The following is a 56,103-nucleotide window of genomic DNA, read 5'->3' as shown; positions in this document are numbered from 1 at the left end:
AACCCCCGGCTTTGGCCGTGGGGAGGAAACGGAACCCCTGCGGAGCAGGTCAGGGATAGCCCATTCGCTGCCAAGGCGGATGGGCGTCTGGTCACACGTTGCGCTGGTTCTCGACATACCTCTTGACCACCTCCGAAGTGGCGCCGCCGGTCGTGGCGACGAAGTACGAGTTGGTCCACAGGGTCGGCATCCGGGACTTGAGGTGCAGGAACTCCTGGCGCAGCAGACGGGAGGATCGACCCTTGATCTGCTTGACCAGGCGGTGGATGCCGTACTGCGGGTCCACGACCACGAGCAGCTGCACGTGGTCGGGCATCGTCTCGATCGCCTCGATCGGTGCGTTCCGCTCGGCGCAAACCTCGCGGATGATCTCTTTGAGCCGCTCGTCCACCGTGCCGTCGATGACCTTGCGCCGGTACTTCGGGCACCAGACGACGTGGTAGTGGCAGCGGTACACGACGTTGTTGTTCGACCTGACCTCGTCCACGCCGAGACTATATAGCTTTGTGGTGTATAGTGTTCGGGGTGGACGAGACAGTGCGTTACACCTGTCGCCTGCGGCCCGGCCGTATCGCGCAGGCCGCACTGCTCGACGAGTGGGGCCGGTGCCGGTGGTTGTGGAACGAAGCTGTGCACCAGCAGAAGACCGGCCGCAAGCCGACGTTCGGGAGGCTGTCGAAACTGCTGGCCGAGGCCCGCAGCCGTCATGCCTGGCTGCGCGAGGGATCGCAGGTCGCACAGCAGCAGACACTGCGCACCTATGGTGCCGCCCTGGCCCACTCGTTCACGGTCAAGGGCCGGGGCCGACCGAAGGTCAAGCGGCTCAAGGACTCGCTGCCGACCCTGGAGTACACCACCCGCGGCTTCCGGATCAAAGACGGCCGGCTGTGCCTGCCGGGCACGGTGACCGTTGCGGTCGTCTGGTCGCGGGAACTGCCGTCCGAGCCGACCAGCGTGCGCGTCTACCAAGACACCCTCGGCCACTGGTACGCCTCGTTCGTGGTCCGCCGTGAGATCACCACCGCACCCGAGTCGGACTCGCCGGGTATCGGCGTCGACTGGGGCGTCAAGACCACCGCCGCCACGACCGACCCGGCGTTCGACCTGCCGCACCTCGGCCATCGCCGCCGGTGCGCCGCCGAGATGGCCAAGGCCCAGCGCACGATGGCCCGCCGCCGTCGTCCCAAGGGACACGCCCCGTCGAAGGGCTACCAGACCGCGAAGCGGCAGGCCGCCCGGGTCGCGACAAAGGCCGCCCGACAGAACACCCACGACGCCCGCGTCTGGGCCAAGAACGTCACTGACCACCACGCGCTGATCGCGGTCGAGGACTTCAAGCCGACATTCCTCGCCCGCACCACGATGGCCCGCAAAGCGGCCGACGCGGCGATCGGCGCATGTAAGAAAGAACTGATCGAGCGTGGTACGCGGGCGGGCCGCAAGGTGGTGCTGGTACCGCCCGCCTACACCACGATGACCTGCTCCGAGTGCGGCGAGAGAGCCAATCTTCGCCTCGGACTGGGTATCCGTACCTTCGAGTGCGCGGCATGCGGCTATACCGCATGCCGCGACCGAAACGCCGCGAGGACGATCCTCGCCACGGCCGAACGCGACCGTGCCAGTGCCGACGACGTAAGACATCTGATCGCCTCCTTCCGGGACGGTGGATCAGGTGCGGTCCGAGCTGGGAATCCAGGGCCTGGCCCCGGAGGAAAATCCCCCGGATTCATTCGTGGGGATCGTTAATCGCTGAGAACCACCACCGACGCGGAGTACTGGGTCGGCACGGAGACGACCGCGGAGTCGATGGTGTCCAGGCCACCTTCGACCCACCGGGTGAGGAACCGCACGAACTCGTCACCGCAGCCCGCCTGCCGGTAGTGCGAGACGACTCTGCCCTGGCCCTGACCGTCGCGTCGCGCGCGGACGAGCCGGTGCATCCGGATGTCGCGGACGAGCCGTTCGTTGAGGTCGACGTTCTTCCCGAGTTGTGAGGTCAGCTCGCGACGCATCGGATGGGCGACCCACTCCAGGAACGGCAGTGACAGCAGGGTCCTGACTTCCAGGTCGTGCGCCACCAGGTCGATGTCCACCAGCCCGACGATCGCCGCGAGGGCGGGGGCGACGATCTGCCCGGGTAGCTTCTCGGCCCACGGGCGGTCGGCCTCCATGAGTACCCGGCCCAGAGCGTGAGCACTCCGTCCCGTCGGGGACGGGTCTCCGGGGTGGATCAAAAGCCCGGTCACCGGAGCCGGGAGCGTGCCGAGCCGGAGCGGCACGACATCCAGAAGCCGAGTCGCTTCGATGACGCCGACTGGAGGTAGTACCGGAGGTGAACGGCGAACGCGATCGTGCTGGAGGGGCGGCTCAGCAGTTCCTTGGCCATGGCCTCGACCACGGCACGGCGGATCATCTCAAGGTTTTCCGGTGCTGCCTCGGACAACAGGATCTTCATGGGGTTGTCGCGCAGCGCGGCCGCCCCCCGAGGCGCAGCAGGACGTCCGCCAGCAGCGTCCGGTCAACGGCCTCGATCCGGGTGAAGTGGCGTAGCCCTTCGATGATCTCGGCGCGGACCGCCGTGACGATCTCCTCGTACTGTCGGTGCCCGCTGCCCCAGCTCAGGCGGCGGTGCAGGGCGTACCCGAAGGTCACGTGGTCGAAATCGGGCGACAGCAGGTAGCGCGAGAGGTCGTCGGCGTCCTTCGGGGTCAGAGTCGACAACACCGTCTTGTCCATCCGCACGCCGGGCAGTTGCCGGGCGCTCTCCCGGACCCTGGCTCCGTCGAGGCGCGTCCTGACCCTCCGGTAGACCTCGCCGGCCAGCGCGGACAACGGGCGGATCCCCCTGTCGAGGCTGTAGAGCACGTGACACCTCCCGTTGACGTGTGGCAGACAGCGCAGCTCGCCGTACCGGAGCACCCGGTCGGACCATGGCCATCCACTGTAGAAGTCGTCACCGGCCGTTCACCAACAGTGGCGAATCGGGCGGAGGGTCGAACCGACCGGAGCGGGCACTCCTGGCGCGGGCCGCGCGTCTTGCCGATGTCTGGCATCCTCGGAGCGGTGACTGGCCAACCGCCCCGACCGCGTAGTCACCATCCCCGCCGGAACCGTGTCGCCCTCGTCGTCCTGGCGCTCGGCGCGGTGGCGGCCCTGGTCGCCGTCGCCGTGGTCGTCGTGCCGCTCGTCCGGCCCCCGGGGCCGCGTCCGCTGTTCCAACTCCCCGTCGCGTGCGGCGAGACCTGGCAACTCGGCACCTACCCCGGACACGACGACTACGACGTCGACCTGTTCCCCGTCGAGGGGGAGGCGTGGGGGAGGCCGGTGCTCGCGTCCTACGGCGGCCGGGTCACCGAGGCGGGCGTCAACGGCTCGGTGGGTGGCCGTACCCCCCAGGACCCGGAGGGGCCGCGTGGGCGGGGCGGCGGCTACTGGGTGAAGATCGACCACGGTGGCCGGTGGGAGACGCAGTACCTCCACCTGCTCGAACCGCCCATGGTCGAGGTCGGTCAGCGGGTCGAGCAGGGCGAGCAGATCGGTAAGGTCGGCAGCACCGGCAACTCCGGCGCCCCGCACCTGCACTACGAGCAGCGGCGGGGGTGGGAGAAGGTGGAAGCCCACTTCGACGGGGTGCCGTCCGGCATCACCCACGACGACACCGAGTACACGGTCCGGCGGACCAGCAACAACTGCGGCGGGTAGCTCCGGCGGCCGGGGGCGGGAGCGCGTAGCCGGTCGTGCCGCGTGGTTCCTAGACCGGAAGTCTCCGCACCGCCAGCAGGGCGATGTCGTCGGACGGGTGTTCGACGTCGAGGGTCGCCATCACGGTCGCACACACGGTTTCGACGGGGGCCAGCGGGATGGCCGCCATCAGCCGGGCGACACCGACGTCGTACACCTCGCCGCGACGCTCGACGAGCCCGTCGGTGTAGGAGACCAGGACCGCGCCGGGCAGGAAGTCGACCCGGGTGGTGTGCCGTTTCGGCAGCAGGCGCCCGATGCCGAGCGGGGGGTCGATGTGCACGTCGAGTACGGTGTTCGGCCGACCCGGTACGGCCAGGACCGGGCGGGGGTGACCGGCCAGGGAGACGTGCATGGCGGAACCGTCTGGGGAGATCATCGCGTAGAGCGCGGTGGTCAGGTTGCCGGCCTCGAAGTGGACCACCTTCCGGTCGAGCAGGGTCAGCGCCTCGGCCGGGTCGTCGCAGACCAGGGCGTACGCCCGCAGGGCGCTGCGAACCCGTCCCATCACCACCGCGGACTGGAGTCCGTGACCCGACACGTCGCCCACGACCATGCCCAGCCAGCCCGAGGGGAGCGTGAAGACGTCGTACCAGTCACCGCCCACGCCCGAGGCATGACCCGGCACGTACCGGGCGGCGAGTTCGAGACCGGGTACGTCGGGCAGTTCGGTGGGGATCAGGCTGCGTTGCAGCGCGAGCGCGGCGTTCTGGTCCAGGCTGTTCTCGCGGGCGGGAAGGGCCAGCCGGACGCGGTCGGCGACCAGTTCGAGGAGGCGGATGTCGTCGGCGGTGAAACGACGTGGCGTGAGGGTGCCGACGTGCAGGACGCCGACGAGGTCGTCGCGTTCGATGATCGGCACGCCGAGCAGGGACTGGACACCGGTGTGCAGCAGGACCGGGTTGACGACCGTGTCGGGGGCGACGTGGTCGACGACCACCGGTCGCCGGGTGAGGGCGATCCGGCCGGCGAACCCCCGGCCGATCGAGACGCGGAAGCCCTGCCGGATCTCCTCCTCCAGCCCTCTGGCCGCGGTGGCCACGAGTTGCCGGGCGCGGGTGTCGAGCAGCAGGATGGCGGCGGTGTCGACTTTGAGCAGTTCGCGGACCCGGTCTAGCAGTTCGTCGAAGAGATCGGCGGCGTCGAGGCGGGACAGGGTAGCATCCGTCACCGCCTCGATGCGGCGCAACCGCTGCTCGTCGCCCATAGCCTTTCCGCGAACCATCCCCGGATCGTAGTTGCACCACGGCAACGTCCGTACGGGCCGTCACGACAAAAGGCGGTGGCAGGGGACCCCTGCCACCGCCCGTCAGGTGTTGACCGGACGGCGGGCGACCAGGAACACGTGGGTGACCGGCCAGTCCATCGACTGGCCGTCAGTGGTGGACAGCGAGGCGACCGGGGCGAGACGGTTGGTGACGATCCAGTTGTTGCGGCTCGGGCTGCTGGCCGGGTCGACCTCGAAGCCGACGTCGGCGAGGAGCGCCTTCCAGTCGGCGTACTCGAGGCCGCAGAACTGCTCCCGGGTCTCCGACAGCCAGTTGTCGGTGTAGTCCTTGCGGGTGAGGAAATCCATCGCGTCGCCGAGCGTCAGCTCGACGACCGCCCCGGCCGGGGCCGTCCCGGGGTCCATCTCCCGCGCGTCCGTCCTGCCGGGGACCGTGCCCGCCGCGTCGGGCACGGGACGGTAGGTGAACGGGAACCGGTAGTCGACGGCGAACTGGTCCAGCCGGGCCCGGGTCGACAGGCCACCGACGTACGCCGCCACCTCCTCCGGTGGCAGGGACGCCAGGTCGGTACGGGGCTGCGCTGGGTTCGTGCCGTCCTCGGTGAACAGGCGTAACCGCACCGTCCGGTCCCGGCCGTCCGGTCCGCACACGTCACTGTTGATCCACACCCCGCCGGGCACCGTGTGGTCGTAGATGGCCTGCACGAACCGGCGCAGCGACGCCATCCGGTCGCCGTACGACCAGATCTCGTGGGTCAGCGCGAAGGTCAGCGTGGTGTCCACCGAGCGCGGCGCGAACACCGCCCCGCCGAGCACGTTGCGGCGGTAGAAGAAGACGTTCGGGTTGGTGAAGAACCCCTGCGCCTTCTTGTGCACGCACTCCTCGAACAGGTGCCGGGCCACCTCGACGCCGATCAGGTCGCTCTCCCGCAGCGCCGGTTCCCGGTCGGCCAGCTCCAGCACGGCTCCCGCGCCGCAGCCGACGTCGACGATCCGTCCCGGCCGTACGTGTTCCCGGACCGCCGACCACTTGCGCTGCGCGGCGTCGGCGAACGCCTCGGCGTACGTCCGGTAGTCCCGGGTGGCGGTCAGCCCGCCCTCGTCGCCGACCACCGGGTCGTTGACCACCGCCCGCACCAGGTCGTCCAGCCGGTAGCGGCGGTACACGTCGATGGTCGCCGGGTGGGCCAGTTCCCGCCACGTCGGATCACCGGCGGCCAGCCGCAGCAGCACGTCCCAGGGCCGGGCGGGGGTCGGCTCGACCTCGGCCTCCACCCCGGCGATGGCGAAGCCGAGCCGCTCGTACATCGCGGCCACCTCCGGCGTGGAACAGGCCACCACCGTGTCGGCCGGGGTCAGCTCCCGCCCGGTCGCCGCCGCCACGTTCTTGAGGGTCACCTCGGCGAACCGGTCGGTCGCGGCGGTGTCGAAGACCGGCACCACCACTGAGCGGAGCCCGGTGAGCACGCTGAACCGCTCGATCGCCGCCTCCCGCCGGTGGTAGGGGACCGGGTTGCGCCGGGTGTTCTCGTGGTTGGCCGAGGTGACCGCCCAGATCACGGTGGCCCCGCCGCCGTCGCCGGTCGCCTGGTCGGCAGCCCCGTCGACGCGGTCGGTCGGAGCGGCGTCACCGTCGGTGGCGAGCCGGCGGAGGTAGTCGGCCTGGAACCGGGTCAGCAGGTGGTGGCGGCCCGGAAAGAGCAGGTAGCGGGGCATGCGACGTTCCTAGCCGACGCTCGGCGGATCGGTCCCGGCGGGGTGCCGGCCGACCCGGCGGGTGGGATCACCAGTCACGCCAGCGGGCGGTCAGCTCGCTGCCGGAGACCTGTGGTGTGATCATCCGCATGAGCCCCTCGCTGCCCCATCTCGGTGACGACTCGGTGCGGATGTGGGTCACCGCCGTGCCCCTCTCCGAGCCGGGCGAGGTGAACGTCGTCCTGGGCGTCGACACCCGGGGGGTGCCGACGAGCAGCTGGCCTGCGGCCTGTTCAACTACGGTCACGAGGGCGAGCAGGGCGTGTTCTACCTGCTCCCCATGGACCTGTGGGCCCGGGTCGAGGTCACCGACGACCGGCTCGTGGTCCGGCTGGTGACCTCTCCCGAGCGCGTCACCGAAGCGGTACGGCACCGCGACGAGGAGTTCCGCCGGACCGTCGCGGGGCTGGGCTTGGAGGAACTCCCGGACGGGCGGGTCGTCGTGCTGCGTCGCGAGATCCGGATCGACCCGGCGGTCCTGGCCGACCAGGCGGGGCTGTTGCCGGGTCCCGGCCACCGGGCCGCGTCGAGCCCGGAGGGCGAGCCCTGCGGTGACGATCTGCGTCCGGTCCTGATCCTCGACCACGAGGGACCGGCGACGCTGGAACAGCTCGTCGCGGCCCTTGACGACGAGGAGGCCAGCGTCCTGGTGGTCGGCGCGGACTGACCGGCCCGGTCCGGCGGTCCGCCGGAGACGCCGTACCGATCCGCGGTGCGCGGGGCACCCGCCCCAGGATGCGCGCCGCGACCTCCCCGAACAGGTGGCCCGTCCGTTGCTCCGAAGGGCGGTCGTCGGACCGGAGCCGGGTGGCAGTGATGTCCGGCCGTGGCCCGGACGATGGCCCCACGGACGCTGTGGAGCTGCCCGCACAGACGGGGCAGCTCGACAGCACCCGCGCGCGATGATCCGCGTGCCGAGCTCCGCGTGCGTCCTCGTTGGTCGTACGGCGGTCGTACCGCGTCCGTACCGTACCCGAACACGCCTCGGCTATCGTCGATCGAATGACTGAGCGGGAAGCGGCGGCGCATCTACTGCGTCGGGCGACGTTCGGGCCGACCGCTGACGAGGTGGACGAGGCGGAGCGGATCGGCGTCGCGGCCACGCTCGACCGACTGCTCAAGCCCGTGGCTGGCCGACCGCCTCTGCCGGCCCTCGGCCCGAACCCGGCCGCGCGGCTCACCCGGGAGTCGAGTCGCGAACAGCGCCAGCAGGCCAACCAGGAACGCCAGGCGCAGGTGCGCCGGCTGACCGAGTGGTGGCTCGACCGGATGGTCACCACCGACGACCAGCTCGGCGAGAAGCTGCTCTTCTTCTGGCACGGCCACTGGGCGACCAGCGTGCAGAAGGTCCGGTCCGCCCCGCTGATGCTCCGCCAGCTGGAGACGCTGCGCCGGCACGGGCGGGGACCGCTGCCGCCACTGGTGGACGCGATGGTCCGGGACCCGGCACTGCTCCTCTGGCTGGACGGACAGCGCAACACCCGGAAGGCCCCCAACGAGAACCTCTCCCGCGAGCTGATGGAGCTGTTCACCCTCGGTCACGGCGGCGGCTACACCGAGGTGGACGTGAAGGAGGGGGCCCGGGCACTGACCGGTTGGGTGGTGGACCGCCGAACCGGAGCGGCCCGGTTCGATGCCCGTCGCCATGATCCCGGCCCGAAGACCATCCTGGGCCAGCGGGCCGCCTTCGACGCCGGCTCGTACGCGAAGCTGCTGGCGGAGCGGCCGGAGACCGCGCGCTTCGTGGGGGGCCGGCTCTGGTTCCGCTTCGCCGGCCCGGACGTGCCCCCGCCGGCCGACCTCGCCGGCCCCGACACGGTCACCACGCTGCGCCGGATCCTCACCGCGCCGGCCTTCGCGCAGACCCGGGGCACCCTGGTCAAGCAGCCGGTCGAGTGGCTGGTCGGCGCGTTGCGCCAGCTCGGTGTCCGGCCGTCCACCCTGCCCGAGGCGGGCCGGCGGCGACTGCTCGCCGGCCTGGCCGCGCTGGACCAGGTGCCGCTGCGGCCACCGAGCGTGGGCGGCTGGCCGGCCGGCACCGCCTGGCTGACCACCTCCGCGCTCCAGGTCCGACTCCGTGTGGCCGACACGGTGGCGGGCATGGCCGCGCCGACGGCGCTGGCCCGGCTGTCGGCCGCGCCGCCTGAGGGGCGGGCCGACGCGCTGGCCCGGCTACTGGTGGTCGACCGGTGGAGCGACCGTACCGGGACCGCGTTGACCCCGTTGGCCGGACAGCCTCGCAAGCTGATCGCGGCCGGCCTGGTCAGCCCCGAGTACGTGGTCTGCTGACGGGCGAGGAGGAGCATCGTGGAGACCGTGACCCGACGGCGGTTCCTGATGGCCAGTGGGGTGGTCGGTGCGACCGCCCTGGCGGCCGGGGCCACCGCGTACCGCCTGGACGACCTGTTCGCCACCTCCGGCGACCGTGACCCGCAGGCCCGCACCCTGGTGCTGGTGACCCTGTACGGCGGCAACGACGGCCTCAACACCGTGGTGCCGTATGCCGACCCGGCCTATCGGGACGCCCGCCCGGAGTTGGCGTACGCGGCGGAGGAGGTCAGGCGGCTGGACGACGAGATGGGGCTCAACCCGGCGCTGACGGGCCTGCACCGTCTGTACGGGGAGGGGCGGCTGGCGGTGGTCCGGGGCGTCGGCTACCCGAAGCAGGACCGGAGCCACTTTCGTTCGATGGACGTCTGGCAGACCGCCGAACCGCAGCGACCTGGCACCACCGGGTGGCTCGGCCGGTGGCTCGACCGGGCCGGAGGTGACCCCCGGCTCGCGGTTTCCTTCGAGCCGGTGCTGCCGCCGCTGCTGGCCGGGGAGCGGAGCGCGGGCGCGGCGGTGCCGGTGACCGAGCGGAAGTCTGGCCGGGGGCTGCCGGAGGCGACGATGGCTGCCTTCGCCGCTGCCGCGCCGGACGACACCCCGGCCCGTGCCCGCGCGGCGGCATGCTTCGCCGACCTGCGCAGCGTCGACCACATGATCCGTGAGGTACGCGACGCAAAAGGTGCCGACGAGCCGGATCAGGAGGGCGAGGCAGCTCCGGCCACCGCGACCGGCGGCGCGCGTACCCCGCTCGACGCGCAGCTCGATCTGGTGGCCCAGTGCGTCGAGGCGGAGGTCGTCACCCGGGTCTTCTCGGTTTCGCTGGGTGGCTTCGACACCCATGCCGACGAGAAGCAGTTGCAGGAGGTTCTGCTCGGGCAGGTGGACCGCGCGGTCAGCGGCTTCGTCGACCGGATGGCGCGGACTGAGGCGGGCCGGAAGGTGGTGGTGGTCGTCTACTCGGAGTTCGGCCGCCGGGTGCGGGCGAACGCCTCGGACGGTACCGACCACGGCACCGCCTCCAACGTGCTGCTGCTCGGGTCCGGCGTGCGTGGCGGACTGCACGGCGAAGCACCGAGCCTCACCGACCTCGACGACGGCGACCTCAAGTTCACCACCGACTTCCGGGACATCTACGCCACCCTGCTGGAGAAGACGCTCGACATCGATTCGGGGGAGGTGCTTCCAGGCTGGCGGGGCCGGCTCGCCGGCGTCCTCTGACCGGCACGACCCACCGGGTGCGGCGGGCGGTGGCGGGCGCAGTGGTAGGCGGACGGGGGAGGACGACCAGCCGTCCTCCCCCGTCGAATCAGCCGAGCGTCTTCGGCTGGGCGTGCAGGACCACCTCGTCCCAACCGGACGCGTTCACCGGGTCGCTCGGGTAACCCACGAGGTCACTGCCGGACCCTGCCGGGCGTGGGGTGGCAGGTGGGAGCGGCTCCCGCCCGACCGGGCAACCCGGGGCGGTTGATGAAGCAGGCGGCGGGCGTCGCACTCGGTGGGGCCGCCTTCCGGTACCGCCGGGACGTCCTCAGTTTCGTCCGGCATCCGGACGAGGGCTACTACGACCCGGACGGAAGGCTCGTGGTGCACGGCGAGATCACCCGTGGTGACCTGCTGTCCCGATGGCACATGCTGGGATGACCGCCGTGACGTGGGTGCCGGTCATCACCGCGAGCGCCACTCTCCTCGCCGCCGTCCTGGCCGGCTCGGTGACCATCTGGAACGAGCGGCGCAAGCGCCTGCTCGACGCGAGGCAGGCAGCCTACGTCCGGGCGACCAGCACGTTGCAGCTCGTCCGCCGGCACATGCTCATCGAGGACATGTTCGCGGCGCAGACCGACGCGTTGCGGGAGCGCCTGCACCGGGGGGCGAACGGGAACGAGTCGCGCGACCTGATCCAGCACACCCTGGAGACGATCGAGCGCCGCCGGGACAGACTGCTCGAACATGTGTTGCGGCCCTTGCTCGACGCTGAGGCTGCGGTCCAGGTCTTCGGGAGTGCCGCCGTGCAGCAGGCGATGCGGGACGCGTCGGGGCTCGTTGCGAAGATGCTCGGTCCGGACCCACGGAGGTTCGACGACGAACGGTTCGAGGCGGCGGTCCGGGCCCTCCGGGAGGCGATCCGGCGGGAGTTGCGGATCCGGTGAGGGTCGACGCCGCCGGCCCTCCCGCCGTCGACGGCGCAACGGCCCGTGAGGCCGAGGGTCACCGGGCCACCGGTTGGGGGTGGTCGGCCTCGAACCGGTCGCGGGTGAGAAAGGCCAACTGGGCGCGCTTCTCGGGCATGTCGATCTGGTCGTCGAAGGTGAAGCCCACCCGCTCCAGCCGGCGCAGCGCCAGTTCGTTGCGTACGTCGGGCTCGACCACGATGCGGCGGTGCGCCGGGTCGCGGAACAGGAACCGGGCGAGCGCCGGCCCGATCGCGGTGGTCAGACCGCGTCCCGTGCCCGGCGGCGGGGCCAGCAGCAGGTGCATGCCGATGTCGCCGGCGTGCACCTCGTAGCGCTCGCCGACCGGGTCGGCCGCCGGCTCGTAGGTCTGGAAGAGGCCCACCGGCACCTCGTCCAGCAGGATCAGGTAGGCGTGGTGGGTGGTAAGGCCGTCGATGAACTCGTAGACCTCACGGACGTCGTCCGGCGTGAAGGAGCCCATACCCCAGTACACTGCCCGGGGCTGGGTGACCCAGCCGTGCAACAGTCCGGCGTGGACCGGGGGGTCCACCGGTGTCAGCGACAGGGTGCCGAAGCCGGGGATCGTCTCCTGGTACATCACGTGCCTCATCTCATGGTCTTGCGGGTCGTCCGGTGCGTGGCACGACGCCTCTCCCCAGAACCGATCGTTTAGGTTAGCCTTGCCTAACCGGGCAGGACTGTACGGGAGGACCGCGTGAAACGGAACTGGGAAGCCCTGGTGCTCAAGGCCATGGGAGGCAGGGACTTCCGGCTGACCGTGCTCGAGTCCGAGTCGGTGAACGCCCACTACCAACGCCTGCTGGTCGACGGTGGCGGGCTGCTGGAAGCGTGCCGCGTGCACCCGACGATGTGGGTCCGCCTGTGGTTCGACGACGACGGCAAGGCGCACCAGCGCGCGTACACCCTGGTCGACCCGGATCCGGCTACCGGGCGGTTCCACCTGGAGTTCGCCCTGCACGACGGCGTGGCCGCCCGCTGGGCGACCAACGTCCGCCCCGGCGACACCATCGACGCCACCGTCCAGGGCACCGGGTTCGCCCTGCCCGACCCCGCCCCGCGCCACCTCTACCTGGTCGGCGACGCCGCCTCCCTGCCGGCGGTCAACAGCCTGCTCGACCACGCCGGGGACGTCCCGGCGACGGTCTGGCTCGAGTACGCCCACACCGACGAACAGGCGTTGACCCCGCGTGCCCGGGGGCACCACAAGGTGATGTGGGTGCTCCGCCAGGACGGCGGTCAGCACCTGGTCGACACGGTGTGCGCGGCGATCCCGCCGGACACGGACGGGGCGTACTACTGGGTCGCCTGCGAGGCGGCGAGCAACCGGACCATCGCCCGGCACCTCCGGCGCGGCCTGGGCGCCGGTAAGCAGCAGGTCTCCGCGCTCGCCTACTGGACCGCCCGGTGAGCCGAGCCGTCCGTTCCGACCCGTCGACGGACGGTCCCGGAGGCGGTGCCCAGTGACCGTGGCACCCGCCACGGCCGGCTCTCCGACCCGCGACGACGCCGTCGCGACCCGGCTGCCGACCCGCTGGCTCATCCTCGGGGTGCTCAGCCTCGCCCAACTCGTCGTGGTGCTCGACAACACCGTGCTCACCGTGGCGGTGCCGGCACTCACCCGGGACCTGGCCGCCAGCACCGCCGACATCCAGTGGGTGATCAACGCGTACGCCCTGGTGCAGTCCGGTCTGCTGCTCACCGCCGGTAGCGTGGTCGACCGGTACGGCCGGCGGCGGATGCTGCTGGCCGGGCTCGTCCTGTTCGGTCTCGCCTCGCTCGCCGCCGCGGCCGCGCAGTCCAGCGGGCAGCTGACCGCCGCGCGGGCGGCCCTCGGCATCGGTGGCGCCCTGCTGGTCACCGGCACCCTGGCGGTCGCCATGCAGGTCTTCGACGCCGACGAGCGGCCCCGGGCCATCGGCATCTGGGCGGCGGTCAGCGCGCTCGGCTTCGCCGCCGGGCCGCCGGTGGGCGGGTTCGTCCTGGCGCACGTCGACTGGCCGGCGATCTTCCTGTTGAACGTGCCGATCGTGCTGCTCTGCGTGGTGGCCGCCGCGCTGCTGGTGCCGGAGTCACGCGGGGCCACCGGGGGGCGCCTCGACCTGGTCGGGGCGGTGCTCTCCACCGCCGGACTGACCGCGCTGGTCTACGCGGTCATCCGGGGGCCCGAGGACGGCTGGGGCTCCGGGCCGGTCCTCGGCGCGGCACTGGCCGGAGCGGCACTGGTCGGTCTCTTCGTCGGCTGGGAACGGCGCATCCCGCACCCCATGCTCGACATGACCCTCTTCCGCGACCGGCGGTTCGTCGGTGCGGTGACCGGCGTCGTCCTGATCACCTTCGGCAGCGCCGGCGCGCTGTTCCTGCTGGCCCAGCAGTTGCAGTTCGTCCGGGGCCACTCGGCCTGGGAGGCGGGCCTGCGCACGGTGCCGTTCGCCCTCACCGTGGTCCTGCTCAATCTGGCCGGTGTCACCGCCCGACTCATCCGGGTGCTCGGCACCCCGGCCGCCATCGCCACCGGCATGACGTCGCTCGCCGTCGGGCTCGTGGTCGCCGCTCACGCCCCGACCGACGGCTACGGCGTGCTGCTGGGCGGTCTGGTGCTGATGGGCTTCGGCTGTGCGGTGGCCAACCCGGCCATCGTGGAGGCGGTGATGAGCGCGATCCCCGCCGACCGGGCCGGTGCGGGGGCCGGGGTGGACGGCACCATGGCGGAGGTCGGCACGAGCCTCGGCGTGGCGGTGCTCGGCGCGGTGATGAACGCGCGGTTCACGGCGGCGCTGCCGGTCGCCCTGGCCGGCGCCGCCTCGTTCCCCGCCGCCATGGCCGCCGCCCGGAGCGAACCGGAACGCCAGTCGGTCGCCGAGGCGTTCTCCTCGGCCGTGGTCGTCGGTCAGACCGTCGGCGCGGGTGCCGTCCTGGTCGGCGGCCTGCTGGCCGCCCTGCTCCTGCACCGCGCGGCCCGCCGGGCCGGCTGAGCCCGGGGCCGGGCCTGGCCGGACGTCGGAGTGTCTCCGCGCCGACCGGGCCCGGCCGGATCAGTGCCGGACCGTGAACCGGACGTCCTGGCCCAGGTAGTCGATCTCGTACAGCACCCGGTACCACGTGCCGTCCGGCACGTCGGTGGCGAGGACCACCGGACGGGAACGCGGGCCGTGGGAGCAGGCCGTGACCGGCTCGGTGGCGATCGGCTCGCTGCCGTCGGTGGGGTAGAAGATGACGAGGAAGTCCTGGCAGCGGTCCGTCGGCACCGCCACGTCCACGACGTGCGAGACGCTGATGGTGGTGCAGGTCGGGTCGTCGGGCACGGCCAGCAGCACGGTGGCCACCCGTCCCCCGGCGTAGAAGTCGGTCTCGGGCCGGATCGGGGTGCAGTCGCGCGCCGCCCGTCCCGGTGCCGAGCCCGGCTGGGCGTGGGCGGCGCCCGGTGCCGCCAGTCCGGGCGCGAGGAGTGCGATCAGACCGGTCACCGCTGCCAGCGGGTGGATCCTGCGATTCATGGCCGTTTCCCTTCGGAGAGAGTGTCTACCCGGACTGTCTCCCCGAACCTCGCGATGGTTCGTGACCGGTGACCACCAGTTGTCGCCCCGGTCAGTTTGGCCTGCCGGCACCGGCCGGGTCCCGGGCCTCGCCGCGGACGATCGCCCGGCACGAGGTGGCCAGCAGCAGCCCCAGCCCGGTGGCCATGACCGGCAGACCGACGCCGAAGGGCAGCTGCGCCACCGGGTTCAGCGCGGTCTGCTCGCCGACGACGGCGAAGCTGGCCGCCACCACCGCGAGACTGGTGACCAGGGTGCCCATGGCGGCGACCACACCGGTCATCGCCGCCGCCGTGCTGCCCCGGGCCAGCAGGGCCGCCCCGCCCGCCACCAGCAGCCACCCGAAGGTGAGCAGGGTCCAGCCGCCCCCGTCGCTGAGTGACGCGTACGCCCAGCCGGAGAAGGACCACGCGTACCCGCTGCCCTTGCGGAACCAGGGCAGCAGATATCCGGCGAGGGTGAGCAGGGTGGCCACGAGCATGCCACCGTCGATGGCGAGCAGGGGCGACCCCGACTTCTGCGTGGGCGTGGACATGACGTCCTCCTGGTCCGTTGCGGTGCGACAGACACGCTGCCACGACGGGTCAAGCGCGGGCCGCTACCGCAGCCCGTCGGGGAGGAGGAACGCCCCGTCGGCGGCCCGGAGCAGCGGGGTCACGGCGGTGACGGCATCGAGGTTGAGCGGCCCGTAGATGTGCGGGAACACCACCCCCGGTGCCACCTCGTCGTCGCGGACCGGTGCGGTGAGCCGGGCCGGGTCGATGTGCAGCAGCAGGAGGGGACCGGCGTCGGCGTAGAAGGCCTCGGCGACACCGAGGACCTGGTCGCACCGTGAGGCGTGGATGAAGCCCTCGTCGGCCAGGGTCCGGCCCCGGGTGGACATCCGGTAGTCCCCGGCCTCGTGGGCCCGCTGCCAGTCGGCCGCCTCGGCGATGTGGAAGAGCACAGCCGGACGGTACCGGAGCCCCCGCCGACCCGCCCGACGCCGGGCGGGCGGCCTCCGGCCGGCGACGGGCCCGGAGTGAGCTACCGGTCGGGCAGGGCGGTCAGAAGGCGTACGGCCCGAAGCGGCCCCAGGCGACGAACACGAGCAGGGCGACCAGCACCACGTTCCGCAGGACCGGGCCGACCTCCCGGCGCAGGGCGTGCGTGACGACCGCGCCGACCATGATGACCAGGAGCCCGACGGCGGCCAGCGGCACGAGCACCGGGGCGATGTCGAGCAGGCCGGGGAGGGTCAGGCCGATCGCGGCGAGCACCTCCGCCGCGCCGATGAACTTGATCAGGCCGGGCGGCAACGGCTCCAGGGCCTCCATGCCGTTGGTGAGGAGCTGGTCCTTGGGACGGGCCAGCTTGATGCCACCGATCACCAGGAAGACGGCGGCGAGCAGACCCGCGGTGACCCACAGGGCGACGTTCATGTCTGGGCCCTTCGAGGAAGCCATTCGAGATCGTAGATCAGCACGGAACCGTAGCAGATCACGCGACGTCCGGCCTTCCGTCCACGCAGGACCGCCCGCTCCCTACCATCACCTGATGGACACGACGTGGGAACCGACCGCCCCCGGGGTGCTGCGCCTGCCGTCGGGCCGGCTGGTCCGCGGACGCGGGCTGCGGGCGGGACCGCCGACCGGCCCCGCCCCGACCTTCGCCGTCTACCTGCTCGGTGCGCCACCGCCGCCGGTGGACTGGGAGAGCCGCTGGCTGCCCTGGCCCGACTTCCGGCTGCCCCGGGATCGGGCCGCCGTCGGGCCGCTGCTGCGCGAGGCGTGGGAACGGGCGGCGAGCGAGCGGGTGGAGGTGGCCTGTGGCGGCGGTCGGGGGCGCACCGGCACCGCCCTGGCCTGCCTCGCGGTCATCGACGGGGTGCCGCCGGCCGAGGCGGTGGCGTTCGTCCGGCGGCACTACCACCGCCGCGCGGTCGAGACGTTCTGGCAGAAGCGCTACGTCGCGACCTTCCGTCCCGCCGGACTGGACGGCTGATCGTCCGCGCGGGGGCCCTCGCCCGGACGGTCAGCCAGCAGCGACTCGCCCGCGACGACCGCCAGCGCGGCGAAGGTGACCAGCGCGCCGATGCCGAACACCCCGCGCGCGCCCAGCGGCGCGAGCACCAGTCCACCGACCGCCGCGCCGACCGCGATGCCCACGTTGAACGCCGCCGAGTTGGCCGCGAAACCGATCTCGGTCCGCCCCGGCGCGACCACCAGGATCCGGGCCTGGGTGGCCATGAAGACCGGTGCCGCCGACGCGCCGAGCAGGGCGAGCATGGCGATCACCGCGACCTTCTCGGTGGCGAACAGCCAGAGGCCGAGCAGGGCGACCGCCTGGAGCCCGATGGTCAGCACCAGCGACCCGCCGGGGAACCGGTCGAGGATCTGGCCGACCCCGCTCACCCCGGCGATGCCGGCGAGTCCGAAGACGAAGAGCAGGACGCTCACCGTCTCATCGGTGAAGCCGGTGACGTCGGTGAGCAGTTGGACGACGTAGGTGAACCCGGCGAACATGCCGGTCACCGAGACGGCGGTGGCCAGCAGCGTGACGACGAACCGGCCGGTGTGCGGGGCGGAGCCGTACGCGCCGTGGCTGTCCTGCGGGCGGCTGGTCGGCAGCAGCGCCGCGATCAGCACCAGCGCGGCGAGGGACAGGGCGGTCAGCACCAGGAACGGCGCCCGCCAGCCACCCTGTTGCCCGAGCCAGGTGCCGGCCGGCACACCGAGCACGGTGGCCAGCGAACCCCCGACCGACATCACGGCGATCACCCGTCCGCGTACCTCGGGGGCGAAGAGCCCCACCGCGACGGGTGCCATCACCGCCCAGAAGAGGGCCTGGGCGACGGCGGTCGCGATCCGGGCGGTCAGCAGCACCCAGTAGCTGGCCGCGACGATCGAGACCAGGGTGGACACCACGAGGACCGCCAGCACGCCGGTGAGCACCCACCGGCGGGGCAGGTCCCGGGTCACCTGGGCGAGCGGCAGCGACACGACGGCCACCGTCAGGCCGTAGCCGGTGACGAGGTAGCCGACCGAGGAGAACGTGACGTCCAGGTCCTCGGAGATCAGCGGGAGCAGGCCGATCGGCAGGTTCTCGGTGGTGTTGAAGGTGAAGGCGGACAGGGCGAGAGCCAGCAGTACGGTCACGCGCCGCCAGGTGGCGGAGGACATGCGTCGGCCGTTCCTTTCCGGGCGTACAGGCGCCCTCGGTCGTCGTACGTGGTGGACAGGCAGCGGCGCAGGGCCCGACCGAGCGCGGCCAGCCCCTCGCCCCGCCAGATCGAGTAGTGGTCGCCGGGGACCACGATCTCCGTCACGTCCGTGGCCAGGTCGTCCCAGCGCATCAGCTCGGCGGGGGAGTCGGCGGCGCGGACCAGGGTCACCGGTCCGTCGTACCCGCCGGTGGGCCGGTACCGGCTCAGCGCCGTGAGGTGGGTGTCGAACAGCGCGTACCGGTGCAGCAGGAAGGAGTGGTCGAGATCGTCGGGGAGGACGCGGGCCCGGGACAGCGCGGTGAACGCCTCCTCCGGGCTACTCCCGGCCGGGAGTCCGGCGAGTACCGCCCGGGCCGGTTCGACCGGCTGGCCCGAGGTGGCCAGCAGGTCCACCACGAACCTCGTCGTCCGGGCCAACCCCTCGGGGTGCCGCGTCAGGGTCGGCACGATGCTGTCGACCAGGACCAGCGCCGGCACGCCGCACCCGGCGGCCCGCAGCCGCTGCGCCAGGTGGTACGCGACCACGCCGCCCATCGACCATCCGAGCAGGGCGTACGCCCGGTCGGGACGGGCCCGGCGCAACGAGTCCAGGTAGCCGGCCGCAAGTTCCGGCAGTGAGCCGGCCGGCGGACGGCCGTCGTCGAATCCGGGTGCCTCCAGGGCGAGGACGGGCTGGTCGGCCTCGACCAGGGCCCGCAGCGGCAGGTAGGGGTACGGGGAACCGGAGATGGCCGGCACGCAGCACAGCGCGGGCCGGTGCCCGGTGGCGCGGATGGTCAGCACCGCATGGTCGGTCACCTGACCGCCTCCCGCGTCGTGCCGTCGACCCGGGCGGCGAGGTCGCGGATCGTGGCGGTGCCGTAGAGCAGGCGCAGGCTCAGCCGCACCCCGAAGGTCCGGTTGATCTGGCCGACCACCCGCATGCCCTGTAACGAGCTGCCGCCCAGCGCGAAGAGGTTGGCGTCCACGCCCACCTCCGGCACACCGAGCACCGCTCCGAAGATCGCCACCAGGGCGGCCTCGGTCGGGGTGGCCGCCGGGGCGGTGCCGCCCGGTGCGGCGACCGGATCCGGGTCCGGCAGCGCGACCCGGTCGATCTTCTGTGAGCTGGTCAGCGGGAACTCGTCGAGCACGCACCACGCGCCCGGCACCAGGTACGCCGGCAGCACCGCGTCGAGGTGGGCGCGGAGTTCCGCCGGGGTGGGCGGCGGCCCCTCCGCGCTGACGTACCCGACCAGGCGGGGTTCCCCGCGCGGGTCGGGGCGGACCACCACCGCTGCCCGACCGACCCGGGGGTGGGTCAGCAGCGCGGACTCGATCTCGCCGGGCTCGATCCGCAACCCGCGCAGCTTGACCTGGTCGTCGAGGCGACCGAGGAACTCGAGTTCGCCGGCGGCGTTCCAGCGCACCAGGTCGCCGGTGCGGTAGACCCGGCCACCGGGGCGGAACGGGTCGGCGACGAACCGCTCCGCGGTCCGTGCCGGCTGGCCGAGGTAGCCCCGGGCCAGCCCGACGCCCCCGACGAGCAGCTCACCGGGGGCACCCCGGGGGGCGAGCCGTCCGTACCGGTCCACCACGTACAGCCAGCGGCCGGGGTGGGGGCGTCCGATCGGCGGTGGGCGGTGCCCCCGGCCGGGGGCGCACTCGTGGTCGGTGCAGGCCACCGAGACCTCGGTCGGACCGTACAGGTTGACCATGCGGCGGCCGGGCAGCCTCCAGGCGTCGACCAGATCCGTCGTCAGCACCTCACCGGCGCTCATCACGACCCGCAGGTCGGGGTGACCGGTCGGGTCGAGGCTGCCGAGCATGGTCGGGGTCAGCCCGAGGTAGGTGACCCGGTGCGCGCGCATCAGCGCCGCCACCTCGTCCGGCGCGGACCCCTCCTCGGGGGAGACGAGCACCAGCGTGGCGCCGACGGTGAGCGCGGTGAGCACCTCGCCGAGGGCCAGGTCGAAGGTGAGCGAGCAGAACTGGAGCATCCGGTCCGCCGGCCCCAGGTCGAGGGCCCGGCGGTAGCGGTCGACGAAGTAGCCCAGGCCGGCGTGGTCGAGCGCCACCGGCTTGGGGCGACCGGTCGACCCGGAGGTGGTCACCACCGCGGCCAGCGTGGCGGCGGTGTGCGCCGGCAGCGGCCCCGGCGCGGGCGGGTCGGCCGCCGGGCCGTCCACCGGCAGCACGTCCCGACCGGGCAGCGGCGGCAGCCGGTCGACCAGGGCGGCCCTGGCCAGCACCACCGGCGCGTCGACCGCGTCGATCAGACGGCCCAGCCGTCGGGGCGGGTGCGTCGGGTCGAGGATGGTCACCGCCGCCCCGGCCCGCAGCACCCCGAGCACGGCGACGAGCAGGTCGAGGTCCCGGTCGGCGACGACGGCGACCACCCGCTCCGGACCCGCCCCGTGCCGGACCAGCCGGTGGGCCAGCGCGTCCGCCCGGTGGAGCAGTTCGCCGTAGGTCAGCTCCCGTCCCCGGCAGACCGCGGCCACCGCCTCGGGACGGGCGGCGGCGACCGCCGCGATCCGGGCGTCCAGCGGGCGTCCGTCCGGCCGGAACGGACCACCGTCGCCGCAGTCGAGCAGCGCCGTCCGCTCCCGCGCGGAGAGCAGCGGGAGACGCGACAGCGGCCGGGCCGGGTCGGCACAGCCGGTCGTCAGCAGGGTGGTGAGGTGGTCGAGCAGCGCGTCGATCCGCCACCGGTCGAACAGGTCGGTCGCGTACGTGAGGTGGACGGCGATGCGCTCGCCGGTGACGGCGAAGTCGACGGAGAGGTCGAACGGGGACCGCTCGGACGGGGGCGGGACCAACTCGACCGTGAGGCCGGGCAGGGACAGCCCGGCCCCCGTGGTGTCCGCGCCGAGCAGCTGCACGCAGACCTGGAACAGCGGGTTGCGCCCCTCGGTGCGGACCGGCCGGACCCGCTCGACCACCTTCGCGAAGGGCACCTCGTCGTGGTCGTAGAGCCCGAGGCTCGCCTCGGCGACCCGGTCCAGCAGGTCGTCGAAGGTGGGATCGCCGGACAGGTCGAGGCGGAGCACCACCATGTTGACGAAGAGCCCGACCACGTCCTCCAGCTCCGCCTCGGCCCGGCCGAGCAGCGGCACGCCGAGAGACAGGTCCTCCTGGCCGGCCTCGGTGGCGAGCACCGCAGCCAGGCCCGCGGTCAACAGCATGAAGGGGGACACCTGGCGGTCGCGGCACAGCGCCGCCACCTGCTGTCCCAGCGCGTCGGGCAGGGACCGGACGACCGTCGCGCCGGGCCGTCCGACGGCAGCCGCCCGGGGCCGGTCGGTGGGCAGCTCCACCGGTGGGACGTCACGCAGCGTCCGCTCCCAGTGCCGTAGCCCGGCTGCCAACGTCTCCGGCGTGAGCCGGGCGCGCTGGGCCAGCACATGCGCGGCGTACGTGCGGCCCGGCGGTGGCAGCTGCGGGGGGTGGCCAGCGACGGCGCTGGCGTACCCGACGGCCAGGTCCCGCCGGAGCACCCCGGTCGACCAGCCGTCGGTGACGATGTGGTGCAGGAGCAGCAGGAGTACGTGGTCGTCGGCGGCGACCCGGAGCAGCAGGAAGCGGTACAGCGGGCCGGCCTGGAGGTCGAACGGGGTGGCGACCTCCGCCCGAAGCGTCCGGTGCAGGGCGGTCTCCCGGTCGTCGGGGGTGTCGCCGGGCACCGCGCGCACCTCCAGCCGGGCCGGGGCCGGCGGGGCGATCTCCTGGTACGGCGTGCCGTCCTCGGTGCCGAACGTGGCCCGCAGCGCGTCGTGCCGGGCCACCAGGGCGGTCAGCGCGGCCCGGAGCGCGGCGACGTCCAGTGTCCCCCGCAACCGGTAGACGAGGGGACTGTTGTACGCGGACTCCCCGGGGCTGAGCTGGTCCACCAACCACAACTGCTCCTGCGCGAAGGAGAGCGGTAGTCGGGCGCTCGTGGCCGGCGCGACGGCCGGCGGGAGCACGCCGCCGACCGTGGGGACAGGGGACGTCATCGTCGGCATCCTTTCACGGGTCGACCGGCCATGGGGGGACGCCGAAGGGGCCACCGGTGCTTTTCCGGTTCTCCCGCCGTCCTCGTGGGACAGTTGTCCGCCGGGACGTCGCGCGTGCCCACCCAACCGGTGTACGTATTGACAAACCTTGCTAGATTTCGTTCGTCGTCCATTCGCGGGGAGGTTGATTTCTGGTGTTCCGGGAGCCGATTGCGGAAATCGCTGAGCTGTTCCACGTCTATCAGTCCGGGCTGGTTTTCCACGCGCTCTGCGCGGTCGCCAGACTGGAGATTCCGGACCGACTCGCGGACGGACCCCGGCCGGTTTCCGACCTGGCGGCCGAGGTGGCCGCCGACCCGGACGCGCTGCGCCGGGTGCTGCGCCTGCTCGACGGCCACGAGATCGTCGTGCACCACCGTGAGACGGACCGGGTGTGGCTCACCGACCGGGGCGAGCTGCTCCGGCGGGACCATCCGATGTCCGTCTGGGCCACCTTCGCCACGCTCGGGATCTCCGACGTGGCGCACCGGCTGGTCGACACCGTCCGCACCGGCCGCCCCGCCGTCCCCGGGGTGCTGGGCACCGGGTTCTGGGAGTACCTGGCGGACCGTCCCGACCAGCAGGCGGTGTTCAGCCAGGCGATGGCGGAGCAGGCCCGACTGCTCTCGCTGCCGTGCGTACCGCTGCTGGACTGGCCCGACGGCGGCACGGTGGTCGACGTCGGCGGCGGCAGCGGAGTGCTGCTGGCCGCGGTGCTCGACGCCGGGCCCGGGCTGAAGGGCATCCTGCTGGACCAGCCGCAGGTGCTGCCCCGGGCGGTGGACCGGTTCCGGGAGCGCGGGCTTGCCGACCGGAGCGAGACCCGGCCGCACGACCTCTTCGCGCCGGTGCCGGCCGGCGACGTGTACCTGCTCTCCCGGGTCCTGCACGACTGGGACGACGACGAGGTGGTCCGGATCCTCGGTGCGGTCGCCGGGGGCGCGTCCCCGGGCGCGCGGCTGCGGATCTTCGAGGACCTGCTCCCCTCCTCGGGGCCGCTGGCGGCGACCCAGGCCTGGTCGGACGTGGTGATGATGGTGCTGTACCCGGGGGCGCGGGAACGGACCCTCGGGCAGTACCGGGCGCTGCTGGAGCGGGCGGGTTGGGTGTTCGGGCGGACCGTGGCCGGTCCACCCGGGATGCACGTCATCGAGGCGTCCCGGAGTGCCGGGGCCCGGTGAGCGGGTCGGCCCCGGCCGCCGTGCCGGCCGGGGTCAGTGCCAGGTCGAGGCGGCGGAGGCCGTTGAGGAAGTTCGACGGCTGGCGGACGACCGCACCGGCGACCTCGAACGCCTCGACCCGCCGGGCCAGGGTCTCCAGCAGGCAGCGCAGCTCCAGCCGGGCGAGGGCCGCCCCGATGCAGTAGTGCGGCCCTCCACCGAACCCGAGGTGAGGGTTGGGCCACCGGTCGAGGAGGAACCGCCCCGGCTCGGCGAAGACGGTGTCGTCGGCGTTGCAGGACGGGAACCACACCACCACCCGGTCGCCGGCCCGGATCGTGGCGTCGCCCAGGGTGGCGTCCACGGTGGCGGTCCGCATCGCGTGCATCGGCGGTGAGGTGTAGCGGAGGATCTCCTCGACCGCCCGGTCGGCCAGCTCCGGGGTGTGGCGCAGCCGCCGCCAGGTGTCCGGGTGCCGGGCGAAGGCGAGCATCGCGCCGGAGGCGGCGTGCGGGGTCGTCTCCAACCCGCCGTTCATCAGGCCGTCGCAGTTGAGGACGATCTCCTCGTCGGTCAGCGGTCGGCCGTCCACCACGGCCTGCGCCAGCGCGCTCACCATGTCGTCGCCCGGCGCGGCGCGCCGCCGGTCGAGCAGCTCACCGAAGTACAGGAAGACCTCGGTGTGCGCCTCGGTCCGGGCCGCCGCCGCCGCCGGGCCGCGCTCGTCGTCGTCGAAGGCCCGCAGGGTCAGCCCGACCAGGTGGTTCCAGTCGGCGGCCGGCACCCCCATCATGCCGAGCAGCGCCCACGCCGGCAGGAGCGCGGTCAGCTCACCCACCACGTCGAACGGGGTGCCCCGGGCGAGCAGTTCCGCCAGGCGCGCGTCGAGCAGGCGGAGCAGGTCGGCGCGGAGCCCGGCCAGTGCCCGGGGTGTGAACCACGCCGAGTGGGCGGTCCGCAGCCGGCGGTGCGCGGTGCCGTCGGCGACCACCAGCATCCGCCCGGCGGCGGCGCGGACGGCCTGCGGACTGCTGCCCAGACGCATGCCGAGGGTCGAGGTGAACTCGGTGGGCCGCCGGAGCAGTTCGCTGCCCGCCCGGTGGCCGGTGACCGACCAGAAGCCGCCGTCGGCCGACTCCTGCCAGGCGACCGGATGCCGGCTGCGGGCCTGCCGCCAGACCTCCAGGTGCCGATCGGTGGTGAAGAGGTGGGGATCGGTCGGGTCGAAGTCCGATCCACCGGCGGTGAACACGGGAGTACGGGTCAGCACGGTCCCTCCGATCGAGACGCGGGAATGGCCGGAACGGTGGCGCCGCAAATGGGCAGCGCCTGCCGCCCGCCGCCGGTTTCCAGCTCATTCCGGAGCGTTTTCCACTACTTATTTACTGGCACTGGACTATGTGGACGGCTGGGTTATGCTCGGTTCATGTGACCACCCGTGAATTGTGCGGACGAGGTCGTACCGGGCTGGTGCGGAAATGCCGCCGCCCGATCCGATGGCAACGCGGGACCGGCCGGATGGTGTGGAACCACGCCGGTCTCTCGACGCGCGTGAGCCGGGCGTGGGGGAGGAATCGACAATGTTCAAGGAAGCGACGTTGTACTCGCCGGTGATCCGGACGGAGAACGGCACGGTCTCCGTGGTGTTCGCCGATGGACACCCGGGCCGGGACGACCCGGCGTACCAACGGCACCGGGCGCGGATCGCGAAGGCCGCCCTGGACCACGTGCCCGGCGGCCCGGTCGCCGACGTGGAGTACACCGAGCAGGAGCACGAGCTGTGGCGGATCGTCGGCCCGGAGCTGCGGGAGCGGCACCAGCGGTACGCCTGCCGGGAGTTCCTCGACGGCGTACGCCGACTCGACCTGCCGACCGACCGGCTGCCCCAGCTCGGGGCGGCCTCGGCGCGCCTGACCGCGCTGACCGGGTTCCGGTTCCGGCCGGCCGCCGGCATCGTCGAGATGCGCGACTTCTACGGTTCGCTCGCCGACGGGCTGTTCCAGGCGACCCAGTACATCCGGCACTGCTCGACGCCCCGGTTCTCCCCGGAGCCGGACATGATCCACGAGGTGGTCGGGCACGGCAGCGCGCTGGCCAGTGACCGGCTCGCGGCGATCTACCGGCGGGTGGGGGTGGCGGCCCGGCGGCTGGAGAGCCACGAGGCGCTGTCCGTGCTCTCCCGGGTCTTCTGGTTCACCCTGGAGTACGGGCTGGTCCGCGAGGACGGAGAGGTGCGCGCCTGCGGGGCGAGCCTGCTCTCCTCGATCGGTGAGCTGGACCAGTTCCGGACGGCGGCGGAGATCCGGCCGCTGGACGCGGCGGCGATGGGCGCCCAGCGGTACCGGGTCGAGGACTACCAGCCCGTGCTGTTCTGCGCGGAGTCCTTCGACCACCTGGAGGAGTTCCTGGACCGGTTCCTCGACGAGATCGTCCGGGGACAGTTCGCCGGGGTGCCCGGGGCCTGACGGCGTCGCGGGCGCACCTGCCGGGCCCGGCCCGGCCGCCACCCGCCGCCGCGGGACGGCCGGGCGGGTCACGGTCCCGCCCCGGCCCGCGCCGGCCGGTCCGCCGGTGCGACCACCCGCAGCAGGTTCCCGCCGAGCAGCAGGTCCCGGTCACCCCGGGACACCCCGGCGAAGACCTCGGACCCGTCGCACACCTCGGCGAGCAGCCGGGGCAGCCCGCCGGTGAGCTGGTTCAGCGGCCAGTCGGTCCCGAAGATGATCTTGTGGTTGACGCCCAGCCGGAACAGCTGGTTCAACCGCTGCGGCCAGCCCGTGCCGGGCGAGCCGGCGAAGCCGCCGGTGTCGAGGTAGACGTTGCGCCGGTGCAGGGCCAGGTACGAGGTGACGTCGACGTGGCTGACCCCGCCGTGGCCGAGCACGAAGACCAGGTCCGGGAAGTCCCGGGCCGCCTGGTCGACCAGGAGCGGGTGGGCGGGGTTGAAGCTCAGGCTCCGCCCGGTCGGTCCGGTGTGCACGAAGACCGGCATCGACCGGGCCCGGCACTCCTCGTAGTACGGGTAGAGCGCCCGGTCCGACGGTGAGTAGCCGCAGGGCGGGTAGAGCTTCATCCCCTCGAAGCCGTACCGGTCCACCAGGTCGGCGAACTCGCGCGCCCCCGTCTCGCCCCGGCGCGGGTCCGCGCCGAGGTAGACCCGGAACCGGCCGGGATGCCGGGTCCGGATCCCGTGGTGTCGCCGGGCCATCTCCGCCAGGGACAGCGGGGTCGACATCACCAGCCCGAAGTCCGGCACGAGAAGCACCGCCGTGGCCACCCCCGCGGCGTCCATCTCGGCCACCAGCCGGTCGGCGTGGTGGTCCTGGTGCTGTGCGACGTACCGCTCGACCAGGGTGGCCAGCGGCGGTGCGGTGGTGACCGCGCTGAGCCCCCGGTGCATGGCCGCCGCGACGTCGGTGAGGAACGCCCGGGGGATGAAGTCGGTGGAGGCGACGTGGCAGTGGCCGTCGTGGATCATCGTCCGAGGCAGTGGTCGAGCAGGGTGCGGATCGACGCGTTCGGTCCCGGCACGAAGCTGGTGAAGTCGAACCGGAGGTCGAACCGCTCCTCCAGGAACGACACGAAGGCGACCATGCCCATCGAGTCGAGCAGGCCCTTGGCCAGCAGGGGGGTGTCGACGTCCAGGTCGACCGGGAGGTCGTCCTCGTTCCATTCCCGGACCCACTCGACGGCTTCCTTCTGCAACGCGGCGACGTCGACGCTCACTGGTGGCCTCCCGGGGTGGTGGCGGCGACCGGGTCGCCGGCCAGGCGAAGGATGGTCTCTCCCATGATCATTCTCTGGTGGGAGGGACGGACGCCGGCGAAGACGCCGTCCGAGGTGAAGGCGGCCAGCACCGCCGGCAGGGTCGTCGACATCCGGTACGACGGCCAGCAGGTGCCGAACACGATCTTGTGGTTGATGCCGCTGCGGAACAGCCGGTTCAGGTGCGCCACCCAGCCGTCGGCGGTCAGCATCGACGGGAACTGGCTGACGTCCAGGTGGACGTTGGGCCGGTGGGCGCACAGGTACGAGGCCTCCTCCACGTGGGTCACCCCACCGTGGCCGAGGATGAAGTTCACCCCCGGGAAATCCCGGGCCGCCTGGTCGACCAGCAGCGGTGGGCCGTAGGTGAAGTCCAGCGGCGCCCAGCCCGGACCGGTGTGGGTCAGCACCGGCAGCCCGCGTGCCGCGCAGATCTCGTAGTACGGGTAGAGCCGCCGGTCGCTGGGGGAGTAGCCGGCCGGCGGGTAGAGCTTCAGCCCGGCGAAGCCGTACCCGGACACCGTCCGCTCGAACTCCTCCGGCCCGGCCGCCCCGGCGCGCGGGTCCACGCCCCAGAACACCCGGAACCGGCCCGGGTGCCGGCGGCAGACCCGGTCGTGCAGGCGGGCCAGCTCGTCCGGGGGCGTGGCCCGGGGTGAGACGTGCGAGAAGTCGGCGGCCACCAGGAACGCCACATCCACCCCCGCGGCGTCCAGCTCGGTGACCAGGCGGTCTGCGTCGTGGTCGGAGTGGATGGCCAGCAGCCGTTCGGTCACCGCCGCGCGGTTCCCGCCCCGCCCGTGCGCGGCCAGTCGGTGGTGGATGTTCGCGGCCTGCTCCTCCAGGTACTCGCGGGGGACGACCCGGTCGCTGGCCAGCACCACGTGCCCGTCGACGATCATGCGGAACCCGCCTGGGCGGGCGCGTCGACCGCGACACGGGCCGAGTCGGCCGGGTCGCCCGCCCCGACGTGGTCGGCGAACCAGTCCGCCGCCGCGGTGCGGCTGAGCTTCAGGTTCGCGGTCAGGAAGCGGGGGTCCCCGCGCAGCGGCGTGGCGCTGAACGCCACGGCGGCGAGGCGTTCGTGGCTCGGCAGGCCGGCGTTGACCCGCTCGACGCCGTCCCGCACGGCGGTCCGCTGCTCGGGGGTGTCGGCCGTCGGGGTGACGATCGCGCCGAGCCGGTGCGACCGGGTCGGCACCACGATCAGGTCGGCCACCCCGGGCACCCCGGTGAAGCGGGCCTCGATCTCGGCCGGGTGCACCTTCCGGCCGTTGCCGAGGGTGATCACGTCCTTCTTCCGCCCGACGAGGGTGAGGAAACCGTCGGAGTCCAGCCGGCCGTAGTCGCCGGTGACGATCGTGCCGTCCGGGCGGAAGGTCTCGCCGGCCACCTCCGCCGGCACGTCGAAGTAGCCGAGGCTCAACGGGGCCGGTCGCCGGATCAGCAGTTCACCGTCGGGCCGGAACTCCACCGCGTCCGGGTCGATGAGGCGGCCGACCGTGCCGACCCGGTGCGCGTCGGCGGTGTTCCAGGCGATCATGCCGCTCTCGGTCATCCCGTACGCCTCCAGCAGGCGGACCCCGCCGGCCCAGAACGCGTCCAGGGTGGCCCGGGAGATCGGGGCCATTCCGGTGATCATGAAGCGCATCCGGCCGCCCAGGAACTCGGGCAGGGGCGTACCGGCCGCACTCCGCGCGTGCAGGTGCCGGGCCGCGTCGTAGAAGACCGGCGGGGCGATGACGAACGTCGGCTGCTCCTGCCGGATCGCCGTGAAGACCCGCTGGTACGGCGCGAGCACCAGATCGGCCCCCACCCACAGGCAGCAGTAGACGGAGAGCCGCTGCTGGTAGTTGGCCAACGGCAGGAAGATCAGGTGGCGGTCGGCCGGGGTGACCGCGAAGGCGTCCACGAACCGGCTGATCACGTACTCGGTGCCGGCCCGGCTGATCCGCAGTCCCTTCAGCGTGCCGGAGGTGCCCGAGGAGTAGACCAGGCTGTGCAGGTCCGGCGGGATCTCGCCGACCGGGTGCGGCCGGCGGCCGGTCTGGTGCACCCGGTCGCCGTCGACCAGCAGGGCCAGCCCGTGCCGGTCGGCGAACCCCGCGTCGATCGTGGTCTCGTCGCCGAACGCCTGGAGCACCGCGCCGCGCGCCAGCACCGCCAGGTCCCACACCACCCAGTCGATGCTGTTGCCGGCCCGGATGCCGACCACGTCACCGGGGCCCACCCCGGCGGTGCGCAGCCGGGCGACCCGCTCGTCGACGGCCTCGGCCAGCTCGGCGTGGGTCACCTCCCGCCGCTGCCCGGCGGCGTCGATCTCCACGATCCGCGCGGTGCGCCGGTGACGGTACCGCCCGGTGAGTTCTGCCAGGTTCATGAGCACGTCCTCGCCATCTCGTCGGCCAGTCGGGCGAGCAGGGCGTCGAGCCGGTCGCTGACGAACGGCCCGAGCTGTCCGGCCAGCAGCGGCTCGTACGGCCCGGAGCCGGTGTCCCAGTCGATGCGCACCTCGACCGCACTGCGCCGGTCGTCACCGTCGACCGGGCGGACCCGGACGGTGCGGTCCAGCCGTCGCCAGATCCAGTCGGGGACGGCCGAGGCGGTCACGCCCTCCGGTGTGCGGGTGACCCGGTCGGCCCAGACCACCCGGTCGTGTCCGAGGGTCCCGGCGAACTCCGGTGTCAGCCCGTCGTCGGTCGGGGCCCACCCGGACGGGTCCAGCGCGAACGGGTCCAGCAGATGGGGCTGCCGGTGCAGCAGGTCGCGCAGTTCGGCGCAGGGCACCGGCACCAGCGCCGTCCGGGTGACGGGCGAGCAGGGCACCGCCGGTCGTCCGGTCGGGTCGTCCTGCCGGGCGTCCACCTCGGCCAGCACCCGTTCCAGCACGTCCAGCCCGTACGCCAGGTCGGCCGGGGAGATGACCATCGGCGGCTGCACCCGCAGCACCCGGTTGTGGTAGAGCGAGTACGTCGAGGTCACGCCGTGCCGCAGCAGCAGTGCGAGCACCATCCCGCCGAGGGTCTCGTCGTGGAACTCCAGGCCGTGCATCATGCCGATGCCCCGGTGCGCGGCGAGCAGCCGGGGGAAGCGGGCCACCAGGGCGGGCAGCCGGGTGCCGAGCGTCTCGGTGTGCGCGGCCACCGTCCGGCCGAACGACTCCTCGGTGGCGATCTCGATGGCGGCCAGCCCCACCCGGCAGCAGAGCGGGTTGCCGCCCAGGCTGGACCCGAAGGCGGACGGCAGCGCCCGCAGGCTGTCCCACACCGCCTCGGTGCCGAGCACCGCCGACAGGGGGACCACACCGCCGCCGAACGCCTTGCCCACGCAGACCAGGTCGGGGGTGACCCCGAACCGGTCGAAGGCGAAGAAGGGCCCGCAGCGACCGAAGGCGGTCTGCATCTCGTCGAGGATCAGCAGGGTTCCCCGCTCGGTGCAGATCCGCCGCACCCCGGCCAGGTAGTCCTCGTCGGGGACGATTACGCCCCCCTCGGCCTGCACCGGCTCCAGCAACACCGCCGCGGTGTCGCCGTCCACCGCCCGGTCCAGCGCGGCCAAGTCGTCGAAGGGCACCTGTCGGAACCGCTCCAGGAACGGGCGGTACAGGGCGGCGTGCTCGGGCCGGTTGGCGGCGCTGAGCGCGGCGAAGGTCTTGCCGTGGAAGCAGTCGAGGGCACTGACGAACGTGGTCCGGCCGGTGGCGGCGCGGGCCAGCTTGAGCGCGTTGTCGATGCTCTCCCCACCCCCGTTGGCCAGGTAGGCGTACGGCAGCCGGCCGCCGGTCAGCTCGGCCAACCGGGCCGTCAGCCGGATCTGCTCCTCCTCGAAGAGGATCTTCGTGCTGTTCAGCCGACCGGACGCCAACTGCTCGGCGACGGCGGCCACGATCCGCTCGTGCGAGTAGCCGAACGACTGGTTGCCGTACTGGTCGAACAGGGCCAGCAGGTCCCGGCCGTCGCCGTCGGTCACGTGCGCGCCGGAGCCGGGACCCTGCACCCCGCAGCCCATGACGAAGGACATCGTCGAGTAGGTCGGATGGTTGTGGGCCGCCTTCGCCTCGGCCAGCTCCTGACGACGTGTTCGCACCCTCGTCTCCTCCCGCCCGGGTCACCGGGCACTGGCGTACGCGTGGTAGTCGGCGAAGAAGAACTGCAACAGGCGGCTGCGCCGCCCTTCCGGCGCGCGGGACCGGGCCACCGCGTCCGGCACGTCCAGGTAGGCCACCAGGCTCAGCGGCCCCCCGGCGAACCGTTCGTCGAGGTACGGCTCGCCGAGCGGCACGAAGCCGATCTCCAGATAGAAGTCCCGGAGCTGGCCGGAGTTCTCGTCGACGAAGAAGTCCCCGATGATGTGGGTGGCGCCGAAGCGCCGGACGCTGTGCACCAGCGCCTCGCGCATCAGCGCCAGCCCGACCGAGCGGCTGCGGATCGCCGGGAGGGTCATCAGGTGCCCGAACTCGACCAGCCGGTTGCCCGGTCGCAGCGCGGTCAGGTCGACCACGTCCTCGCAGGGCAATCCGGCCGCCTGGTCGGGGATGACCTTGACCGTGCCGACCGGCTCGTCGCCGTCGAGCGCGAGGATGTAGTGGGCGTACGGGTCGAAGCGGTCGAAGGTCTGCTCGGTGTCGGCGGCGTCGTGCAGCCGCCCCTGGTCCTGGACGTAGACCGCGTCGCGCAGCCGCAGCACCGCCGCCCGGTCCGCCGCCGACTCGGCCAGCCGGAACACCACCCCGGTGGTGGACGGGGCGCTCACCGGCGCACCAACGTGCGGAAGAAGTCCACGTACCCGGGGTGGAAGTGGTGTAGCTGGTGGCGCACCTGCTGGTGCAGCTCGGGCAGGCGTTCGATCGGCAGGTTCGGCATCAGGTGGTGCTCGACGTGGAAGTTGTTGCCGTTGGTGAACCACGTCATCAGCCGGTTCGACCGGATCGTGCGGGTGTTGGCGAACGGGTCCCGGTCCAGGGTGGCGCACCGGAAGTGCTCCGGCAGCTCGACCAACGCGTGCACCGGCCCGGCGACCAGCAGCAGTGGGGCCAGCCAGCACCACACCACGAGGGCCTCGCCGAGCAGCACCGAACCGAGGGTCGCGGCGGCGAGCACGGCCAGGACGAGCCGGTGTTCCGTCCGGATCCGGCGGGCGACGGTGGGGGTCTCCCCGGGGTGGTCCGCACCGCGCAGCGCCCGTCCGGCGTCGACCAGGAACAGGCCGTAGTGGTGCAGCATCGTGAAGCGGACCGTCCAGTCCCGGGCAATGCGCAGCCGGGACCGGGGCCGGTCGGTGCCGTACTGGTCGCCGTAGTCGAAGAACTCCCGGTTCTCCGGGGTGCCCAGGTCGCGGTGGTGCCGCAGGTGGGTGGCCCGGTACGCGGAGAACGAGATCAGCATCGGCAGTCCCAGCAGGACGCCGACCAGCCGGTTCGCCCGCGCGTGGCGGAATCCCAGCCCGTGCAGCGTCTGGTGCTGCAACTCGGCGGCGTGGGCGAACATGCAGCCCGACACCACCACGCCCAGCACCCGCAGGGTGATCTCCGGGCGGGCCGCCAGCACCCCGCCGGCAATGGTCAGCAGGGCCCAGAGCGTCAGCTTCGACGCGAAGGACCGGTCGTCGACCTCGGTGCGCAGATGCCGGGCGGCGTTGCGGACGTCGGCCCGGGTGGCGCGTGCGGTGGCCTCATCGGTGGGTTTCACGGTTACCCGTCTCCTCCTGCGGTCGCTCGGTGGCCACGGTGTCGGGTGGTGCCGGCTCCCCGGGCGCGGTGCCGTCCGCCGCTGTCGGGCCGGTCGGGTCGTCGCCGACGTCCAGGGCCGCGACGAGCGCGGCGGCGAGGGCGGTCACCGGCCCGGGGGCCAGCGGGTCCCGGCCGTCGACGTCGAGCAGCCGCTCGCGGACCCGGCCCGTCACGTACTTGCCCCAGTCCGGCACGGTCGGCGGCTGCCCCGCCCCGTCCGCGCGGGTGGCGAGGACCAGCGGGTCCCCGACGAACCGGCCGGGCGTGAACTCGTGCGCCAGGTGGCTGAGCCGGGCGAGGGCGTCGGCCTGGTCGCGTACCGCCGTCTCGTCGACCCCGGTCAGCCCGCCGCCCCGGGCATGCAGCAGACCGGCCACGGTGGCGGCGTCCGGCGGGCCCGACGCGGGGCGCGGTACGCCGTACAGGTCGAGGACGCCGAGCAGCGCCTCCCGATCGGTCAGTGGCGGCGACGGATGCGTCTCGTCCGGCGGGAAGCTGTCCAGCAGCGCCAGCAACCCGACCTCCGCGCCGGCCGCCTGCAACGCGACCGCCACCTGGTACGCCAGGTAGCCGCCGGTCCCGCAGCCGAGCAGGTGGTATGGGCCCTCGGGCCGGACCTCGCGGATCCGGGCCACGTACCCGGCGACCAGTTCCTCGAAGCCGGTCGAGCCGGTCACCCCGCCCTGGAGGCCGTACGCGGGAACGTCGGCGGGCAGCTGGGCGACCAGGCGCAGCCAGGGCCAGCTCCGGCCGGCCGGCAGCGGCAGGCAGAACAGCGGCGGCCGGCTGCCGGTGCGCCGCAGCGGCACGGCGGCGACCGGGCCGGTGGCGACCACCGGTGGGGGACCGATGCGGGCGGCGAGCGCCGACACGGTCGGATGGCGGAACAGGTCGCGTACCGACAGACGGACGTCGAGCAGGGCCCGCGCCCGGCCCAGCAGGCGGGTGGCGGAGAGCGAATGTCCACCGAGGTCGAAGAAACTGTCGTCGGCGCCGACGGCCGGCACGCCCAGCAACTCGGCGAAGAGCGCGGCCAGCACCTCCTCCGCGTCGGTCCGGCTCGTCTGGCCGCCGGTCGCGTCCGACGGTCGCGTCGCGGCGTACGGGTCGGGCAGGGCCCCCCGGTCGAGCTTGCCGCTGGCCGTGCGGGGCAGCTCGTCGACCGCCACCACGATCCCGGGGACCAGATGGGCGGGGAGCGCCTCGGCCAGCCCGGCGCGGATCCGGGCCGGGTCGACCGCGCTCTCCGGGGCCGGCACCACGTACCCGACGAGCTGCCGGCCCCCGGCGTCGTCGTCGCGGACCGTGGCCGCGGCCCGGACCACCCCGGGCTGCCGGACCAGCGCGGCCTCGACCTCGCCCAGTTCGATCCGGAAGCCACGGATCTTCACCTGGTCGTCGTCGCGTCCGACGAAGACCAACTCGCCGTCGGCGGTCCACCGGGCCAGGTCGCCGCTGCGGTACATCCGCGCCTCGCCGTCGTCGGTGGCGAACGGGTCGGGCAGGAAGCGTTCCTCGGTGAGCGCCCGGTTGCCCCGGTAACCCAGCGAGACCCCCGCGCCGCCGATGTGCAGTTCACCGACCGCGCCCATGGGCACCAGCTGCCGGTGCGCGTCGAGCAGGTAGACCCGGACGTTGCGCAGCGGGGTCCCGATCGGCGGGGCGGCGGCCCGGTCCCCGGTGAGCTGGCCGCTCATCGCGGTCGAGACCGTCGCCTCGGTCGGCCCGTACCCGTTGATCAGCCGGCAGACCGGCGCGAACCGTTCGACCACCGTCGGCGCGGACAGCTCCCCGACGATCGACACGGTGGTGCCCGGGGGAAGCTCCTGCGGGGACAGCACGTCGAGCACGGACGGGGCGAGGACGAGGTCGTTGACCTGCCGTTCCCGGATGAGCCGGGTCAGCTCGGGGCCGGGCGTCAACCGCTCGGCCGGGGCGAGGACGAGGGTGCCACCGTTCAGCACCGACTGTGTCATCTCGCCGACGAAGGCGTCGAAGCTGGCGGAGGCGAACTGGAGGGTCCGGGTACCCGGACCGGAGCCCAGCCGGTCCACCATGGCCGCGGTCAGGTTGACCACCCCCCGGTGGCGTACCACCACGCCCTTCGGGGTGCCGGTGGATCCGGAGGTGTAGATCAGGTACGCCGGCTGCCAGGGGGAGGTGGGCAGGGTCCGTTCCCGGTCGGACAGCGGACCGGCGTCGAGAGTGGCCAGTCGCGCGGTCAGCTCCGGGTCGTCGAGGAGCAGCCGCCGTACGGGCAGGTGGTCGCCGAGCGCCGTGGTCTCGCCGGAGAGCAGCAGCAGGCTCGGCTCCGCGTCGTCGACCATGAACGACAACCGGGCGAGCGGGTAGGCGGGGTCGAGGGAGAGGAAGGCCGCGCCGGACTTCAGCACCGCCAGCGCGGCGGTGACCAGCGTCGCGGACCGGGGGAGCGCGAACGCCACCACCTGGCCCGGACCGACGCCCCGGTCGACCAGGTGCCGGGCCAGCCGGTTGGCCCGCCGGTCCAGCTCGCGGAAGCTCACCGGGGTGCCGTCGTCGTCGAGGGCGGGGGCGTCCGGGGTCCGTTCCGCCCACTGCTCGACGAGTTGGTGTATGCCGACCGGCGGGATGTCCCGCACCGGCCCCCGGCCCCAGCCGAGAAGGCGTTCCCGTTCCCCGGCGTCGGTCAGGGGCAGTTCGTCGACCGCGGTGCCGGGCTCCGCCGACGTCGCCGCCTCGAGGAAGAAAAGGAACCGGCGCAGGTGCGCGTCGAGTTCCGCGGGCGGGTGGGCGACGGAGTCGGCGTCGAGGAGCAGTTCGGTGTCCCCGTCGGGCAGTTGGAAGAAGACGAGGGAGACGTCGTCGACGTCCGGCAGCGAGAGGGTGCGTACCGTCGCCGGATGTCCGGCGAAGTGCAGTGGGGCGGTCGAGCCCATGACGTTGACCACCGCGCCCCAGAAGGGCCGCCCCTGCCCGGTCCGGCCCAGGTCGCGACCGAGCATGGCGGCGGGGTAGCGGCTGTGCAGCAGGCCGGCCCGCAGCTCCGCGCCCACCCCGGCGAGGAGGGCGGCCAGGCTGGTGCCGGCCGGCATCCGGACCCGCAGCGGCATGGCGTTCGTGGTCATGCCGGGCACGTCGCGTTCCGCGCGGCTCATCCGGCCGGTGACCGGAAGCCCGAGCAGCACGTCGGTCCCGCCGGTCATCCGCCCGACGTAGGCTGCCGCGACCCCGACGGCGAATTCCGACCAGCCGACCCCGAACCGCCCGGCGGCGGCCCGCATCCGCTCGGTCAGGGCGACGCCGAGGTTGGCCCGGCGACGGATCACGGGTCCGCCGCGCCGGCCGTGCCGTCCGGCGAGCCGGGTCGGCTCCGGCCGGTCCGCCAGCCGGTCCAGCCAGTGCCGACGGTCCCGTTCCACCCGGTCGGAGGCGAGGTACGCGGCCTCGCCGTCGCCGAGGATCCGCAGCGGTGGGGGCGGTGGCGGCGGGGCCTGTCCGGTCATCAGGGCGGTGTACGTCGCCGCCGTCCGGCGGTGCAGTTGGGCGATGCTCCAGCCGTCGACCATCAGGTGGTGCACCCTGCGGTAGAGCACGAAGTGTTCCGGAGCCAACCGGATCAGCGCGGTGGTGCAGAGACCCGTGCCGAGCCGGTCGACCGGGGCCGCCATGTCGGCGGTCATCCAGGCGTCCGCCGCCGCTTCCGGGTCGGCCTCCGCGCTGACGTCGACCAGGTGCAGCGGCGATGAGGCGTCCGGGTCGACGTGCTGCACCGGCCCCGTGGCGGTGACCGCGAACCGGAGGCGGAGCGCCTCGCAGTCCCGTTCCACCTGGTGGTGGGCGGCGGTCATGGTGGCGGGGTCGACCGGGCCGTGGATGTCCACCCGGTCGGTGATGCTCCAGGACGCCCCGGTGGAGTCCAGTGACTCGGCGTACCAGATCCCGGACTGGGCACCCAGCAGCGGCCAGTTCGGTCTGTCGTGGTCGAACAACACTGACGCCTCCAACCGGCTCTTGTGTTCCCCCGAGTTCGCGCCGCGCAGATCCAATGAGGTAGCACGAACTTCCCGCGGCCGCCAAATACCTATTTCCTCGCGCCACCACTTGTGGTTCCACATGTTGAACCGATCCCGCCGCAACAGCAGGTGGCGCGATTCGGGTTGCGTGTGGCTTGAGTAGCAGACGCGTTTCGCGAGGAAATAACTACGTGGCAGTTGGCGGCTGCGCCAGGTTGGTTCGGCCCGGCTCGTCTCGGCTCACCGGTCGGTCGGGCTGAGGGGTTACCGGCATCCTTCCTGCGCTGAGAGCTGCGTAGCCGGGGTGGTCGGCGGGGTCGGGCCGGCGTGAGGCACTGCGACCCGTGTCGATGGGTGTCGGCCGCGTCGTGATGTGCGCGGCTGGTGGCGAGAATAGGTGTGAGACTGTGCAGAAATTCACCACAAGCTATCTCGTGTGATGGTTTGAGATGCGTATACTCGTCAAGTCATGGGGACGAACGGGGATGGCGTAAAGGGTTTTGCCGAAGAGTTCCGAATGCTCGAACCGCATCTCGACGAGCGGCAGCGCCGGTTGGTGCTCGCCGCCCGCGCCCGGTCGTTGGGGCGGGGTGGGATCAGCCGGATCGCACTCGCCGCCGGCGTGCATCCGAGCACCGTCTCGAAGGGGATCGAGGAGCTTGAGTCTCCTGGGACGCGGCCGGCACGCGTACGGCGTCCGGGCGGGGGGCGGAAGCGACTCACCGAGACCGATCCCGGCCTGATGACCGACCTGCTCGGGCTGATGGAACCCCGCCACCAACCGAGTCCGGTGCTCCACTGGACCACCCGCTCGACCCGGCGGCTCGCCGAGGAACTGGCCGGGCTGGGGCACCAGGTCTCGGCCTGGTCGGTGAGCCGGCTGCTGCGGGAGGCCGGTTTCCGCCTGTCGACGAGTTCCCGTCCGCTGCTCGCCGGGCAGCAACTCGACCGGGACGCCCAGTTCCACCGGGTCAACGACCACGTGCAACGGTGCGTCCGCGCCGGACAGCCGGTGATCGTGCTCAGCCTGCGCCGTCGGCAACGGTCGGAAGCGGTCGGTGCCGGCGGGCCCGCGGTCGCCGACACCCCGTCGGCCGACCCGGGCGCGGCCGGTCCCGCCGACGAGGGCGACTGGACCGACCAACCCGTCGACCGGGACACCTGGGCGGTGGCGCTGGCCACCGTCAGCGGCTGGTGGGCGGAGTCCAGCCAGCAGGCCCGCCAGCTGCTGATCGTCGCGGACTCCGCCGGTGGGGGCGGGCGGTCCTGGCGGTCCGGGCTGGCCCGCTTCGCGGCGCGGATCGGGGTCACGATCACCGTGTGCCACCTGCCCTCGAACACCATGCGCTGGAACCGGGGGGAGGACCAGGTCCGCTCGAACGTCCTGCTCCGCCTCCCCGGTTCCGTACCGGCGCGGCACGAGGTGGAGATGCGGGTGCTCGCCGAGTCGCGGGACGGGGCCGGCCCCGCGCTGATCCCCCCGCCGCCCGGACCGGCTTCCTGGAACTACCTGGTGACCCCCTGACGCCGACGACCCCGGTCCGCGCCGGGTGTTCCCGCCGACGGCGTGGTCGCCAGCCAGCGGGGTTGGTGGCCGGCGGCTAGGCTTCCGGCCGTGGCGGGACTCTTCAGAAGCATGGCGGCACGGGTCGGTCGGGTCGTCCGGAGCGGTGCCGGCACCCCGGCGCACATCCCCGCCCAGGTCGCCCGAGGGCGCCAGGCGGCAGCCCTGCGTCGCCGGCACCTCGTGTACGCGCCCGAACCGGACGGTCGGGCGGACCCGGGCGAGATCGTCTGGACCTGGGTGGCCTACGAGGACGATCCCCGCCAGGGCAAGGACCGGCCGGTGCTGGTGGTCGGCCGGGAGAGCCGCACCCTCTTCGGGCTCATGCTCTCCAGCCAGAGCGACCGCGACGGCCAGCGCCACTGGTTCCCCCTCGGTCCGGGCGCGTGGGACCGGGACACCCGGCCGAGCTGGGTACGGCTCGACCGGGTGCTCACCATGCGGGAGGACGGCATCCGGCGGGAGGGGGCGGTGCTGGACCGGACCCGGTTCGACCGGGTCGCCGCGGTCCTGCGGGCGGAGTACGGCTGGACCTGAGCCCGCCGTCATCCGCCCCCGCCGACCCGGACCGGCGTGGAGACGGTCAGGACAGGGGGTGGGCGATGCCCCGGGCATGGTCGGTCACCGCCGCGCCGACCACCCGGGCCTCGATCGGCAGCACCTCCAGGCAGCGGCGGACGGCGGCAGCCATCAGCGCGTTGGGCACCCGCATCGAGAGCGTGCAGTGCGGCACCCAACGGTCCGGCTGGTAGTGCTCGGAGAGGCCCACCCCGGCCCGGGTGAGCCGGGCGTGCACCTCGGCGTGGTGGGCGAGCAGTTCCGCCGTCGGCGTCGGGCCGAGCCAGAGCACCCGTCCGACGAACTGCCCGGCGTGCAGGAAGGACATCCGCAGCGGCGCGGCCACCGTCATCCCGGCCAGTGCCCCGACGACCCGTTCCGGGTCCAGGCGGGGCGCCACCGCCAGGGAGACGTGCGGCCGGTGGCGCTGGTCGAGCAGGTACCGGAGGCTCTGCACCCCCTCCGCCTCCAACGCCTCCCACAGCACCCGGATCCGCCGGGCGGCGTCGGTGTCGAGATACAACTCCAGCGCGGCGACCACCGGCCCACCCTAGGGCAGGCGGTCAGGGCACGATCACCGCCCGTCCCGCAGTGGTACGCATGGTCGTCGCCCTTCGTCCCGGGTATCCCCGCTGTCCGGTTCGGAGCCGGTCCGCTGGCGGCACAGCCGGCGAGCAGTCCGACCGCGAGGTTGCTCTGGATGGTGAAGTACGGCAGCAGGCCGGTCACCGTGGCCGGACCGACGGCGGTGAACACGATCCCGGCCAGTACGCAGCCGACGACCAGCAGCCGGAGGACCACCGCCGCCGGCCCACGCCGCAGAGTCATCCGCGCACGTCAACAGTCCTTCCCGGGCCCGTCACCGGCGAGCGGTGTCCCCGTCCGCCCCGGTGGGCTCCGGCAGGGCGTCCACCGGGGTGGGCGGGCCGGTCGTGTGGCCGGGCCGGCCCGGGAGGTCGTCCGTCGGCGGGGTGGACACCGCCGGCAGCGGGGTGGGCACCACCGGTTGCCTGGTCGGCCTCGTCGACCGGACCGCTGGGCGTGTGGTCGGGGCCGCCGGGAGCGAGGGCGACGGGTGGGGCCGACCGGATGCCGGAGCGCCGGGACCGGTGGTCGGCCTGCCGGACGGGGGTCCCGGCGTCCCGCTGCCGCCCAGCACCGTGTCGCACCAGGCGTCGATTCCGTCCCGCCCACCGGCGGCCCGGACCAGCGGGGCGAACGTCGGGTTCCGCAGCGTCCGCTCCGGGTCCGTGGCGCGCGCGTCCCGCCAGGCCCGGCACGACTCGACCAGCTCCGGCGCCGGCGGCTTGCCGGTGGGTGACGTCCGGACGCGGCCCGGGTCGTCGCCGGGGGACGGTCCGTCCGTGGAGGCGGTCGTCGCCGGCGGTGCCGGACGCAGCGGATTGGGCACCACACCCTGTACCGTGGCGAGGGCCATGCCGCCGGTCGCGACCACGGCCAGTGCGGCGATGGTCGTCTTCGCCGCCAGCAGACGGGCCAGGGTGCCCCGGAGGGCGGGATGCGGCGACGGTCGTCGCGCCGGTGCCAGTCGCGTGGTGTGGAACGCCCGCACCGCCAGGTGTTCGCCGCGCAGTTCCTCCGTCAGGGGAGCGGCGCGGACCGCCTCGAGCAGCCGGACGAGGTCGTCGGGCACCCGTCGGCGGTCGACGGCGACACCGTCGAGCAGGCGCTCGACGGTGTCCCGGTCGATCTGGTGCTGGTGGTGTGGGGTCATCTCGTGACGATCAGCGCCGCCGGACCGTCCGGCGTCACACGGGACGTGCCGGTCTGCCGGGTTGACCGACCGGAGGATCAGCCGCCCGGTCGTCGGGACCGGTCCGGGATCATCCCTGGGGTCACCGGCAGAACGGACGGATCGACACCTCAAGGTCCAACCGGGACGGTAGTCGTCGACGGACCGATGGATGAGGCGTCACAGTTTGCGACAGGAGAACATGAAGGCATGAAGGTGCTCTTCCTCGGTGGTCCCTGGCACAACGAACGTCACGAGGTGACGCCTGCCCGGGCATCCGCCGCCCTGCGGTCGCTCCCGGTCAGCTTCACCGTCCCGCTCGCCCCGGAGCGGACAGGTGACGTCGCGGAGGGGTTCCCGCCCTCCCGAGCCGATGGTCACGTGACGTACACCCGTCGCTACGCCCGTGCCGGCGGTGAACGCCTGCCGGTCTACGTCGCACCGAACTACCAGGGCCCACCCCGCGCCTGACCCACCCCCCACCCCCGTACCGACCCCGGGCCGAGGTGCCCGGGGCGTCGGGGCGGGTCAGCCCATGGTCTTCTGCCCGTCGAGCGCCTCCCGGATGATGTCCGCGTGCCCGGCGTGCTGGGCCGTCTCGGCGATGACGTGCAGCACCACCCGCCGTACCGACCAGCGGGCGCCCGGCTCGAACCAGGGCGCCGACGGCAGCGGACGGGAGACGTCGAGGTCGACGGTGGCCAGCAGCTCGTCGGTGCGACGTGCGACCTCGGCGTACCGGTCGAGGAGACCGGCCAGGGTCTCCCCGTCGACCATGCGGAACTGCGTCGCCCAGGCGTCCGGATCGGCGTGCATCGCGGCCGGACCCTCGACCACGAAGCGCAGCCACCGTTCCTCGACCCCGGCGACGTGCTTGACCAGGCCGCCGAGACACAGCTCGCTGACCGTCGTGCGGCGGGCGGCCTGCTCGTCGGTGAGCCCGTCGACCGTGCGCCGGAGGAAGCCACGGTGCAGGGTCAGCGAGTGGAGGAGGTCGGCGCGCTCGCCGGTCGCCGGGATGTCGGAAACGGTCATGGGGGAGTCCTCTCGGGTCGTCCGATGCGGACGTCACGCTACGAGGTGCCTCCGACACTTTCCCGGCGGACGACCCGGTCGGGACGCCCCGGTTGCCGAATCCGGACACCGGGGGTGAACTGGTCCCATGGGTGTGATCAAGGTAGGTACGTCGTCCTGGGCCGACCAGATGCTGCTGCGCTCCGGCTGGTACCCCCGCACCGCCCGGACCCCGGCGGCCCGGCTCGGTCACTACGCCGGCCGGTTCGGTCTGGTCGAGGTGGACACGTCCTACTACGCGGTGCCGACACCCGAGACCGCCGAGGGCTGGGCGGCGGCCACACCTGACGGCTTCACCTTCGACGTCAAGGCGTTCAGCCTGTTCACGGGGCACCCGACCCCGGTCTCCGTGCTGCCCCGGGACCTGCGTCCGGCCGGTACGCGCCGGCAGGTGCAGCGCCGCGACCTGCCGGACGGGGCGTACGACGAGCTGTGGGTGAGGTTCCACGCCGCGTTGGCACCGCTCGCCGGGGCCGACCGGCTGGGCGCGGTGCTGTTGCAGTTCCCGCCGTGGTTCGCCCACGGTGAGGCGGCGAAACGGCGCGTCGTCGAACTCGCCGGGCGTTGCCGGCCCCACCGGGTCGCCGTCGAGCTGCGTCACCACTCCTGGTTCGCCGAGCCCACCGTGCTGGACACCCTCGACCTGCTCCGGGAGCACGACCTGACGTTCGTCTGCGTCGACATGCCCCAGGGGTTCGCCTCGTCGGTCCCGCCCATCCTGACCGTCACCGCCGGGCTGGCGATGATCCGGTTCCACGGGCACAGCAGCGCCTGGGAGAGCGGCGACAAGCAGGAGAGGTTCCGCTACGCGTACGCCGAGGACGAGCTCACGCACTGGGCGGGACTGCTGACCGAGCTGGCCGGACAGGCCGACGAGCTGCACGTGCTGATGAACAACTGCTGTGGCGACCAGGCGCAGCGGGACGCCGCCCGGCTGGCCGACCTGCTGGGCGTACCGGCCGGCGGATCGGTCCCGCTCCCCGCCCGCCGCTGACCGTCGCGCGGCGGGCCGGGTGCCTGCAGGGGCCCCCTGCTCGACAGAAAGCGGTAACAGGGGGCCCCTGCTACCACCTCAGCCGAGGCGGTGCACCTCGACGAGGACGCCGCTGCGGGGGCGGGTCGGGATCCGGTCCAGCGGGATGGTCAGGTCCTGGTCGGGCAGGGTGTGGTCGAGGCGGGCCAGCTTCACCGCGAGCGCCCGCAGCAGGGCGATCGTGATCGTCTCGCCGGGGCAGCGGTGCCCCGTCGCCGGGTCGCTGCCACCCTGCGGCAGCAGTTCGTACGGGTCGATATCCCGGTCCAGGAACCGCTCCGGGTCGAACCGGTACGGATCAGGCCAGAACCGGGCGTCGTGGTGCTGGCCGTAGATGTCCAGCAGCACCATCGCCCCGGCCGGCACGCGTTCCCCGCCCCACTCCAGGTCCCGTACCGCCCGGCCCCCGACGAACGGGGCGAACGGGTAGAACCGGCGCACCTCCTGGGCGAACGCCTCGGTGAACGCCGGGTCGTCGGCGCGCAGCCGGTCGCGGTGGCCGGGCCACCGGTGCAGCGCGTGCGCGGCGAACGCGACGTACCAGCTCACCGCCACGGTCGGGCGGATGATGTTGAGTAGTTCCACGGCGGCGGTGTGCGGGTCCAGCGCGGTGCCGTCGGCGTCCCGGTGCCGGGCCACCGCCGCCACGGCCGACCCGGCCGGTGCCGCTGGTTCCTCCCGACGTACCCGCTCGACGAGGTCGGCCAGCCACGCCTCCCGCCGCGTCCGGGCCCGGCGGGCCCGCCAGTGCCGTGGCCCGACGGTGCCGAAGCCGTCCACCAGCGCGACCAGGTCCGCAGCCAGCGCGGGCACCTCGGTCGGCGCGACCGGCACCCCGGTCCAGTCGCAGACCGCCCGGGTGAGCACCCGCGTGGTCTCGTCGAAGAGCACCACGGGGGAGCGGTCGGCCCAGTCGGGCACCGCCTCGTCCCAGGCCGCACCGGTCCGGGCGACCAGGTCGTCAACGCCGCCTCCGGTCAGCAGCGCCAGGAACATGGCCTTGCGGACCCGGTGCGCCACGCCGTCGAGGGTCTGCGCCCCGCCGTGGCCGAGGAGGGTGCTGAGGACCGGCTCGGGCAGCGCGCCGTGCCGCCGGACGTGACGGTCGTCGTAGAAGAAGCGGGCCGCCTCCGGCCCACGCAGCGCCACCGCGCGTCGGCCGAGCAACCGCATCGGTACGGCGTCCGTGGCGGCGCGCCGACGCCGGTCCGGCAGCCAGGCGTACCCCTCGACGGCGAGCGCGATGGTGTCGTCCGGACGGAGAACACGGGACCATGACATGAACGAACTCCTGCCCGGTTGCCCGGTCGGGGAAACCGACCGCCCACCCGCCCGCGGCCGGAGACTCGTCGACGGGAGGGCCGGTACGCGGCGACCCGCGACCGGAAACGGTCGCGGGTCGCGCGGCCCGCCGTCAGCGGTGGGCCATCATGCGGTGCGTCCGGCCGTTCCCGTTCGTGCTGAGCATGCCCATGCCCATGCCCTTGCCCTTGCCCGCCCCGGTCATCATGCCGCCGGCGCGACCGAGGAAGCCCCGGAACACCTGGCCGGGTTTCTGCTGCTCACCGGCGTAGCTGGTGACCACGATCAGCGCCCCGGTGACGGCCGGGACGGCCCACTGGAGCACCTTCATCTGCCGTTGCGAGGTCGCGACCGCGCGCGGCGTGTCGGGCTGGGGTTCGGTGACCCCCGCCACCGGTGGATGCCCCGACTTCTCCAACCGCATGCCGAGCATCCGGCTGTACCCGGTGATGGCCAGGGCGGCGACGGTGAGCGCGGTCTTGATCGCGCTCATCCGGCCGACCCCGGACTGGGTGAGCACCCGTGGGCTCTCCGTCACCAGTTCGCCGACCGCGCCGGCGAGGTGGGTCCCGATGGCCGCCGCGTTGACCGGCGTCCACCGGGCCCAGCCCGCCGACGCCACCGGCAGCCGTTGGGTCTTGTCACTGATCTTCGCTGCCGCGCCGTTGACCCCGGTGGCGCCCATCAACGAGCCGCCGAACCAGGCCGCCAGGCCGAGGTCGTGCATCGAGCGCAGTACGGTGTGTCGTTCGGACATCTGATCCCCTTCCGCCGTGTGGGCGCTGCGGCATACCCACCCCGCGGACGGCTATTCCCGACGACCGGTCGCCGGAGCGGTCAGGCGACCGCCGGGGCCGGCCGGGCCACGCCGCTGACCGCGGTGTACACCGCTCCGAGCTGTTCGACGGCCCGCTTCCAGGAGTACCGGCTGCGGATCCGGTCCAGCGCCGCGGTGGCGTACGAGAACCGGCGGACGTTGTCCCGCAGCAGCCGGCGGATCGCCGTACCGAGTGCCCGGGGGTCGCGGGGCGGGACGAGATCGCCGGTGAGCCCGTCGACCACGGAGTCGGTGATCCCGCCGACGGTGGTCCCGACCACGGGCACCCCGCAGGCCATGCCCTCCAGGGGGGTGAGGCCGAACGGCTCCTGCCAGCCGGCGGCGACGAGGATGTCGGCGGAGCGGTACCAGCGGCCCAGTTCCGGGCGGGGGACCGCGCCGACGAGGCGGACCCGCTCGGCCACGCCGCAGGCCGTGGCGAGGGCCAGCAGCCGGCGGGCCGTGCCGTCGGTGTGCAGCAGGTCGGCGGGGGGACCGCCGACCACGACGCACTCCGCCTCCGGTACGCCGGGCAGTGCCCGTACCACGTCCGGCAGGCCCTGCGCGGCGACCAGCGGACCGACGGTGAGGATCCGTGGCCGGGCCGGGTCCCGGGGTGCGACCGGCCCGTCGGGACGGAACAGCTCCTGGTCGACCCCGGTGGGAACCAGGGTCATCCGGGACCGGGGCACCCCCAGCCGGAGCAGTTCACCGACCTCGTCCTGGCACTGCACGACCACCCGGTCGACGGCCCGGCCGATGGCGCGTTCGTAGCCGATCCGCCCCGGCGGGCTGGTGTCCCGGTTACCGAGCTGCCGGCGGGCCACCGTGCCGAGCCCGTGGTACGTCTGCACGACCGGCACCCCGGTCCGGCGGGCGGCGTGCAGCGTGGCCAGGCCACTCATCCAGAAGTGCGCGTGCGCGACGTCGGGCAGCCAGTCCCCGTCCCGCCACGCTCCGGCGAGCCAGCGCCCGAACTCGCCGAGATACGGCAGCAGCTCGTCCCGGGGCAGCCGCTCCGGCGGTCCGGCGGGCACGTGGCAGACCAGGTAGCCGTCCCCGGCGGGAACGGCGTCGGGCATCGCGGTGGAGTCCCGGCGGGTGTAGACCCGTACGTCGTGGCCCGCGTCGACGAGCGCGGCGGCCAGCTCCGCGACGTGCGTGTGCTGGCCGCCGGCATCGGGCTCCGCGGGTAGGGCGAGCGGGCTGGCGTGCTCCGAGATCATCGCGATGCGCATGCTTCCTCCTCCATCAACCGGTCCCGTCGCCCCGGGAACGGTCTGTCGAAACGTCTGGCGTGCCGTCCCGCGTCCGACGCGGGCCGGCGGAGCGCGCCCCGGTCGGCGGGTACCGACCGGGGCGCGTCCGTGACGTTCCGGTGGGGGCGGACGCCCGACCCGCATGGCAGGTCCCTACCCTGAGCCGTCCGACCTAACCAATCGATCGGGTCACGTCCGGCTCGGTGGGGTCAGGCGTCGCCGCGGAGCATGCCGGGGCCGAACACCTCGTACGCGATCCGCCCGGCCGGTACGCCCCGGCGCAACAGCCCGCCGCGGACCTGGTTCATGAACGGCAGCGGTCCACAGAAGTGGACGTGCGCGTCGGGCGTGAGCGGGATCAGCTCCGGATCCACCCGACCGGCGCTGACCTCGGCGGACAGTCCGTCGATGAGGTCGCCGTCCTCCTCGTACCACAGGTGCAGGCGCAGCTCGGGCAGGGCGGCGGCGAGCCGGGGAAGCTGGTTGCGCAGGGCGTGCGTGCCACCGGCCCGGTCGGCGTGCACCAGGGTCACCGGCCGGTGCGGGGCGGTGGCGGCCAGGTGCTCCAGGGCGGCCATCGCCGGGGTCACCCCGATGCCGGCGCTGACCAGCAGCAGCGGACCCGCCCCGGGTGCCGAGGCGACCTCGCCGAAGGGCGGGCTGAGTCGCAGCGTGTCCCCGACGGCCACCTGCTCGTGCAGGAAGGTGGAGACCATCCCGTCCGGGGCGCCGTCGATGCCGCGTACCCGCTTGACGGTGATCTGCCAGTGGCCCGCGCCGGGACGACCGGAGAGACTGTACTGCCGGATCTGCTGGCCGCGTCCCTCGCCGAGGTCGACGGCGACCGAGACGTACCGGCCCGGGACGAAGTCGGGCACGGGCCCGCCGTCGGCCGGGACCAGGGTGAAGGAGACGACGTCGGCGGTCTCCCGGGTCCGCCGCTCGACCCGCCAGGGCCGCCACACCGGCTCGCCCTCGCCGATCCCGGCGGTGTGGTAGAGCCGCGCCTCGCGGGCGACCAGCTCACAGGCGAGCAGCCAGTACGTCTCGTCCCAGGCCGCCGCGACCTCAGGGGTGACCGCGTCACCGAGCACCTCGCCGACGGCGGCCATCAGGTGCCGGCCGACGATGGTGTACTGCGCCGGGGTGATCCCGAGTGAGGCGTGCTTGTGCGCGATCCGGTCCATCACCGGTCCCCACGGCAGGTTGCTCACCCCGACCAGGTGCTCGGCGTACGCGACCACGGCGGCGGCGAGCGCCGAGCGCTGGGCACCGGTCGCCTGGTTGCCCCGGTTGAAGATGTCGAGCAGCTCCGGGTGGGCCTCGAACATCCGCTGGTAGAACCGGCCGGTGATCGCCTCCCCGTGCGCCTGTACCGCCGGCAGGGTCGCCTTGACCACCGCTGCTGATGACTCCGTGAGCACGACTCACTCCTTCTGGTCTGATCGATCGATCCCGCCCAGATAAACAGGTAGATCAAATACCTCTTCAGAGTCGAAAGTCCCGGATCCACGGTCGTCCGGATCACACCCCGGCGGGACCTCCGGCCGTGCCGGCCCGCCGGTCGCGCTGGCTAGGGTCGTGGCGTGAAGCTCAACCGCTCCACCGACATGGCGCTGCGGATCGCCATGCTGACCGCCGCGTCACCGGACCGGACGACCGTGGACGAACTCGCCGCGCGGCTCGCCCTGCCCCGCAACCACGTGGCGAAGGTCGTCCAACGCCTCCAGCGGCTCGGCGTGCTGGTCACCATCCGGGGGCGCTCCGGCGGCGTGGTCTTCGCCGAGGAGGCGACCGGGCTGACCGTCGGTGCGTTGGTCCGCGCGTTCGAGGGCGACGACGAGGTGGTGGACTGCGACCGTCCGGCCTGTCCGCTGCTGCCCGGGTGCCGCCTGCGCGGCGCGTTGCGCCGGGCGCAGGACGCCTTCCTCGACGTGCTCGACCAGGTCCGCCTCGGTGACCTGGTCGCGGGCTCGGCCGGCCCGGTGCTGCTCACCCTCGGCGGGCGGGCGGGCTGACCGCCGCCCGGACGCGTCGGACCCCGGCCACGGCACCCCAACTCGGAGACGGGACCGGCAGGAACACGACGGGACCCCGCCGGAGATGGGCGGGGTCCCGGTGGTCCGTCGACGACGGCGACGGTCAGGAGACGCTGATCCTGCCGTCCGGTGCCCGTACGCAGGCCACGCTGCGGGCGGCGGCGGTGGCCGCAGCGGTCAGGCACTGCCCGAGCACCTGGTGCCCGGCCGCGTTCGGGTGCCACGACTCCTGGCAGGTCTGGAAGTAGGTGACGCAGGTGTTGGCGATGTCCTGGATATCCAGTTTGTCGTAACCGGAGAGGCTGGTCACGAAAACCCCGGACGGCCCGTCCTGGAGCCGGATCGGGGTGGCCAGGGTGCCGGCGGGGCTGGTCGGTGACTCGCAGAGCCGGGCGCCGTCGAAGGCGCGCTGCACGTTCAGGTAGACCAGGTCTGCCCCGGGGAACTCGGCGGCGAGAGCGTCCCGGGTCGACCGCACCAGGGTGCCGAGGCTGGCGGAGAAGCGGTGGCCCGGGGCGAGGCTGGCCCGGTGGATCGGGCAGCCGGCCGCGTACCGCTCGGCACCGAGGTCCCGGAACTTGTCCCGGGTGTCGTCCCGGCTGTCCTGCTCGTGGAAGGTCGGGTACAGGTCGAACGGCAGCGGGTTGGTGTAGTCCTGGAACACCACCCGGTGCTGGCCGTCGGCGTCGACCTGGGCGAGGGTGGCGAGGATCTGCCGGACCGCCGAGGTGGTCTCCCCGGTGGCTGCGGTGAGCTGCGCCGGGGTGGCCAGGTCGGCGTCGCTGCACGGCTCCTGCGGGACCGGGCCGCCGAGGTACGCCCAGAACTCCCACCAGCCGGTCCAGGCGTCGGCGATGAACCGGTTGGCGCACTTCTCCGCCACCGAGCCGAAGGTGAACGAGCTGTTGTTGGAGCCGAGCCCGACCAGGACGAGGTCGATGTCGTGGGTCCGGGTGACCGTGCGGAGCTGGTCGAGCTGGGAGGCAACCTGCCGGCCCTTGGCCCGCGCAGCCGAGGCCGCGCCGATGTCGTACGGCTGCCCACCGGAGCAGGCCAGGTTGAACCGGTCCTGGATGCCCGGGAGGCTGGCCCGGTGCAGGGACGCGTTCGCCGAGCGGTGGCAGAAGTACGCGTTGTTGTTCGGCGCGGACCAGCCCGGGAAGCCCTGGGCCACCCCGTTGACGTCGACCACCGGGGCGTACGCGCCGGCACCTTCGCCGCTGATGAAACTGTCGCCGAGTGCCACCGCGGCGGTGGGGAGCGCGGCGGTCGCCGGGGTGGGGGACGCGACCGCGGCGGTGAAGCCGGCCGAGGCCACGACCAGCGCCGCCGCGAGCGCGGTACGACGGAACACGGACATCGAACCTCCATCCAATGATGGAAATGTGAGAATGTCTTTGAGGTCGCGATCACATCACGCCCCTCTCGCGGGCGTCAACGGTTCGGCACCGGTTTCATCGATGGAATTCGTGCCGCGCCGGGCCGGACGGACCCGGGTCGGCCCCGCGCGGTACGCCCCACGCCCTGCTCACGATCGGTCCGCCCGGACGGGCGCGGCGCGGGGCGGCGACGTTATGTCGGCGCATCCGGCTAGGCTCGCTGCGGCGTGCCGTCCTCCGGCGATCTTCGCCGGAGGTGGCCCCGCACCGCCGAGACCTGGGAGTACGACCAAGTTGACCGCAGAGCTTGAGCCTCTCTACGGGGCCGACGACCTCACCCACCTGGAGGGGCTGGACGCCGTCCGCAAGCGCCCCGGCATGTACATCGGCTCCACCGACAGCCGTGGCGTGGGTCACCTCGTCAACGAGATCCTCGACAACTCCACCGACGAGGGGGTCGCCGGCCACGCCACCCGGATCGAGGTCGTGCTGCACGCCGACGGCTCGGTGCAGGTCGACGACGACGGGCGGGGCATCCCCACCGACGTGCACGCCAAGTCCGGCATCTCCGGCGTCGAGCTGGTGCTGACCCGGCTGCACGCCGGCGGCAAGTTCGGCGGCTCCGGCTACAAGACCTCCGGCGGCCTGCACGGCGTCGGTGCCTCGGCGGTCAACGCGCTCTCCCGTCGGTTCGACGTGACGGTGCGCCGGGGTGGCAAGGTCCACGCCATGTCGTTCCGGCACGGGGTGCCCGGCATCTTCGACGGCCCCGGCCCGGACGACCCCTTCACCCCCGGCCCCGGCCTCCAGGTGGTCGGCGCGATGAAGCGAGGCCAGCGGACCGGCACCTCGATCAGGTACTGGCACGACGCGCGCTACTTCGAGACCGGCGCGCGACTGGACGTCGCCGCGGTCCGGATGAAACTGCGCAACACCGCCTTCCTGGTACCCGGCGTCAACTACCTGCTGCGCGACGAGACCGGCGAGGAGCCGACCCGGGAGGAGTTCCACTACCCGAACGGGCTCGCGGACATGGTGGAGTTCCTCGCCCCGGCCGGCGACCGGGCCGTCTCCGGCACCCTGCTGGTCACCGGCGAGGGCACCTACCGGGAGAACGCCGCCGACGCCAACGGCGTCATGCAGTCCAACGTGCAGCGCCGCGCCGAGGTCGAGGTGGCGTTGCGCTGGGGCACCGGCTACGAGCGCACCGTCGAGTGCTTCACCAACACCATCCGCAACGCGCACGGCGGCACCCACCGCAAGGGCTTCGAGCGGGCGCTGACCCGGACCCTCGCCGACGCCGTCCGCAACACCCGGGGCCTGCTCCGGGCCAAGGAGGACCCGCCCACCCTGGACGACGTCCTGGAGGGGATGACCGCCGTGGTGCACGTGCGCATCCCCGAGCCGCAGTTCACCTCGCAGACCAAGGACGAACTCTCCACCGCCGGCATCACCAAGGTCATGCAGTCCCTGGTGGAGCAGCACCTCAAGGCGTGGCTGGAGGACCGCCGGACCAAGGCCGAGGCGCGCACCGTCCTCCAGAAGATCGTCGACGCGGCCCGCGTGCGGCTGACCCAGAAGCAGCAGAAGGACGCCGCCCGGCGCAAGACCGCCCTGGAGGGCGCGGCGATGCCGGCGAAACTGGTCGACTGTCGCTCCACCGGCGTGGACCGCAGCGAGCTGTTCATCGTCGAGGGCGACAGCGCTCTCGGGTGCTTCACCGGTGACACCATGGTCGCCCTCGCCTCCGGCCGGAGCCGCTCGTTCGCCGACCTCGCTTCCGACTGGGACAAGGGCATCAGTCACTTCGGCTACACGACCAACCGGGCGGGCCGGGTCGTCGTCGCTCCGTTGGCGGCACCTCGGCTCACCAAACGTGACGCGTCGCTGGTGCGCGTGAACCTTGACAACGGTGAATCCGTCCGGTGTACACCCGATCACCTCTTCCGACTTCGCGACGGGTCCTACCGGCGGGCCGACGCGCTCGTCGAGGGCGATTCCCTCATGCCGCTCTACCGCAGCCTGTCCAGGAAGGCGGACGGACACAAACTGGAGGGCTACGAGCGGGTCTGGATGAACGACCGCGAGGAGTGGGTGTACACCCACTACCTGGCGGACGCCTGGAACCTCCGGCATGGCAGGGACAGCGCTGAGAACGGCAACGTGCGGCATCACGTCGACATCGACAAACGCAACAACGACCCGCGAAACCTGCGCCGGATGACGTGGGCGGACCACTCCGCGTTGCATGCGGCGATGATGGGCGACCATGTCCACGCCGGCTGGCGGAGATGGTTCGACAACGGAGGCCGCGAACTCCGCTCGGCGATGCTCACAACGCAGTGGCAGGATCCGGCCTTCCGCGAGGCATGTCTGGCCCGCCTTTTCGCCCTCAACGAATCGCCCGTTTTCCGGGCGAAGGTCGAGCAGGCTTTCCAGGACTGGTACAACGCACTCGGCATTGACGACCAGCGGGCCCACGCCGACCGGATGCGTGAACGACAGGCGGCCTACTGGTCACAGCCGGAACACCGGAAGGCAGCGGCTGAACGGGTGCGTGCGTTCTTCTCCGATCCCGCCCGTCGCGCGCAGTGGCGCGAGCGCTCGGTGCGACAGTGGCAGGACCACGAGTTGCGCGCCGGGCGGTCGCAGACGACCGTCGAGCAGTTCGCGAGCCCCGAGGAGCGGGAACGTCAGCGCAACGCGGTCCTGATCTGGCACCGGGAGAATCCCGCCTTCGGTGCCCAGCACGCGCGGCGGATGAAGCAACGAATGAACGATCCCAACACCGGCCACCTCGCAAAGGTGCAGGAGGGCCGGGCGCGGTACGTCGAATCGGTGCCCCGGCGGGAACGGGTCGCCCGGCAGCTCGAGGGCCGCCGCCTGGCGGCGCTTCGTCGGCTCGCGCCCTTGTTGTCGTACGCCGACGACGATCTTGCCACCGCGTACGAGGCCGAGCATCTGCGGGCGGCTCGTACCGGTCTGCGCTTCGATCGGCTGCTGAGCCTCTACGACGGAGATTACGCTCGGCTGCGCGAGGCGGCGTCGCTGATCAACCATCGGGTGGTGTCGGTTGAGACATTGGTCGAGAAAGCGGATGTCTACGACCTGACCGTCGATGGCTACCACAACTTCGCACTTGAAGCAGGGGTGTTCGTCCACAACAGTGCTCGTGTCGCCCGCACCTCCGAGTACCAGGCGCTCCTGCCGATCCGGGGCAAGATCCTCAACGTGCAGAAGGCGAACCTCCAGCAGGTGCTGGACAACGCCGAGTGCGCGGCGATCGTGCAGGTGCTCGGGGCCGGCTCGGGGCGGACGTTCGACCTCTCCGCGATGCGGTACGGCCGCGTCCTGATCATGGCGGACGCCGACGTGGACGGCGCGCACATCCGTACGCTGCTGATCACCCTCTTCGCCCGCTACATGCGTCCGCTGATCGAGGCCGGTCGGCTCTACGCCGCGATGCCCCCCCTTCACAAGATCACCACGAGGGGGCGCAACCCGCAGACCGTCTACACCTACACGCAGGCCGAGATGGAGGCGACGGTCCGCAAGCTGGAGAAGGCCGGCAAACAGATCGTCACCCCGATCCCCCGGTTCAAGGGCCTGGGGGAGATGGACGCCGACGAGCTCTGGGAGACCACGATGAACCCGGCCACCCGGTCGGTCCGGCGGATCACCCTGTCCGACGTCGACGCCGCCGAGCGGATCCTGGACCTGCTCATGGGAGAGAAGGTCGAGCCGCGCCGCAACTGGCTGATCGAGTCCGCCGACCGCGTCGACCGCGAGGCGATCGACGCATGACCACCCCCCGCCCCGGGAGAGAGCGCAACCATGGCACGCCGTAAGGAAACCCGCGACAAGGTCGACCTGTCCGCCTTCGACCGGGCCGGTGCGCGGGTCTTCGACAACCCGCTGGTCACCGAGGTCTCCGACTCCTACCTGGAGTACGCGTTCTCGGTCATCCACTCCCGGGCCCTGCCCGACGCGCGGGACGGCCTGAAGCCGGTGCACCGCCGGATCCTCTACTCCATGCACGAGTCCGGGTTCCGCCCGGACCGGGCGCACGTCAAGTCCGCCCGGGTGGTCGGCGACGTGATGGGGCGTTACCACCCGCACGGCGACACCGCCATCTACGACGCGATGGTCCGGCTCGCCCAGGACTTCTCGCTCAACGTGCCGCTCATCGACGGACATGGAAATTTTGGTAGCCCGGACGACGGCCCGGCCGCCGCGCGCTACACCGAGGCCCGGATGTCCCGCGAGGCGATGCTGCTCGTCGGCGAGCTGGGCGAGGAGACCGTCGACGTCGAGCCGAACTACGACGGCTCGCTGACCCAGCCCACCGTGCTGCCGGCAGCCTTCCCGAACCTGCTGGTCAACGGCGCGTCCGGGATCGCGGTCGGGATGGCCACCAACATGATCCCGCACAACCTCGGCGAGGTGGTGGCGGCCGCCCGTTGGCTGATCCGGCACCCGGACGCCACCCTCGACAAGCTGATGGAGTTCGTCCCCGGCCCGGACCTGCCCACCGGTGGTCTGCTGCTCGGCCTGGACGAGGTCCGCCGCGCGTACGAGACCGGGCGGGGCGTGGTGCGGATGCGCGGCAAGGTGGAGATCGGTCCGGTGGAGGGCAGCCGGGGCCGGCAGGCGATCACCGTGGTCGAGCTGCCGTACGGCGTCGGCGCGGAGAAGGTGATCGCGGCGATCACCAACGAGGTGACGAAGACCAAGCGGCTGACCGGTATCGCCGACGTCAAGGACCTCACCGACCGGGAGAGCGGCACCCGGCTGGTCGTCGAGTGCAAGGTCGGGGTCAACCCGCAGGCGCTCCTGGCCGACCTCTACCGGCTCACCCCGCTGGAGCAGTCCTTCGGCGTGAACAACCTCGTCCTGGTCGACGGGCAGCCCCGGACCCTGGGGCTCAAGGCCCTGCTGGAGGTCTTCCTCGCCCACCGGTACGAGGTGGTGACCCGGCGCACCACGTACCGGCGGCGTAAGCGGGAGGAGCGGCTGCACCTGGTCGACGGCCTGCTGGTCGCCCTGCTCGACATCGACCGGGTGGTCCGGCTGATCCGGGAGAGCGAGGACGCCCAGGCCGCCAAGGACGGCCTGATGAGCCGGTTCGGTCTCTCGGAGATCCAGGCCACCTACATCCTGGACACCCCGCTGCGCCGGTTGACGAAGTACGACCGGCTGGAGCTGGAGGCCGAGCAGGAGAAGCTGCGCGGCGAGATCGCCGAGCTGTCCCGGATCCTCGACGACGAGAAGGTGCTCCAGAAGCTGGTCTCCGACGAGTTGGGCGCGGTGGTGAAGCAGTTCGGGACCCCGCGCCGGACCACCCTGGTCGACGGCGACCTGAAGGAGGTCCTGGCGGCGTCCGTGCCGGCCGGGCCGCTGGAGGTCGCCGACGACCCGTGCCAGGTGATCCTCTCCGCCACCGGGTTGATCGCCCGGACCGCGGCCGAGTCGGAGGAGGCTGCCGAGGGGCGCGGGCGCCGCGGTCGGGTCAAGCACGACGCGGTACGCGCGCTGGTGCACTCCACCGCCCGGGGCCGGGTGCTCGTGGTGACCAGCGCCGGGCGGGCGTTCAAGGTCGACGTGCTGCCGCTGCCCGTCCTGCCGCAGCAGTCCGGCACGGTGTCGCTCAGCGGCGGGATGTCCGTCGCCGAGCTGGTGCCGCTTGCGGCGGGGGAGTCCGTGGTCGCCCTGGCCCCGCTCGGCCCGACCGCCGAGGGCTCACCCGGTCTGGCCCTGGGCACCCGGCAGGGGGTGGCCAAGGTGTGCGCGCCGGAGTGGCCGGTGCGCTCGGACGAGTTCGAGGTGATCTCCCTGCGCGAGGGGGACGAGGTGGTCGGGGCGACCTGGCTGACCGACGGGGCGGAGACGCTGGCCTTCGTCACCTCCGAGGCGTCGCTGCTGCGCTTCCCGGCCGGGCTGGTCCGGCCGCAGGGCATCCGGGGCGGCGGGATGGCCGGGATCAACCTGCCGGCCGGGGCGCGGGTGGTCTTCTTCGGGGCGGTGCGCACCGACGACCCGGTGCACGGGGAGCCGATGGTGGTCACCTCGACCGGGGCCACGGTCAAGGTGACGCCGTTCGCGGCGTACCCGACCAAGGGGCGGGCGACCGCCGGGGTGCGTGCCCAGCGCTTTCTCAAGGGCGAGACGGACCTGGTCGTGGCGTGGGTCGGCCCCCGGCCGGTGGGTTCCACCGCCACCGGTGAACCGGTCGAGCTGCCGGCGGAGGACCCGCGGCGGGACGGGTCCGGCTTCGCGGTCATGCTCGGCCCCACCCTCCTGGGCCACCACCAGACGCGCGAGTGACCGTTCACCCGGGGTACGGCCGGCCTCCGGCCGTACCCCGGGTGCCCGGGGCGGGGGTCAGGTCGGGACCCGGGGGGACCGCAGGCGGGCGACGACGCGCATGCAGTGGTACGTGACCAGGGCGGCGGTGGTGCCCAGGGCGATGCCGTTGAAGGCGAGGTCGCCGGCGGTGAGGGTGTAGTCGGCGGCTCCGACGATCAGGGCGACCGCGGCGGTGAACAGGTTCACCGGGTCGTGGAAGTCGACCCGGTTCTCGATCCAGATCCGCGCGCCGAGGACGGCGATCAGCCCGTACAGGACGGTGGTCGCGCCGCCGAGCACCCCCGCCGGCACGGTCAGGATCAACGCGCCG

The 56,103-nt window shown here is 72.9% G+C and carries 52 protein-coding genes (1 of these 52 cut by a window edge); 19 read left to right on the top strand and 33 right to left on the bottom strand.

Annotation, left to right across the window (positions count from 1 at the left end):
• Positions 1 to 91: 91 nt before the first annotated feature.
• The gene (gene tnpA, locus GA0074694_RS28760) at positions 92 to 487 is read right to left on the bottom strand and encodes an IS200/IS605 family transposase (RefSeq protein ID WP_091463047.1); all 396 of its coding nucleotides are present in this window, start codon (positions 485 to 487) and stop codon (positions 92 to 94) included.
• 38 nt (positions 488 to 525) lie between these two features.
• On the opposite strand from tnpA, the gene GA0074694_RS28755 reads away from it, so the two are divergent.
• The gene (locus GA0074694_RS28755) at positions 526 to 1,746 is read left to right on the top strand and encodes an RNA-guided endonuclease InsQ/TnpB family protein (protein ID WP_218105832.1); all 1,221 of its coding nucleotides are present in this window, start codon (positions 526 to 528) and stop codon (positions 1,744 to 1,746) included.
• On the opposite strand, the gene GA0074694_RS28750 is transcribed toward GA0074694_RS28755, so the two are convergent.
• The 3 genes from GA0074694_RS28750 to GA0074694_RS28740 all read right to left on the bottom strand — a co-directional run bounded on the left by GA0074694_RS28750 (position 1,743) and on the right by GA0074694_RS28740 (position 2,919).
• The gene (locus GA0074694_RS28750) at positions 1,743 to 2,171 is read right to left on the bottom strand and encodes a hypothetical protein (RefSeq protein WP_091463046.1); all 429 of its coding nucleotides are present in this window, start codon (positions 2,169 to 2,171) and stop codon (positions 1,743 to 1,745) included. The genes GA0074694_RS28755 and GA0074694_RS28750 overlap by 4 nt on opposite strands.
• A gap of 71 nt (positions 2,172 to 2,242) precedes the next feature.
• Positions 2,243 to 2,455 carry a hypothetical protein gene (locus tag GA0074694_RS32060; protein WP_091463045.1) on the bottom strand — a complete coding sequence of 71 codons (213 nt, stop codon included), beginning with the start codon at positions 2,453 to 2,455 and terminating at the stop codon, positions 2,243 to 2,245.
• Complete coding sequence (locus GA0074694_RS28740) at positions 2,452 to 2,919, bottom strand: hypothetical protein (protein WP_141714303.1); 468 nt, start codon at positions 2,917 to 2,919, stop codon at positions 2,452 to 2,454. The genes GA0074694_RS32060 and GA0074694_RS28740 overlap by 4 nt, the downstream gene beginning before the upstream one ends.
• A gap of 123 nt (positions 2,920 to 3,042) precedes the next feature.
• Between GA0074694_RS28740 and GA0074694_RS28735 the strand changes: the two genes are divergently transcribed.
• The gene (locus GA0074694_RS28735) at positions 3,043 to 3,702 is read left to right on the top strand and encodes a M23 family metallopeptidase (protein WP_091463043.1); all 660 of its coding nucleotides are present in this window, start codon (positions 3,043 to 3,045) and stop codon (positions 3,700 to 3,702) included.
• Between the two features lie 49 nt (positions 3,703 to 3,751).
• Here GA0074694_RS28735 and GA0074694_RS28730 read toward each other — a convergent pair whose 3' ends face one another.
• The 3 genes from GA0074694_RS28730 to GA0074694_RS28720 all read right to left on the bottom strand — a co-directional run bounded on the left by GA0074694_RS28730 (position 3,752) and on the right by GA0074694_RS28720 (position 6,971).
• Entirely contained in the window at positions 3,752 to 4,966 is a 1,215-nt protein-coding gene (locus tag GA0074694_RS28730) for a PP2C family protein-serine/threonine phosphatase (protein ID WP_091463042.1), read from the bottom strand.
• A gap of 84 nt (positions 4,967 to 5,050) precedes the next feature.
• Entirely contained in the window at positions 5,051 to 6,685 is a 1,635-nt protein-coding gene (locus GA0074694_RS28725; protein ID WP_091463041.1) for a class I SAM-dependent methyltransferase, read from the bottom strand.
• Between the two features lie 67 nt (positions 6,686 to 6,752).
• Positions 6,753 to 6,971 carry a hypothetical protein gene (locus GA0074694_RS28720; RefSeq protein ID WP_091463040.1) on the bottom strand — a complete coding sequence of 73 codons (219 nt, stop codon included), beginning with the start codon at positions 6,969 to 6,971 and terminating at the stop codon, positions 6,753 to 6,755.
• 15 nt (positions 6,972 to 6,986) lie between these two features.
• Here GA0074694_RS28720 and GA0074694_RS28715 point away from each other — a divergent pair, with 15 nt between their 5' ends.
• The 5 genes from GA0074694_RS28715 (at position 6,987) to GA0074694_RS28700 (ending at position 11,202) form a co-directional block, all read left to right on the top strand.
• Positions 6,987 to 7,391: a hypothetical protein gene (locus GA0074694_RS28715; RefSeq protein WP_091463039.1), complete on the top strand. Its 405-nt coding sequence runs from the start codon at positions 6,987 to 6,989 to the stop codon at positions 7,389 to 7,391.
• Positions 7,392 to 7,726: 335 nt separating this feature from the next.
• A complete protein-coding gene (locus tag GA0074694_RS28710) occupies positions 7,727 to 9,013 on the top strand; it encodes a DUF1800 domain-containing protein (protein ID WP_091463038.1) in 1,287 nt (428 codons plus the stop codon).
• 18 nt (positions 9,014 to 9,031) lie between these two features.
• Complete coding sequence (locus tag GA0074694_RS28705) at positions 9,032 to 10,273, top strand: DUF1501 domain-containing protein (protein ID WP_091463037.1); 1,242 nt, start codon at positions 9,032 to 9,034, stop codon at positions 10,271 to 10,273.
• A 195-nt stretch (positions 10,274 to 10,468) separates the two neighbouring features.
• Positions 10,469 to 10,696, top strand: coding sequence for a hypothetical protein (locus tag GA0074694_RS31250; RefSeq protein ID WP_141714302.1), 228 nt, complete (start codon positions 10,469 to 10,471; stop codon positions 10,694 to 10,696).
• Positions 10,693 to 11,202, top strand: coding sequence for a hypothetical protein (locus tag GA0074694_RS28700; RefSeq protein WP_091463036.1), 510 nt, complete (start codon positions 10,693 to 10,695; stop codon positions 11,200 to 11,202). Before GA0074694_RS31250 ends, GA0074694_RS28700 begins: the two co-directional genes overlap by 4 nt.
• Before the next feature lie 58 nt (positions 11,203 to 11,260).
• Here GA0074694_RS28700 and GA0074694_RS28695 read toward each other — a convergent pair whose 3' ends face one another.
• Positions 11,261 to 11,827, bottom strand: coding sequence for a GNAT family N-acetyltransferase (locus tag GA0074694_RS28695; RefSeq protein ID WP_091463035.1), 567 nt, complete (start codon positions 11,825 to 11,827; stop codon positions 11,261 to 11,263).
• Positions 11,828 to 11,941: 114 nt separating this feature from the next.
• Here GA0074694_RS28695 and GA0074694_RS28690 point away from each other — a divergent pair, with 114 nt between their 5' ends.
• The gene (locus GA0074694_RS28690; RefSeq protein ID WP_091463034.1) at positions 11,942 to 12,655 is read left to right on the top strand and encodes a siderophore-interacting protein; all 714 of its coding nucleotides are present in this window, start codon (positions 11,942 to 11,944) and stop codon (positions 12,653 to 12,655) included.
• 52 nt (positions 12,656 to 12,707) lie between these two features.
• Positions 12,708 to 14,219 (top strand): MFS transporter, encoded by a 1,512-nt coding sequence (locus GA0074694_RS28685; RefSeq protein ID WP_425413648.1) that lies wholly within the window; start codon positions 12,708 to 12,710, stop codon positions 14,217 to 14,219.
• 60 nt (positions 14,220 to 14,279) lie between these two features.
• Here the strand turns inward: GA0074694_RS28685 and GA0074694_RS28680 are convergent, their stop codons facing one another.
• From GA0074694_RS28680 to GA0074694_RS28665, 4 genes are all read right to left on the bottom strand, one after another.
• Positions 14,280 to 14,741: a hypothetical protein gene (locus GA0074694_RS28680; RefSeq protein WP_141714301.1), complete on the bottom strand. Its 462-nt coding sequence runs from the start codon at positions 14,739 to 14,741 to the stop codon at positions 14,280 to 14,282.
• Between the two features lie 91 nt (positions 14,742 to 14,832).
• Positions 14,833 to 15,315 carry a hypothetical protein gene (locus tag GA0074694_RS28675; protein ID WP_091463032.1) on the bottom strand — a complete coding sequence of 161 codons (483 nt, stop codon included), beginning with the start codon at positions 15,313 to 15,315 and terminating at the stop codon, positions 14,833 to 14,835.
• A 63-nt stretch (positions 15,316 to 15,378) separates the two neighbouring features.
• Entirely contained in the window at positions 15,379 to 15,726 is a 348-nt protein-coding gene (locus GA0074694_RS28670) for a DUF952 domain-containing protein (RefSeq protein ID WP_091463031.1), read from the bottom strand.
• 100 nt (positions 15,727 to 15,826) lie between these two features.
• On the bottom strand, positions 15,827 to 16,201 hold the full coding sequence (locus GA0074694_RS28665; protein WP_091463030.1) for a DoxX family protein: 375 nt from the start codon (positions 16,199 to 16,201) through the stop codon (positions 15,827 to 15,829).
• Between the two features lie 115 nt (positions 16,202 to 16,316).
• On the opposite strand from GA0074694_RS28665, the gene GA0074694_RS28660 reads away from it, so the two are divergent.
• Entirely contained in the window at positions 16,317 to 16,763 is a 447-nt protein-coding gene (locus GA0074694_RS28660) for a protein-tyrosine phosphatase family protein (protein ID WP_091463029.1), read from the top strand.
• Here the strand turns inward: GA0074694_RS28660 and GA0074694_RS28655 are convergent.
• Genes GA0074694_RS28655 through GA0074694_RS28645 form a run of 3 tightly spaced genes read right to left on the bottom strand, consistent with a single transcriptional unit; the run spans position 16,724 to position 21,962 of the window.
• Positions 16,724 to 17,941 carry an MFS transporter gene (locus GA0074694_RS28655; RefSeq protein ID WP_091463028.1) on the bottom strand — a complete coding sequence of 406 codons (1,218 nt, stop codon included), beginning with the start codon at positions 17,939 to 17,941 and terminating at the stop codon, positions 16,724 to 16,726. The genes GA0074694_RS28660 and GA0074694_RS28655 overlap by 40 nt on opposite strands.
• Positions 17,914 to 18,783, bottom strand: a complete 870-nt coding sequence (locus tag GA0074694_RS28650; protein WP_091463027.1) for a thioesterase domain-containing protein — start codon at positions 18,781 to 18,783, stop codon at positions 17,914 to 17,916. The genes GA0074694_RS28655 and GA0074694_RS28650 overlap by 28 nt, the downstream gene beginning before the upstream one ends.
• A complete protein-coding gene (locus tag GA0074694_RS28645; protein ID WP_091463026.1) occupies positions 18,780 to 21,962 on the bottom strand; it encodes a non-ribosomal peptide synthetase in 3,183 nt (1,060 codons plus the stop codon). The genes GA0074694_RS28650 and GA0074694_RS28645 overlap by 4 nt, the downstream gene beginning before the upstream one ends.
• A 194-nt stretch (positions 21,963 to 22,156) precedes the next feature.
• Here GA0074694_RS28645 and GA0074694_RS28640 point away from each other — a divergent pair, with 194 nt between their 5' ends.
• Entirely contained in the window at positions 22,157 to 23,182 is a 1,026-nt protein-coding gene (locus GA0074694_RS28640; RefSeq protein WP_091463025.1) for an ArsR family transcriptional regulator, read from the top strand.
• Here the strand turns inward: GA0074694_RS28640 and GA0074694_RS28635 are convergent.
• Positions 23,148 to 24,431, bottom strand: coding sequence for a cytochrome P450 (locus GA0074694_RS28635; RefSeq protein ID WP_141714300.1), 1,284 nt, complete (start codon positions 24,429 to 24,431; stop codon positions 23,148 to 23,150). The two genes, GA0074694_RS28640 and GA0074694_RS28635, sit on opposite strands and share 35 nt — an antisense overlap.
• A gap of 310 nt (positions 24,432 to 24,741) precedes the next feature.
• Here GA0074694_RS28635 and GA0074694_RS28630 point away from each other — a divergent pair, with 310 nt between their 5' ends.
• Positions 24,742 to 25,626, top strand: a complete 885-nt coding sequence (locus tag GA0074694_RS28630) for a phenylalanine 4-monooxygenase (RefSeq protein ID WP_176738153.1) — start codon at positions 24,742 to 24,744, stop codon at positions 25,624 to 25,626.
• Between the two features lie 68 nt (positions 25,627 to 25,694).
• On the opposite strand, the gene GA0074694_RS28625 is transcribed toward GA0074694_RS28630, so the two are convergent.
• Genes GA0074694_RS28625 through GA0074694_RS28595 form a run of 8 tightly spaced genes read right to left on the bottom strand, consistent with a single transcriptional unit; the run spans position 25,695 to position 36,628 of the window.
• Positions 25,695 to 26,639, bottom strand: a complete 945-nt coding sequence (locus GA0074694_RS28625; protein WP_176738152.1) for an amidohydrolase family protein — start codon at positions 26,637 to 26,639, stop codon at positions 25,695 to 25,697.
• Positions 26,636 to 26,887, bottom strand: a complete 252-nt coding sequence (locus GA0074694_RS32055; protein ID WP_176738151.1) for a phosphopantetheine-binding protein — start codon at positions 26,885 to 26,887, stop codon at positions 26,636 to 26,638. Before GA0074694_RS32055 ends, GA0074694_RS28625 begins: the two co-directional genes overlap by 4 nt.
• Complete coding sequence (locus tag GA0074694_RS28620) at positions 26,884 to 27,828, bottom strand: amidohydrolase family protein (RefSeq protein WP_091463021.1); 945 nt, start codon at positions 27,826 to 27,828, stop codon at positions 26,884 to 26,886. Before GA0074694_RS28620 ends, GA0074694_RS32055 begins: the two co-directional genes overlap by 4 nt.
• A complete protein-coding gene (locus GA0074694_RS28615) occupies positions 27,825 to 29,306 on the bottom strand; it encodes an AMP-binding protein (RefSeq protein WP_091463020.1) in 1,482 nt (493 codons plus the stop codon). Before GA0074694_RS28615 ends, GA0074694_RS28620 begins: the two co-directional genes overlap by 4 nt.
• Positions 29,303 to 31,012, bottom strand: coding sequence for an aspartate aminotransferase family protein (locus GA0074694_RS28610; protein ID WP_091463019.1), 1,710 nt, complete (start codon positions 31,010 to 31,012; stop codon positions 29,303 to 29,305). Before GA0074694_RS28610 ends, GA0074694_RS28615 begins: the two co-directional genes overlap by 4 nt.
• 21 nt (positions 31,013 to 31,033) lie before the next feature.
• A complete protein-coding gene (locus GA0074694_RS28605) occupies positions 31,034 to 31,678 on the bottom strand; it encodes a GNAT family N-acetyltransferase (protein WP_091463018.1) in 645 nt (214 codons plus the stop codon).
• Entirely contained in the window at positions 31,675 to 32,613 is a 939-nt protein-coding gene (locus GA0074694_RS28600) for a fatty acid desaturase family protein (RefSeq protein ID WP_091463017.1), read from the bottom strand. Before GA0074694_RS28600 ends, GA0074694_RS28605 begins: the two co-directional genes overlap by 4 nt.
• Positions 32,597 to 36,628: a non-ribosomal peptide synthetase gene (locus GA0074694_RS28595; protein WP_176738150.1), complete on the bottom strand. Its 4,032-nt coding sequence runs from the start codon at positions 36,626 to 36,628 to the stop codon at positions 32,597 to 32,599. Before GA0074694_RS28595 ends, GA0074694_RS28600 begins: the two co-directional genes overlap by 17 nt.
• Before the next feature lie 538 nt (positions 36,629 to 37,166).
• Here GA0074694_RS28595 and GA0074694_RS28590 point away from each other — a divergent pair.
• Together GA0074694_RS28590 and GA0074694_RS28585 are read left to right on the top strand one after the other, a co-directional pair.
• On the top strand, positions 37,167 to 38,174 hold the full coding sequence (locus tag GA0074694_RS28590) for an ISAzo13-like element transposase-related protein (RefSeq protein WP_176738149.1): 1,008 nt from the start codon (positions 37,167 to 37,169) through the stop codon (positions 38,172 to 38,174).
• Between the two features lie 90 nt (positions 38,175 to 38,264).
• On the top strand, positions 38,265 to 38,750 hold the full coding sequence (locus GA0074694_RS28585) for a type II toxin-antitoxin system PemK/MazF family toxin (RefSeq protein ID WP_091463014.1): 486 nt from the start codon (positions 38,265 to 38,267) through the stop codon (positions 38,748 to 38,750).
• A gap of 46 nt (positions 38,751 to 38,796) precedes the next feature.
• Here the strand turns inward: GA0074694_RS28585 and GA0074694_RS28580 are convergent, their stop codons facing one another.
• Positions 38,797 to 39,312 carry a 2'-5' RNA ligase family protein gene (locus tag GA0074694_RS28580; RefSeq protein WP_091463013.1) on the bottom strand — a complete coding sequence of 172 codons (516 nt, stop codon included), beginning with the start codon at positions 39,310 to 39,312 and terminating at the stop codon, positions 38,797 to 38,799.
• A 318-nt stretch (positions 39,313 to 39,630) separates the two neighbouring features.
• On the bottom strand, positions 39,631 to 40,506 hold the full coding sequence (locus tag GA0074694_RS28575) for a hypothetical protein (protein WP_091463012.1): 876 nt from the start codon (positions 40,504 to 40,506) through the stop codon (positions 39,631 to 39,633).
• Positions 40,507 to 40,734: 228 nt separating this feature from the next.
• Between GA0074694_RS28575 and GA0074694_RS28570 the strand changes: the two genes are divergently transcribed.
• Complete coding sequence (locus GA0074694_RS28570; RefSeq protein WP_091463011.1) at positions 40,735 to 40,995, top strand: hypothetical protein; 261 nt, start codon at positions 40,735 to 40,737, stop codon at positions 40,993 to 40,995.
• A gap of 57 nt (positions 40,996 to 41,052) precedes the next feature.
• Here GA0074694_RS28570 and GA0074694_RS28565 read toward each other — a convergent pair whose 3' ends face one another.
• Entirely contained in the window at positions 41,053 to 41,559 is a 507-nt protein-coding gene (locus GA0074694_RS28565) for a DinB family protein (RefSeq protein WP_091463010.1), read from the bottom strand.
• Between the two features lie 127 nt (positions 41,560 to 41,686).
• On the opposite strand from GA0074694_RS28565, the gene GA0074694_RS28560 reads away from it, so the two are divergent.
• The gene (locus GA0074694_RS28560) at positions 41,687 to 42,592 is read left to right on the top strand and encodes a DUF72 domain-containing protein (RefSeq protein ID WP_091463009.1); all 906 of its coding nucleotides are present in this window, start codon (positions 41,687 to 41,689) and stop codon (positions 42,590 to 42,592) included.
• A gap of 78 nt (positions 42,593 to 42,670) precedes the next feature.
• Here GA0074694_RS28560 and GA0074694_RS28555 read toward each other — a convergent pair whose 3' ends face one another.
• The 4 genes from GA0074694_RS28555 to GA0074694_RS28540 form a co-directional block, all read right to left on the bottom strand.
• Positions 42,671 to 43,912, bottom strand: coding sequence for a cytochrome P450 (locus GA0074694_RS28555; RefSeq protein ID WP_091463008.1), 1,242 nt, complete (start codon positions 43,910 to 43,912; stop codon positions 42,671 to 42,673).
• A 133-nt stretch (positions 43,913 to 44,045) separates the two neighbouring features.
• A complete protein-coding gene (locus tag GA0074694_RS28550) occupies positions 44,046 to 44,690 on the bottom strand; it encodes a hypothetical protein (protein WP_245714959.1) in 645 nt (214 codons plus the stop codon).
• An 80-nt stretch (positions 44,691 to 44,770) separates the two neighbouring features.
• Positions 44,771 to 45,988 carry a glycosyltransferase gene (locus GA0074694_RS28545; protein WP_091463007.1) on the bottom strand — a complete coding sequence of 406 codons (1,218 nt, stop codon included), beginning with the start codon at positions 45,986 to 45,988 and terminating at the stop codon, positions 44,771 to 44,773.
• Between the two features lie 230 nt (positions 45,989 to 46,218).
• Positions 46,219 to 47,433 carry a globin domain-containing protein gene (locus GA0074694_RS28540; RefSeq protein ID WP_245714958.1) on the bottom strand — a complete coding sequence of 405 codons (1,215 nt, stop codon included), beginning with the start codon at positions 47,431 to 47,433 and terminating at the stop codon, positions 46,219 to 46,221.
• A gap of 162 nt (positions 47,434 to 47,595) precedes the next feature.
• Between GA0074694_RS28540 and GA0074694_RS28535 the strand changes: the two genes are divergently transcribed.
• A complete protein-coding gene (locus tag GA0074694_RS28535) occupies positions 47,596 to 48,027 on the top strand; it encodes an RrF2 family transcriptional regulator (RefSeq protein ID WP_091463005.1) in 432 nt (143 codons plus the stop codon).
• Between the two features lie 124 nt (positions 48,028 to 48,151).
• Here GA0074694_RS28535 and GA0074694_RS28530 read toward each other — a convergent pair whose 3' ends face one another.
• A complete protein-coding gene (locus GA0074694_RS28530) occupies positions 48,152 to 49,408 on the bottom strand; it encodes an SGNH/GDSL hydrolase family protein (RefSeq protein ID WP_091463004.1) in 1,257 nt (418 codons plus the stop codon).
• Positions 49,409 to 49,721: 313 nt separating this feature from the next.
• On the opposite strand from GA0074694_RS28530, the gene GA0074694_RS34465 reads away from it, so the two are divergent.
• Both GA0074694_RS34465 and GA0074694_RS28520 read left to right on the top strand, forming a co-directional pair.
• On the top strand, positions 49,722 to 53,231 hold the full coding sequence (locus GA0074694_RS34465; protein WP_091463003.1) for an ATP-binding protein: 3,510 nt from the start codon (positions 49,722 to 49,724) through the stop codon (positions 53,229 to 53,231).
• 30 nt (positions 53,232 to 53,261) lie between these two features.
• Positions 53,262 to 55,751, top strand: a complete 2,490-nt coding sequence (locus GA0074694_RS28520) for a DNA gyrase/topoisomerase IV subunit A (RefSeq protein WP_091463002.1) — start codon at positions 53,262 to 53,264, stop codon at positions 55,749 to 55,751.
• Positions 55,752 to 55,808: 57 nt separating this feature from the next.
• On the opposite strand, the gene GA0074694_RS28515 is transcribed toward GA0074694_RS28520, so the two are convergent.
• Positions 55,809 to 56,103, bottom strand: the final stretch of a protein-coding gene (locus GA0074694_RS28515) for a uracil-xanthine permease family protein (RefSeq protein WP_091463001.1). Its footprint extends 1,037 nt past the window's final position; only the last 295 of its 1,332 coding nucleotides appear in the window; the start codon falls outside the window, past its right edge; the stop codon is at positions 55,809 to 55,811.

Origin of the sequence: Micromonospora inyonensis (assembly GCF_900091415.1) — a bacterium.
In the GTDB taxonomy this organism is placed as follows: Bacteria; Actinomycetota; Actinomycetes; order Mycobacteriales; family Micromonosporaceae; genus Micromonospora; species Micromonospora inyonensis.
The sequence above is the reverse complement of the archived record's forward strand: the minus strand, read 5'-3'. Positions and strand labels throughout refer to the sequence as shown.

Excerpts from the sequence above, each read along its gene's own strand:
- GA0074694_RS28555 (WP_091463008.1), bottom strand. The coding sequence starts at position 43,912 with ATGTCATGGTCCCGTGTTCTCCGTCCGGACGACACCATCGCGCTCGCC.
- GA0074694_RS28655 (WP_091463028.1), bottom strand. The coding sequence starts at position 17,941 with ATGTCCTCCGCCACCTGGCGGCGCGTGACCGTACTGCTGGCTCTCGCC.
- GA0074694_RS28645 (WP_091463026.1), bottom strand. The coding sequence starts at position 21,962 with ATGACGTCCCCTGTCCCCACGGTCGGCGGCGTGCTCCCGCCGGCCGTC.
- GA0074694_RS28630 (WP_176738153.1), top strand. The coding sequence starts at position 24,742 with ATGTTCAAGGAAGCGACGTTGTACTCGCCGGTGATCCGGACGGAGAAC.
- GA0074694_RS28710 (WP_091463038.1), top strand. The coding sequence starts at position 7,727 with ATGACTGAGCGGGAAGCGGCGGCGCATCTACTGCGTCGGGCGACGTTC.
- GA0074694_RS28550 (WP_245714959.1), bottom strand. The coding sequence starts at position 44,690 with ATGTCCGAACGACACACCGTACTGCGCTCGATGCACGACCTCGGCCTG.
- GA0074694_RS28725 (WP_091463041.1), bottom strand. The coding sequence starts at position 6,685 with ATGCCCCGCTACCTGCTCTTTCCGGGCCGCCACCACCTGCTGACCCGG.
- GA0074694_RS28590 (WP_176738149.1), top strand. The coding sequence starts at position 37,167 with ATGCTCGAACCGCATCTCGACGAGCGGCAGCGCCGGTTGGTGCTCGCC.
- GA0074694_RS28665 (WP_091463030.1), bottom strand. The coding sequence starts at position 16,201 with ATGAACGTCGCCCTGTGGGTCACCGCGGGTCTGCTCGCCGCCGTCTTC.
- GA0074694_RS28680 (WP_141714301.1), bottom strand. The coding sequence starts at position 14,741 with ATGAATCGCAGGATCCACCCGCTGGCAGCGGTGACCGGTCTGATCGCA.
- GA0074694_RS28625 (WP_176738152.1), bottom strand. The coding sequence starts at position 26,639 with ATGATCCACGACGGCCACTGCCACGTCGCCTCCACCGACTTCATCCCC.
- GA0074694_RS28615 (WP_091463020.1), bottom strand. The coding sequence starts at position 29,306 with ATGAACCTGGCAGAACTCACCGGGCGGTACCGTCACCGGCGCACCGCG.
- GA0074694_RS28730 (WP_091463042.1), bottom strand. The coding sequence starts at position 4,966 with ATGGTTCGCGGAAAGGCTATGGGCGACGAGCAGCGGTTGCGCCGCATC.
- GA0074694_RS28565 (WP_091463010.1), bottom strand. The coding sequence starts at position 41,559 with ATGACCGTTTCCGACATCCCGGCGACCGGCGAGCGCGCCGACCTCCTC.
- GA0074694_RS28675 (WP_091463032.1), bottom strand. The coding sequence starts at position 15,315 with ATGTCCACGCCCACGCAGAAGTCGGGGTCGCCCCTGCTCGCCATCGAC.
- GA0074694_RS28530 (WP_091463004.1), bottom strand. The coding sequence starts at position 49,408 with ATGTCCGTGTTCCGTCGTACCGCGCTCGCGGCGGCGCTGGTCGTGGCC.
- GA0074694_RS28735 (WP_091463043.1), top strand. The coding sequence starts at position 3,043 with ATGTCTGGCATCCTCGGAGCGGTGACTGGCCAACCGCCCCGACCGCGT.
- GA0074694_RS28560 (WP_091463009.1), top strand. The coding sequence starts at position 41,687 with ATGGGTGTGATCAAGGTAGGTACGTCGTCCTGGGCCGACCAGATGCTG.
- GA0074694_RS28620 (WP_091463021.1), bottom strand. The coding sequence starts at position 27,828 with ATGATCGTCGACGGGCACGTGGTGCTGGCCAGCGACCGGGTCGTCCCC.
- GA0074694_RS32060 (WP_091463045.1), bottom strand. The coding sequence starts at position 2,455 with ATGAAGATCCTGTTGTCCGAGGCAGCACCGGAAAACCTTGAGATGATC.
- GA0074694_RS28520 (WP_091463002.1), top strand. The coding sequence starts at position 53,262 with ATGGCACGCCGTAAGGAAACCCGCGACAAGGTCGACCTGTCCGCCTTC.
- GA0074694_RS28750 (WP_091463046.1), bottom strand. The coding sequence starts at position 2,171 with ATGGAGGCCGACCGCCCGTGGGCCGAGAAGCTACCCGGGCAGATCGTC.
- GA0074694_RS28545 (WP_091463007.1), bottom strand. The coding sequence starts at position 45,988 with ATGCGCATCGCGATGATCTCGGAGCACGCCAGCCCGCTCGCCCTACCC.
- GA0074694_RS28575 (WP_091463012.1), bottom strand. The coding sequence starts at position 40,506 with ATGACCCCACACCACCAGCACCAGATCGACCGGGACACCGTCGAGCGC.
- GA0074694_RS28660 (WP_091463029.1), top strand. The coding sequence starts at position 16,317 with ATGGACACGACGTGGGAACCGACCGCCCCCGGGGTGCTGCGCCTGCCG.
- GA0074694_RS28570 (WP_091463011.1), top strand. The coding sequence starts at position 40,735 with ATGAAGGTGCTCTTCCTCGGTGGTCCCTGGCACAACGAACGTCACGAG.
- GA0074694_RS28700 (WP_091463036.1), top strand. The coding sequence starts at position 10,693 with ATGACCGCCGTGACGTGGGTGCCGGTCATCACCGCGAGCGCCACTCTC.